General features: G+C 58.6%; 53 protein-coding genes and 1 pseudogene (2 of these 54 cut by a window edge). 34 read left to right on the top strand and 20 right to left on the bottom strand.

Translation table 11 applies throughout. The annotated features are described in order from the left end of the window. The 11 genes from AC3ITY_RS16340 to AC3ITY_RS16290 form a co-directional block, all read left to right on the top strand. On the top strand, positions 1–707 hold the end of the coding sequence (locus tag AC3ITY_RS16340) for an efflux RND transporter permease subunit (protein ID WP_489303604.1). Its footprint begins 1,768 nt before the window's first position; 707 of the gene's 2,475 nt are visible here — the last part of the coding sequence; its start codon lies off the left edge, out of view; the stop codon is at positions 705–707. Further along, entirely contained in the window at positions 704–2,050 is a 1,347-nt protein-coding gene (locus tag AC3ITY_RS16335) for an MFS transporter (RefSeq protein WP_489303602.1), read from the top strand. Before AC3ITY_RS16340 ends, AC3ITY_RS16335 begins: the two co-directional genes overlap by 4 nt. A 140-nt stretch (positions 2,051–2,190) precedes the next feature. Next, positions 2,191–2,664, top strand: coding sequence for a VOC family protein (locus AC3ITY_RS16330; protein WP_489303600.1), 474 nt, complete (start codon positions 2,191–2,193; stop codon positions 2,662–2,664). 66 nt (positions 2,665–2,730) lie between these two features. Then, positions 2,731–3,255, top strand: coding sequence for a nuclear transport factor 2 family protein (locus tag AC3ITY_RS16325; RefSeq protein WP_489303598.1), 525 nt, complete (start codon positions 2,731–2,733; stop codon positions 3,253–3,255). A gap of 137 nt (positions 3,256–3,392) precedes the next feature. Further along, positions 3,393–3,749: a DUF4286 family protein gene (locus AC3ITY_RS16320; protein WP_489303596.1), complete on the top strand. Its 357-nt coding sequence runs from the start codon at positions 3,393–3,395 to the stop codon at positions 3,747–3,749. A gap of 20 nt (positions 3,750–3,769) precedes the next feature. Continuing rightward, entirely contained in the window at positions 3,770–4,261 is a 492-nt protein-coding gene (locus AC3ITY_RS16315; RefSeq protein ID WP_489303594.1) for a VOC family protein, read from the top strand. Between the two features lie 73 nt (positions 4,262–4,334). Next, complete coding sequence (locus AC3ITY_RS16310; protein ID WP_489303592.1) at positions 4,335–5,210, top strand: SMP-30/gluconolactonase/LRE family protein; 876 nt, start codon at positions 4,335–4,337, stop codon at positions 5,208–5,210. 70 nt (positions 5,211–5,280) lie between these two features. Further along, positions 5,281–6,072 (top strand): SDR family NAD(P)-dependent oxidoreductase, encoded by a 792-nt coding sequence (locus AC3ITY_RS16305; protein ID WP_489303590.1) that lies wholly within the window; start codon positions 5,281–5,283, stop codon positions 6,070–6,072. 54 nt (positions 6,073–6,126) lie between these two features. Continuing rightward, positions 6,127–6,870 (top strand): SDR family NAD(P)-dependent oxidoreductase, encoded by a 744-nt coding sequence (locus AC3ITY_RS16300; RefSeq protein ID WP_489310741.1) that lies wholly within the window; start codon positions 6,127–6,129, stop codon positions 6,868–6,870. A gap of 192 nt (positions 6,871–7,062) precedes the next feature. Then, positions 7,063–8,046 (top strand): LysR family transcriptional regulator, encoded by a 984-nt coding sequence (locus AC3ITY_RS16295; RefSeq protein ID WP_320394984.1) that lies wholly within the window; start codon positions 7,063–7,065, stop codon positions 8,044–8,046. Continuing rightward, on the top strand, positions 8,043–9,017 hold the full coding sequence (locus AC3ITY_RS16290) for a LysR family transcriptional regulator (RefSeq protein ID WP_320394985.1): 975 nt from the start codon (positions 8,043–8,045) through the stop codon (positions 9,015–9,017). The genes AC3ITY_RS16295 and AC3ITY_RS16290 overlap by 4 nt, the downstream gene beginning before the upstream one ends. A gap of 47 nt (positions 9,018–9,064) precedes the next feature. Here AC3ITY_RS16290 and AC3ITY_RS16285 read toward each other — a convergent pair whose 3' ends face one another. Together AC3ITY_RS16285 and AC3ITY_RS16280 are read right to left on the bottom strand one after the other, a co-directional pair. Further along, the gene (locus AC3ITY_RS16285) at positions 9,065–9,619 is read right to left on the bottom strand and encodes a nuclear transport factor 2 family protein (protein WP_489310738.1); all 555 of its coding nucleotides are present in this window, start codon (positions 9,617–9,619) and stop codon (positions 9,065–9,067) included. Between the two features lie 124 nt (positions 9,620–9,743). Beyond that, positions 9,744–12,089 (bottom strand): CocE/NonD family hydrolase, encoded by a 2,346-nt coding sequence (locus tag AC3ITY_RS16280; protein ID WP_489310736.1) that lies wholly within the window; start codon positions 12,087–12,089, stop codon positions 9,744–9,746. Positions 12,090–12,239: 150 nt separating this feature from the next. Between AC3ITY_RS16280 and AC3ITY_RS16275 the strand changes: the two genes are divergently transcribed. Then, the gene (locus tag AC3ITY_RS16275) at positions 12,240–12,884 is read left to right on the top strand and encodes a TetR/AcrR family transcriptional regulator (protein WP_489310734.1); all 645 of its coding nucleotides are present in this window, start codon (positions 12,240–12,242) and stop codon (positions 12,882–12,884) included. Positions 12,885–12,965: 81 nt separating this feature from the next. Here AC3ITY_RS16275 and AC3ITY_RS16270 read toward each other — a convergent pair whose 3' ends face one another. Both AC3ITY_RS16270 and AC3ITY_RS16265 read right to left on the bottom strand, forming a co-directional pair. Beyond that, the gene (locus AC3ITY_RS16270) at positions 12,966–15,230 is read right to left on the bottom strand and encodes a CocE/NonD family hydrolase (RefSeq protein WP_489310732.1); all 2,265 of its coding nucleotides are present in this window, start codon (positions 15,228–15,230) and stop codon (positions 12,966–12,968) included. Between the two features lie 141 nt (positions 15,231–15,371). Next, the gene (locus tag AC3ITY_RS16265) at positions 15,372–17,111 is read right to left on the bottom strand and encodes a CocE/NonD family hydrolase (RefSeq protein WP_489310730.1); all 1,740 of its coding nucleotides are present in this window, start codon (positions 17,109–17,111) and stop codon (positions 15,372–15,374) included. 116 nt (positions 17,112–17,227) lie between these two features. On the opposite strand from AC3ITY_RS16265, the gene AC3ITY_RS16260 reads away from it, so the two are divergent. Together AC3ITY_RS16260 and AC3ITY_RS16255 are read left to right on the top strand one after the other, a co-directional pair. Further along, a complete protein-coding gene (locus AC3ITY_RS16260) occupies positions 17,228–17,827 on the top strand; it encodes a TetR/AcrR family transcriptional regulator (protein WP_489310728.1) in 600 nt (199 codons plus the stop codon). Positions 17,828–17,905: 78 nt separating this feature from the next. Beyond that, the gene (locus tag AC3ITY_RS16255) at positions 17,906–18,373 is read left to right on the top strand and encodes a MarR family winged helix-turn-helix transcriptional regulator (RefSeq protein ID WP_489310726.1); all 468 of its coding nucleotides are present in this window, start codon (positions 17,906–17,908) and stop codon (positions 18,371–18,373) included. A 789-nt stretch (positions 18,374–19,162) separates the two neighbouring features. Here the strand turns inward: AC3ITY_RS16255 and AC3ITY_RS16250 are convergent. Then, positions 19,163–19,417 carry a helix-turn-helix domain-containing protein gene (locus tag AC3ITY_RS16250; RefSeq protein ID WP_150813025.1) on the bottom strand — a complete coding sequence of 85 codons (255 nt, stop codon included), beginning with the start codon at positions 19,415–19,417 and terminating at the stop codon, positions 19,163–19,165. 111 nt (positions 19,418–19,528) lie between these two features. Between AC3ITY_RS16250 and AC3ITY_RS16245 the strand changes: the two genes are divergently transcribed. Next, positions 19,529–20,110 (top strand): hypothetical protein, encoded by a 582-nt coding sequence (locus AC3ITY_RS16245; protein WP_489310723.1) that lies wholly within the window; start codon positions 19,529–19,531, stop codon positions 20,108–20,110. After that, positions 20,107–21,492, top strand: coding sequence for a DEAD/DEAH box helicase (locus tag AC3ITY_RS16240; RefSeq protein WP_489310721.1), 1,386 nt, complete (start codon positions 20,107–20,109; stop codon positions 21,490–21,492). The genes AC3ITY_RS16245 and AC3ITY_RS16240 overlap by 4 nt, the downstream gene beginning before the upstream one ends. A 569-nt stretch (positions 21,493–22,061) precedes the next feature. Here the strand turns inward: AC3ITY_RS16240 and AC3ITY_RS16235 are convergent. Then, positions 22,062–22,454: a hypothetical protein gene (locus tag AC3ITY_RS16235; RefSeq protein WP_489310719.1), complete on the bottom strand. Its 393-nt coding sequence runs from the start codon at positions 22,452–22,454 to the stop codon at positions 22,062–22,064. Between the two features lie 929 nt (positions 22,455–23,383). Further along, complete coding sequence (locus tag AC3ITY_RS16230; RefSeq protein WP_489310717.1) at positions 23,384–23,566, bottom strand: hypothetical protein; 183 nt, start codon at positions 23,564–23,566, stop codon at positions 23,384–23,386. 236 nt (positions 23,567–23,802) lie between these two features. On the opposite strand from AC3ITY_RS16230, the pseudogene AC3ITY_RS16225 reads away from it, so the two are divergent. Then, positions 23,803–23,925, top strand: a pseudogene (locus tag AC3ITY_RS16225) (site-specific integrase); the annotation flags it as partial. A gap of 32 nt (positions 23,926–23,957) precedes the next feature. Here AC3ITY_RS16225 and AC3ITY_RS16220 read toward each other — a convergent pair. Then, positions 23,958–25,739, bottom strand: a complete 1,782-nt coding sequence (locus tag AC3ITY_RS16220; RefSeq protein WP_489310715.1) for a helix-turn-helix domain-containing protein — start codon at positions 25,737–25,739, stop codon at positions 23,958–23,960. 168 nt (positions 25,740–25,907) lie between these two features. Here AC3ITY_RS16220 and AC3ITY_RS16215 point away from each other — a divergent pair, with 168 nt between their 5' ends. From AC3ITY_RS16215 to AC3ITY_RS16160, 12 genes are all read left to right on the top strand, one after another. Further along, positions 25,908–26,507, top strand: coding sequence for an amino acid synthesis family protein (locus AC3ITY_RS16215; RefSeq protein WP_489310713.1), 600 nt, complete (start codon positions 25,908–25,910; stop codon positions 26,505–26,507). Between the two features lie 114 nt (positions 26,508–26,621). Beyond that, complete coding sequence (locus AC3ITY_RS16210; protein WP_489310711.1) at positions 26,622–27,584, top strand: flavin reductase; 963 nt, start codon at positions 26,622–26,624, stop codon at positions 27,582–27,584. Between the two features lie 22 nt (positions 27,585–27,606). Beyond that, the gene (locus AC3ITY_RS16205; RefSeq protein WP_489310709.1) at positions 27,607–29,118 is read left to right on the top strand and encodes an aldehyde dehydrogenase; all 1,512 of its coding nucleotides are present in this window, start codon (positions 27,607–27,609) and stop codon (positions 29,116–29,118) included. An 18-nt stretch (positions 29,119–29,136) separates the two neighbouring features. After that, positions 29,137–30,213: an LLM class flavin-dependent oxidoreductase gene (locus tag AC3ITY_RS16200; protein WP_489310707.1), complete on the top strand. Its 1,077-nt coding sequence runs from the start codon at positions 29,137–29,139 to the stop codon at positions 30,211–30,213. Positions 30,214–30,218: 5 nt separating this feature from the next. After that, entirely contained in the window at positions 30,219–31,034 is an 816-nt protein-coding gene (locus AC3ITY_RS16195) for an alpha/beta fold hydrolase (RefSeq protein ID WP_489310705.1), read from the top strand. Further along, positions 31,027–31,422, top strand: coding sequence for a carboxymuconolactone decarboxylase family protein (locus tag AC3ITY_RS16190; RefSeq protein WP_489310703.1), 396 nt, complete (start codon positions 31,027–31,029; stop codon positions 31,420–31,422). The genes AC3ITY_RS16195 and AC3ITY_RS16190 overlap by 8 nt, the downstream gene beginning before the upstream one ends. A gap of 183 nt (positions 31,423–31,605) precedes the next feature. Beyond that, on the top strand, positions 31,606–32,814 hold the full coding sequence (locus AC3ITY_RS16185) for a quaternary amine ABC transporter ATP-binding protein (protein WP_489310701.1): 1,209 nt from the start codon (positions 31,606–31,608) through the stop codon (positions 32,812–32,814). After that, positions 32,807–33,703: an ABC transporter permease gene (locus AC3ITY_RS16180; protein ID WP_489310699.1), complete on the top strand. Its 897-nt coding sequence runs from the start codon at positions 32,807–32,809 to the stop codon at positions 33,701–33,703. Before AC3ITY_RS16185 ends, AC3ITY_RS16180 begins: the two co-directional genes overlap by 8 nt. Before the next feature lie 73 nt (positions 33,704–33,776). Next, positions 33,777–34,811 (top strand): glycine betaine/L-proline ABC transporter substrate-binding protein ProX, encoded by a 1,035-nt coding sequence (proX, locus tag AC3ITY_RS16175; protein ID WP_489310697.1) that lies wholly within the window; start codon positions 33,777–33,779, stop codon positions 34,809–34,811. Positions 34,812–34,975: 164 nt separating this feature from the next. Then, positions 34,976–36,448, top strand: coding sequence for an NAD-dependent succinate-semialdehyde dehydrogenase (locus AC3ITY_RS16170; RefSeq protein ID WP_489310695.1), 1,473 nt, complete (start codon positions 34,976–34,978; stop codon positions 36,446–36,448). A 23-nt stretch (positions 36,449–36,471) separates the two neighbouring features. After that, the gene (locus AC3ITY_RS16165) at positions 36,472–37,857 is read left to right on the top strand and encodes an aspartate aminotransferase family protein (protein ID WP_489310693.1); all 1,386 of its coding nucleotides are present in this window, start codon (positions 36,472–36,474) and stop codon (positions 37,855–37,857) included. Between the two features lie 90 nt (positions 37,858–37,947). Beyond that, a complete protein-coding gene (locus AC3ITY_RS16160; protein WP_489310691.1) occupies positions 37,948–38,436 on the top strand; it encodes an Lrp/AsnC family transcriptional regulator in 489 nt (162 codons plus the stop codon). Positions 38,437–38,750: 314 nt separating this feature from the next. On the opposite strand, the gene AC3ITY_RS16155 is transcribed toward AC3ITY_RS16160, so the two are convergent. The 4 genes from AC3ITY_RS16155 to AC3ITY_RS16140 all read right to left on the bottom strand — a co-directional run bounded on the left by AC3ITY_RS16155 (position 38,751) and on the right by AC3ITY_RS16140 (position 42,310). Beyond that, entirely contained in the window at positions 38,751–39,287 is a 537-nt protein-coding gene (locus AC3ITY_RS16155; RefSeq protein WP_489310689.1) for a TetR/AcrR family transcriptional regulator, read from the bottom strand. A 226-nt stretch (positions 39,288–39,513) separates the two neighbouring features. Further along, entirely contained in the window at positions 39,514–40,335 is an 822-nt protein-coding gene (locus AC3ITY_RS16150) for an SDR family oxidoreductase (protein WP_489310687.1), read from the bottom strand. Beyond that, positions 40,332–41,159 carry an enoyl-CoA hydratase/isomerase family protein gene (locus AC3ITY_RS16145; RefSeq protein ID WP_489310685.1) on the bottom strand — a complete coding sequence of 276 codons (828 nt, stop codon included), beginning with the start codon at positions 41,157–41,159 and terminating at the stop codon, positions 40,332–40,334. Before AC3ITY_RS16145 ends, AC3ITY_RS16150 begins: the two co-directional genes overlap by 4 nt. Positions 41,160–41,572: 413 nt before the next feature. Further along, on the bottom strand, positions 41,573–42,310 hold the full coding sequence (locus AC3ITY_RS16140) for an SDR family oxidoreductase (RefSeq protein WP_489310683.1): 738 nt from the start codon (positions 42,308–42,310) through the stop codon (positions 41,573–41,575). A gap of 158 nt (positions 42,311–42,468) precedes the next feature. On the opposite strand from AC3ITY_RS16140, the gene AC3ITY_RS16135 reads away from it, so the two are divergent. From AC3ITY_RS16135 to AC3ITY_RS16125, 3 genes are all read left to right on the top strand, one after another. Further along, positions 42,469–43,059 carry a 2-hydroxychromene-2-carboxylate isomerase gene (locus AC3ITY_RS16135; RefSeq protein ID WP_489310891.1) on the top strand — a complete coding sequence of 197 codons (591 nt, stop codon included), beginning with the start codon at positions 42,469–42,471 and terminating at the stop codon, positions 43,057–43,059. Positions 43,060–43,125: 66 nt separating this feature from the next. Further along, on the top strand, positions 43,126–44,736 hold the full coding sequence (locus AC3ITY_RS16130; protein ID WP_489310681.1) for an AMP-binding protein: 1,611 nt from the start codon (positions 43,126–43,128) through the stop codon (positions 44,734–44,736). Between the two features lie 327 nt (positions 44,737–45,063). Beyond that, positions 45,064–45,519: an acyl-CoA thioesterase gene (locus AC3ITY_RS16125; RefSeq protein WP_489310679.1), complete on the top strand. Its 456-nt coding sequence runs from the start codon at positions 45,064–45,066 to the stop codon at positions 45,517–45,519. A gap of 180 nt (positions 45,520–45,699) precedes the next feature. On the opposite strand, the gene AC3ITY_RS16120 is transcribed toward AC3ITY_RS16125, so the two are convergent. The 4 genes from AC3ITY_RS16120 to AC3ITY_RS16105 form a co-directional block, all read right to left on the bottom strand. Further along, positions 45,700–46,485, bottom strand: coding sequence for an alpha/beta fold hydrolase (locus tag AC3ITY_RS16120; protein WP_489310677.1), 786 nt, complete (start codon positions 46,483–46,485; stop codon positions 45,700–45,702). A 54-nt stretch (positions 46,486–46,539) separates the two neighbouring features. Then, positions 46,540–47,202 (bottom strand): peroxiredoxin-like family protein, encoded by a 663-nt coding sequence (locus AC3ITY_RS16115; RefSeq protein ID WP_489310675.1) that lies wholly within the window; start codon positions 47,200–47,202, stop codon positions 46,540–46,542. Positions 47,203–47,275: 73 nt separating this feature from the next. Further along, positions 47,276–48,025: a DJ-1/PfpI family protein gene (locus AC3ITY_RS16110; RefSeq protein WP_489310673.1), complete on the bottom strand. Its 750-nt coding sequence runs from the start codon at positions 48,023–48,025 to the stop codon at positions 47,276–47,278. 148 nt (positions 48,026–48,173) lie between these two features. Beyond that, the gene (locus AC3ITY_RS16105; protein WP_489310671.1) at positions 48,174–49,133 is read right to left on the bottom strand and encodes a GlxA family transcriptional regulator; all 960 of its coding nucleotides are present in this window, start codon (positions 49,131–49,133) and stop codon (positions 48,174–48,176) included. Positions 49,134–49,266: 133 nt separating this feature from the next. Here AC3ITY_RS16105 and AC3ITY_RS16100 point away from each other — a divergent pair, with 133 nt between their 5' ends. Beyond that, complete coding sequence (locus tag AC3ITY_RS16100) at positions 49,267–50,019, top strand: DJ-1/PfpI family protein (RefSeq protein ID WP_489310669.1); 753 nt, start codon at positions 49,267–49,269, stop codon at positions 50,017–50,019. Positions 50,020–50,165: 146 nt separating this feature from the next. Here AC3ITY_RS16100 and AC3ITY_RS16095 read toward each other — a convergent pair whose 3' ends face one another. Continuing rightward, positions 50,166–50,882 (bottom strand): helix-turn-helix transcriptional regulator, encoded by a 717-nt coding sequence (locus AC3ITY_RS16095; RefSeq protein WP_489310667.1) that lies wholly within the window; start codon positions 50,880–50,882, stop codon positions 50,166–50,168. A 223-nt stretch (positions 50,883–51,105) separates the two neighbouring features. Further along, a complete protein-coding gene (locus AC3ITY_RS16090) occupies positions 51,106–52,515 on the bottom strand; it encodes an amidase family protein (protein ID WP_489310665.1) in 1,410 nt (469 codons plus the stop codon). 226 nt (positions 52,516–52,741) lie between these two features. On the opposite strand from AC3ITY_RS16090, the gene AC3ITY_RS16085 reads away from it, so the two are divergent. Then, entirely contained in the window at positions 52,742–53,752 is a 1,011-nt protein-coding gene (locus AC3ITY_RS16085) for an alpha/beta fold hydrolase (protein ID WP_489310663.1), read from the top strand. 346 nt (positions 53,753–54,098) lie between these two features. Here AC3ITY_RS16085 and AC3ITY_RS16080 read toward each other — a convergent pair whose 3' ends face one another. Further along, positions 54,099–56,489 carry an efflux RND transporter permease subunit gene (locus AC3ITY_RS16080; RefSeq protein ID WP_489310661.1) on the bottom strand — a complete coding sequence of 797 codons (2,391 nt, stop codon included), beginning with the start codon at positions 56,487–56,489 and terminating at the stop codon, positions 54,099–54,101. Continuing rightward, a protein-coding gene (locus AC3ITY_RS16075; RefSeq protein ID WP_489310659.1) for a WD40/YVTN/BNR-like repeat-containing protein crosses the window boundary here: on the bottom strand, positions 56,486–56,907 show its end. Its footprint extends 658 nt past the window's final position; only the last 422 of its 1,080 coding nucleotides appear in the window; its start codon lies beyond the right edge, outside the window — the gene reads right to left on this strand; the stop codon is at positions 56,486–56,488. Before AC3ITY_RS16075 ends, AC3ITY_RS16080 begins: the two co-directional genes overlap by 4 nt.

Raw genomic sequence — 56,907 nt, 5'->3', positions numbered from 1 at the left:
TGCAGCAGGTGGTCGACCTGGTCGAGCGCTTCGCCGCGAAAAACAATGATAAGGACGCCACCTTCCTGCTGGCGGCCGGTTCGGCTGGCATCGACGCCACCACCAATATCGTGGTTCACAAAGCCTGGTACCAGATGCTGTTCATGGTCTACGGGGCGGTGGCGATGCTGTGCTTCATCACCTTCCGCTCCTGGCGGGCGGTGCTGGTGGCGATGCTGCCGCTGATGCTCACCTCCATTCTGGCCGAGGCGTTGATGGTGGCCCTGGGAATGGGCGTGAAGGTCGCGACCCTGCCGGTGATCGCCCTGGGCGTGGGCATCGGTGTGGATTACGCGCTGTACGTGCTGAGTGTGACCCTGGCCCGCATGCGTGCAGGCGCCACCCTGAAGCAAGCCTACGCCACCGCCTTGCAGTTCACCGGCCGGGTGGTGTTGCTGACCGGTGTGACCCTGGCGGCAGCCGTGGCGACCTGGCATTTCTCCAGTATCAAGTTCCAGGCGGACATGGGCCTGCTGCTGGCGTTCATGTTCCTGTGGAACATGCTCGGCGCGTTGGTACTGATTCCGGCCCTGGCGCGTTTCCTGCTCCCCGGCGCACGTGAAGGCGCCATCGTCGAGGCTACCGATGCCGCGCCCCAGCCTGCCGCATCGACGCCCGTCCCGGCTGGCCAACCTGAAAAAGTGGTGTACGAGAGATGCCTGTCATGACTGATCTGATAAGTGCTCAACTATCCGGCAAGCGACAAGTCAACGTGACGCAAGTCATTGAAGGCGGCCAGTTCAATTCGTTCAGCCTGCGCGTGGCAGTGATCTGTTTTCTCGCGATCGTGTTTGACGGTATCGACAGCGCGCTGTTCGGTACGCTGCTTCCCGCCATCATGGCCGACATGAAAATGGGCCCGGCCCAAGCGGGGATTCTCGCGAGCGTGGGGCATATCGGGGCCGTGGGCGGTGCCATTCTCTTTGGCGTGGCGGCTGATGCCATTGGCCGCAAGCGCATGATGCTGATCGGCATGACGGTGTTCATCACCTTCACGGCAGCCTGCGGTCTGGCCCAGGGCGCCGTCGACTTCGCCATCTACCGCTTCATCGCCGGTTTCGGCCTGGCGGGTATCGTGCCGATTGCCATCGCACTGGTGTTCGAATACACGCCGGGCAAGTGGAAAGCCATGGTGTCCAGCGTGTCCTATACCGGCATCTCGGTGGGTGTGTTGTTATCGGCGGTGATTTCGATGGCCATTCTGACCACGGTCGGATGGCGGGCGATATTGCTTGGAACCTTCGTGTGCATCGTCCTGGTTCCGGTTGCTCTGGTGTGGCTGCCCGAGTCAATGTCGATCCTGGTGAAGAAGGGCAACAGCGCAAGCATTCGCAGGATCCTGGTCCAGGCCGATCGACAGTTTGTGCCTGCCATCGATGAGCAATACAGCCTGCAGGAAGCACCGTCCGCCAAGGTGCCGCTCAAACACCTGTTCCAGGGCGAATATGCGCGCAACACGTTGTTTCTCGGCATCGGCATGCTCTGCATCATGATGATTGCCGTGACCCTGACGACCTGGATCGCGCAGCTGATGGTGCAGCGTGGTTATTCGCTGACCACCGGGGTGTCTTTCATCCTGGTCTTTACCTGCAGCAACTTCATCTCCACGCCGTTGGCCGGCTGGATGGCAGACCGAATGGGTTACAAGAAGGTGTTTGCCATCTACATGCCCGTTCTCTTTGTTTCGATCGCGCTGATCGGCGTTATCGAGAACCCGACGGCCGCATTGATCTGCATGTTTTTTGCCGGGTTCGCCGCAATGGGCGCCACCTGCATTTTATTGCCCTATGTCGGCTCGCTGTATCCCTTGAGTTTTCGTTCATCGGCGATGGGCGTTATTTACGCCATTGGCCGGGTCGGACCGATCATTGGCCCAGCGATAGCCGGTTTCATGCTGGCCGCAGGCATCAGTGTGCCGGTCATTCTGATTTGCATGGCTGCACCCAGTCTGGTGGCGCTCATGGCTTTTCTAATGGTTAAAGAAGTTTCTTCGCAGCCTGATCAACCGTAAAGAATTTGCAGTGTTGAGGCGGGTTTGCGTGCGCTGTTTCTCGTTGTTTGCATAACGTGACTTCGAACACAGCTGTTTCAGAGTTTCACCTTAAGCGTTGTTCCAATTTGCAGTACCACCTAAAAACAAAGGAAATAAACATGGATCGCTACATCAACCGTCTGTTCCACGTCTGCATCACCGTTGCCGATATCGAAGCGGCACTTGAATTCTATTGCAATGTGCTCGGGCTCGAGTCCATCGGCAAGCTGCGGGGCGAAAGGGCGCCAGGCGAAATCCTCGGTTTCCCTAACCAGATCATTGAAATCCATGCTGATCACCTGGTCGGCAAGGAAAAGGAAAACGCGACCGTCATCGATCTGATCGAGTTCGTTGAGCCAAAGACCGTCGTCAGCTCCACCCCATCTGCTCCACTTAACCATGCCGGCATCAACCGTATGGCGTTTGGTGTGGACAGCACCGATGCCATCTATGAGAAGCTGAAAGCGCGTGGCGACATCGTTTTCCTGTGCGAACCACAAACGGTGATTGCGCCAACCGGTGGCAAATTCAAGATCCTGACCTTCAAAGACCCCTTCGACAACGTCCTGGAAGTCATTGAATACTGCAAGTAATAGGTCATTGTTCGAAATGCCAGTTGCATGCGAATTCTCTTACTCTGGCAAAACGGAGAGATTTAAATGAGTGTTGCACAAGATAAATCCGAAATTATTGACGTCATCAACCTCTATGGCGTGGCGCTGGACGCTCACGCCTGGGACTTGCTGGACGAGGTGTTTACCGAAGATGCCCACGCTGACTTCGGTCCGGCTGGCGCGGTCTGGAAGTCGGTAGGTGCGCTGAAGTTCGCGTTCAAGGACTTCCACGAAACCCTGACCAATCACATGCACACGATGACCGGATCCTGCGTGCACGTGGACGGAGACACCGCCTATGCACTGACCTATGGCGACTGGTTGCTGTCGCGCGATACCGCGGTGGGCGGTCCCGACTGGGTTGGCCGTGGCTGGTATGACGACGTACTGGTTCGCACTGACAAGGGCTGGCGCATCAGCAATCGCGTGTGCCGCCTGATTTCCTGGACCGGTAACCCGAATGTGCCTGAGCCAGCCTACGAACAGCACCCGGTGATGACCACTCACACGCTGCGCAGTCATCGTGAAGAAGGCAAAGTCCGATTCTTCGAAGCCATCGCCAAGAAGTAAAAACTAAAAAGTAATAATTAAAAGTAACTGTGGGCCCACTTCCGGTTTTCGAACGGAAGTGGTCTGGGGTTTCTTTTGCCCGAATTTCCTTAATGTTGCTCTTGATTAGAGCAACTTTTCATACCGGACGCTGAAAAATGAGCAACCAGACAGTTATCTGGACAGTTGGCATCAATTGCCAGGCTGAAGACGAAGAAAAGTTCAATGCGTGGTACGACGACGTTCATGTGCCAATGCTGTTGCAGGGCGACTTCGTCAAAAAAGTCACCCGTTTCAAGCTGGCCGAAGAGACCTATCACGTCGGCACCGTCACCCAGGCTTGCCCGACTTATCTGACGGTTTATGAGTTCGATAATCAGGCCAAATTTGAAGCCTGGATGAATAGCCCGGCGCGCATCGAAGCCGGGGAAGATAAAACCAAGACATGGGGCGACAAAGTCTATGACGTCCAATGGGCAACGCGCTACAACCTCACCAACACTTGGAATGGTTAATTAACGGACGGTAAACAGTTATGAACGCATTGGTAAAAAAACTGCTGCATGTTTGCATCACCGTCCCGGACGTTGATCAGGCCCTGAAGTTTTACCGGGATGTACTGGGTTTTGTTTCCACCTTCGAAACACGCACCGACGAAGCGGACGGTCCGCTGCTGGGTTTTGCCGAAGATGAAATCAGTATCTATGCGCACCACATCCTGACGGCGGGCGCAGATCCAAAACACGCCACCGAAATCAATCTGATCGAATACACCAAGCCCGCCACCATCATCGGTGACGGCCCTTATGACTTGATGAACCAAGTGGGTATTACCCGTTTGGCGCTGCTCGTTGAAAACACCCGGGAGGCCTTTGAAAAGATCAGTGCCTATGAAGGTGTCGAAGTCGTTTGTGAGCCCAAAGACATCATCATCCGCAAGCCTGGCGGCAATCTTACGATGACCTGGTTCAGCTTCAAGGACCCTTACGGTGTGTTCATCACCATCGCCGAACCCCCAAAGGCCTGAACAAGGTTTGCTTCAAGGTTGCGGTTCAGCGTCGGATCGCTCCATTGCAGTTCAATAGAATCCGGGAGATAACATGCAGATCGATGTTCTGGTGGATGTAAAGACCACCATCGGTGAAGGTCCTGTATGGGACGTGCAGGAGCAGCGCCTGTACTGGATCGACGTGGTCGGTGGTCGCGTGTTTCGCTGCACCGCCGACGGCCGTGAAGTTCGGACGTGGGAGATGCCTGACACCATTGGCTCCATGGCGCTGCGCCGCGATGGCGGGGCTATCGTTGCGCTCGGCTCGGGTTTTCACTTGCTTGACTTCAACACGGGCGAGACGGAGTTGATCGCCAACCCCGAGGCTGACAAACCGCACAACCGCTTGAACGATGGCAAGGTCGATGCGCGCGGGCGCTTCATCGTTGGCAGCATGGACACCCGTGAAGGCTTTGCCGACGGCTCATTGTTTCGCGTCGATCCCGACCTGTCGGTGCATACGCTCGACACAGGTTTTGCGATTTCCAACGGTCCCTGCTGGAGCCCGGACGGGTCGACATTCTATTTCTCGGACACCTTCTCCGGTGAAATCTGGGCCTATGACTACGACCTCGATACCGGCGCCATCGCGAACCGTCGCACCTTTACCAAAGCAGGCTTCACGCCGACCACAGCCACCGACGGCTCGACCGTCGACGCCGAGGGCTTCCTCTGGAACGCCCAGGTCTACACGGGCAAGCTGTGCCGCTTCGCGCCTGACGGCAGCCTGGACCGTGTCATCGAAATGCCGGTGAAGAAGGTCACGAGTGTCAACTTTGGCGGACCAGATCTGGACACGCTGTTTGTCACCTCCATGGCCAAGCCCCCGTTGCCGCGCTATCCGGGTGACAACATGATGCGCGGCAGTCTGTTCACCATTCGCGGCCTTGGTGTGCAAGGGCTGCCTGAACCGCGTTTTGGTGGCTGATCGGATTAGCGCCGAACGAAATTCGGCGCACCTTTGAAAGTGTGGATTCTTAAGGTACAGGATCGTTGCGATGGCCGAGTTCAAAGACAAGGTAGTACTGATTTCAGGAACCGGCGGGCGTATGGGGCGAATAGCTGCGCAGATGTTTGCCAGGGAAGGCGCAAAGGTGCTCGGCTGCGATATCTCAACTCAGCGATCTGAGGAAACCTGCAGGCTGGTAAGGGAGGAGGGTGGCGAGATTTTTTCGTTGGAGCCTCTCGATCTAGCCAATCCCCTGGATGCGCAGCGATGGGCCGATGAAGCCATATTACGCTGGGGTCGAATCGACGTCCTCTATAACAACGCCGCGGGCGTCAGCATCGCACCTTTTGAAAACGCCTCGATTGAGCATTGGAATTACACGATTCGCAATGAGCTAACGATCGCCTATGTGGCCGCTCGGGCGGTTTGGCCGCAGATGCGGTCTCAGAAAAAAGGCGTGATAGTCAACGTGGCATCGATTGCTGGCCATCTTGAGCTATCCGGTTTTCCTGCCGTTGCTCATGGTGTGGCTAACGCAGGCGTCATGGCGCTTACCCGTATGCTTGCCGCGGAAGGCGCACCACATGGCATTCGCTCGGTGAGTATCAGTCCAGGGCTGATTGCCGACCCGGACGCGCTGCCATCCCCAATACTTGATGAGTACGGCCTGCCGAAAGCGCGACCGCTGTGGCGCCATGCCGCACTGGGCCGGCCGGCCCGCGCGGAAGAGATTGTCGAAACGGCTGTCTTTCTTGCATCAGACAGGGCGTCCTATATTACCGGCACCGACGTAGCGGTAGATGGTGGAATGTCCAGCATCATCTGGAGATCAGAGGCATAAGCATTCAGACGCCAGACATTTTGAATCGACTCTCAAGGCGCTAAAGGTAAAAACATGCAAACCCACGAAAATCGCGTCGCCATTGTTTCCGGTGCCGCTAAAGGCATTGGACAGGAACTGGCGATTCAACTCGCCCAGCGTGGTGCCGTGTTGGCGCTGCTCGATATCGCCGATCTTTCCCAGACCTGCGAACGGGTTCAGGAGGCCGGTGGCAAGGCCATCGCCATTCATTGTGATGTCAGCAAGGAAGAGGACTGGATCGCTGCCGGCGAGCTGGTCAGGAAGGAATATGGTCGCTGTGACATCCTGGTGAACAACGCCGGGATTTACCCCAATGTGCATATCGATGACATGGACTTTGAAACCTGGCGCCGGACCTTTGCGATTAACCTGGACAGCATGTTTTTAAGCGCCAAGGTCTTCGTGCCGATGATGCGTGAGAACCATTGGGGGCGCATCGTTAACCTGTCTTCAACATCGATCGTCACCAACGCCGTGGGCGTCAGCCACTACATGGCAACCAAGATGGGCATCATTGGCTTTACCCGCGGGCTGGCCAACGATTTGGGCAAGGACTTCATTACCGTCAATGCCCTTGCGCCGGCACTGACTGCGACACCCGGTACCAGTGGATTACCCGATGCCGTACGCGAAAGCGTCGTCAATCAGCAAGCGTTCAAAAGAATGGCAGTGCCCAACGATATCGTCGGGCCGATCCTGTTTTTGACCAGTGACGATGCGCAGTTCATGACCGGTCAATTGTTGGCCGTCGACGGCGGCATGATGAAAGTCTGCTAAGCGACGACAACGCATCTCCCTGTAGGAGCGAGCCTGCTCGCTCCTACAGGGGGTTGGCAATCCGACCGGCATTGCCGGCGTCGTTCTGCCGGGCACTGCACTGGCAAGCCATTCCCGATATGGATACAGTACGACTCTTCGCAAATTTGCTGATTGCTTATAGCAAGAAAAAAACAAGAGACGATCCCGCGCATGATGCTCCCGAAGTTGATGCACATCCGCATGTTTGTTGCCGTGTACGAGGAAGGTTCTTTCACCGTAGCTGCCAGCCGGGAAGGGCTGGGCCAGTCCGGCGTTTCCGCGCACGTGCGGCAGTTGGAAACCCAGTTGGGCGTACGTCTGTTCGCCCGGGACCGCGCGATCATCCCGACGCCGGCCGGCCATGCCTATTACCGACAATGTGTGCAGTTGCTGCGCCTGCATGAGAGCGCCTGTAACGCGGTTGGTCACCGCGCAGAGCCCACAGGCGGCTCGCTTCGCATCGGCATGATTCCAACCATGAGCCGCTCGGTGTTCAGCCGGGCACTCCTGGCTTTTGAAGCGGCTTATCCCAACGTTTCCGTGCACCTGACCGAAGGTGCCGGCAGCGTGATTGCGACCGCGGTGCGCCGCGGCATGCTGGATTTCGCCATCACCCAGCGTATGTCTTATGAGGCGGGCGGAGCCGCGGGGCTGGTCACGTCCTTGTTCACCAGGACACCTGCGTTCCTGGTGTCCTCGCCTGATTCAGGTTTGCCCCATTGCGAGCCGGTGCGCCTGCGCGATATCAAGGACTTGCACCTGGTGCTGCCTGTCGGGCGACGGCCGTTGCTGGAACAGTACCTGATCGACCACAAGGTCGAGATCGTACAGCGGCTCAACTGGTTCGAGTCCATGCTCGGCGCCATGGATCTGGTGCGTTCCAGTCACTGGACGGCGATCATTTCCGGGCTGTTCATCGCCGATGATTTGCGGCGCCGACGCTTCACCCTCAATCCGCTGGCCGATCCCATTCTCTGGGACGACATGCTGCTGGTAGAGCCGGCGCGCAAGCCCTTGTCCAAGGTGGCCGAAAACTTCATCGGGTTTTTGCGCAAGGCCACCGAGGATATCAACGCGATCCCGATTCGCATCGCCCATGGCGAGCAGTTGCCCAACCTCGACCCCTCGTCCGCTTCCAATGAGATTTCGCCATGAATGACTCGCTGCCCGGTCTGCGGGAGATGCAAATGTTCGTGGCGGTGTACGAGACACGATCGTTCACCGCGGCGGCGGCACGTGAGTTCGCCACTCAGTCGGGCATCTCCCAGCACGTTAAACAGATCGAAGAGATGCTCGGCGTGCAGCTGTTCGACCGGCAGAAAGGTGTGGAGCCGACCGAGGCCGGCACCTTGTTCTACCTGCATTGCCTGGAGGTGCTGGAGGCCAACTCAAAAGCCCTGTTGGCCCTGGACAGCTTTGAGCAGGGCCTGGCTGGTGAGGTCCGGCTAGGGGTCACGCCGACACTGGCAACCTATCAGCTCGCGCCGGCCTATCTGCGCCTGATGGCGCAAAACCCCAACGCCTCTGTCGCTGTGATCGATGCGCCCAGCAATATGCTGATCGACATGGTCCGCGCCGGCGAACTCGACTTTGCAATCATTCCGTCGATTTCCCAGCCGCCGGCGGATCTGGAGACCACTGTATTTGCCGCTACACCGGCGTTTCTGGTCTCGTCGATTACCCATGACAGTGGCTTCGAGCATGGCGAGTTAATTGAACTCGACGAGCTGACGGGCCACAAGCTGCTGGCGCCTGACAGTCGCGAATATGCACAGTGGATCGGTTCGCAGCTGGAAGCGCTTACAGGGCCGGGGCCTTGTTACCAGCTCGACGCGGTACTGGCCACGCTCGACCTGATCAGGCAGAGCGAGTGGATGGCGATTCTTCCCGGCTTGCTGTTCGTTCACGACTTCGGTGCGGATCCATCGGAGCGGGATTTCAGGCTCAACCCCTTTTCCGGTGCCGGCCTTACGCTGGAGCTGTTGTTGGTGCAGCCGGCGCGGCAAACGCCTTCAGCGTTGATGCTGGAAGCGATCAGTGCAGTCCAGCAGGTGACCCAGGAGCACATCAAGCTGCTGAGTGGCTTTCGGTCAGGCAACCAGTCGGCCGTTCGCAGGCTGCAATGAACCAGGGAAGGGGACCAGAGGGGCATTGCCCCTCTGGTGAACATCGATCAAGCGTCTGCGAGTGATTTGGCTGCCATCGGGGTGCCCGAGAAGCCGGCCACCTTGCGCAGAACCCGATCGGTCCCGTCGCGGGGACTGCCGGAAGCGTCCGGATGATCGTCGAACCAGTTTCCTCTCGGATAGCGGTACATCAAATCAACCATGAGACGGCGCTCGGCGATTAGCCAGACGCCATCGCGACGCTCAAAACGATCGAAGTAGCGCGCCCATAATTTAACCGTGTCGCCATTCCAGTGATGCCGCTCGGAAGCGGCATGGTCGGCCTGCAGGTAGGTTTCGACATAGGCGACTTCCGGGCCATCGAATTCGACCAGGCTATTGCCGAGGAAATGCTGGGTGCGATTGAATCGTGGCATTTCATCAGTCAGGAATTGAAAGAATCCTTCGGCCCCTCCGACATGCAGGCTTTCAGGGAAATGGATGTAGGCATCCTTGTGGAAGGCGCCACGCACCAGTGACATGTCGATCCGATCCAGACCACGGCAATAGCGCAGCAGGACATCGTGGATTTCGGTGCGCGCGGCGAGTTCTTCGAGGGTCATGGTTATCTCCTGTACTCATTGTTATTGGACATGCAGCTTTCGACCCGCGGCCTCGTAACTCAACGAGCCCGCGATGTGGCTATCGAATCAATGTTCGGTTTTGCTCAAGTGACGCCGGACAGACTTACGAGCCCTGCGCCGCAACGATGGGCAATTGGATAAAGCCCGGGCGATCCGGCCCTGTATGAATCGTGTTGCGCGCGCCGTCGTGGTAGGCACTGTCATAGCCGTGGCGGGGGCCGTGATCGACCCCGTCGAAGGGCTGAATGTCTACGCGCAGGCGGTATCCCTTGCGGATCAACGCGGTATTGGGAATGATCTCGATTTCAACCGGCACCACTTCGTCGCGTTCAAGCGGTGCGTAGTCGGCTTTGCGGTGCGTGTGCTTGACGGTGTACCGGGTCGAACGTGATGCATCGATCTTGCGATGGGACGCTTTCAACCAGCCCTTCGCCAGCGGGAAATTGGGCACGTTCATTCCCATGGTGGTCGGGCCCGCGTAATCGACCTCGCGGCCGGTCTCGTCGAGTACCCGCAGGCTGACATAGATGTCCATGTCCTCGCTGGTGGAGGACACCCACAGCTTCGCTTTGCCATAACCGGCAAACACCATGTCTTCGTTCACGGGATCACTGATGAACGAGATGCCCGTTTTCCAGATTTCCAGTACCGACGGCGGTTTGACGGGCAGGAAGCAGGGCGGCATGCCGGTGCGAAGCTCCAGCGCAATCTCTGCAGAATAATCCGCTTGGCCATCGACCACCGGCGGCGTCAGCGACAGGCGCAGGAAATCATCGCGATGTTCGTCTCCCTGCCAGTCCGATGGCGTGGCGTCGAAGAACCATTGGGGATAGTGGGTCCGTGCAATCGGCCATTCGTTTTCTTCCTGAATCCAGGAGGCGCCATTGCCGCTGCGGATCTCCAGGCGCACCGGCGGCGTGTCCATGATGCTGTTGTCGACACCTTTCAACCAATGGTCGAAAAACGCCCGGTGATCGGCGATGGCGGTTCGTGAATAGGCTTTGGTGAACCAGTCTTCCCAGAAGTCGATTTTTTTCGACGCCGTGTTCGTGGCGAGATACGCCTCGCTGCTGCCGAGTTGATGGAAGTGCGCCATGTGGGTGGTGCAGGCGATGGACCAGAGCGGCACCTTGACCTTGCTCATGTCCGGGCTCATCAAGATCGTCGAGCGGGGACCGAATGCCTTGCTGGTGTCCGAGTCCCTGAACGTGGACTCCTTGAGCATCCCGATAAAGTCGACTGCATTGGGTTCACCGCACACCGCCGCCAGAACGCCAGCCTTATACCAGTGGGTGAAAAACTCTTCATTGAGGATGCCGCCGGTGTAGGCCACTTCATCGTACAGGTCCACATCGGTGCCGATGGCGATCATCGCTTTCAGGTGCCGCGGTTCAAGACTGGCTGCTGCGTGTTGGCTCATGGCGTAGTACGACATGCCCCACAGCCCGACATTGCCGTTGGACCAGGATTGCACGCCGGCCCAGTCAATCGCATCGCGAAACGCCTCGGCCGTCTCTATGCCAAAGGGCGCGAGTGTGCCCGGATTTTTACCCGAGCCTGGGCCGTCGACGCGCACCAGCACGTAGTCATGGGGCACCCAGTCCACCGTGTTGGCGGTTTCGTGATTCTCGAAGACCTGCCCCTCGGGATTGCCATGGAAGTAGCGTTCCTCCATCTCTTCATGGGCATCAAACCCGGCGTAGTCGGCGATCGAGTGATGATAGAACGCCCGACCATAGGGACCGCAGTTCATGATGACCGGAAACTTGCCTTCCTTGGCCGGGCGGAACACATCCGCGTAGACAAACAGGCCGTTTTGCAGCGGGATTTTCACGTCTTTGAAACGCTGGATACCGAGGATGTGGCGACGCACTTCATTGCGGGCAGTCGCCACATGGCAAAGCTGGCGCGGCGTGCGATCGGTGAAGACGCCAGCGTCCGAGAGCTCGGCGAGGAGTCTCGCGATCAAGGGGTCCTGCTCGAACTCCAGAACGGGATCCAGGGCCAGGCCGGCAAAGGAAATGTCGTGGCGCAAATTGATGCGGTAATGGCCAATGACTTCGTGGGCTTGGGGGGCAATGCAGATGCCGCCGTCCAGGTTGCCATCGCGGTCAAGCGAGCACAGCAAGCGTGCAATGTTGGTCAGTCCAGGATCGAGCAGCTTGTGGATGTTGCCATCCACTCGACTGACAATTTCTGCGAGGTTGATGCGGGGTGCGCCCATTGCAGAACCGATCGAGGTGTTGCCGACCAGGAAGGCAATCCGTTCACCCTTGTGGTAATGGAACTCGCCCTTGTCGTTGGTCAGCCCGCTGAGGGTAGGGGTCTGGTATCTAAGGCCGGCCACGGGCCCGGAAAAAATGCCTGTTTGCAGCGTGCTTGATTGCTTGCCGATGCTCTTGGCCAGCGCCGGATCGGCGGGGGTAAAAGTCTGCGGGGTATCGCTCATGAAGAGGTCCTCTTGTGGTGCAGATCTTGGTCTTGCTCAGTGCAGCGAGGCGAGTGTAGGTCCAAAAAATCAGAAACTCAACACGTGTTGAGTTATTCGGTGTAACCTTTGTCCATCGCGAAACAACGAAGAACAGGAAGCGTCGGCGCCATGAAAATCACAGAAGAACCAGGCTCAGCGGCAACCCGGGAAATCAGGACGGGGCGGCGTAAAGGTTCGGGCAGCAGTCGGCAGACAGTGCTGGATGCCGCACGCGCCCGTTTTGCCAGCGATGGATTTGCGGCGACCACGATGCGGCGCGTGGCCGCCGATGCCGGCGTCGACGTGTCCATGGTCATGCAGTTTTTTCGCTCGAAAGACGAGTTGTTCGCGGCCGTCATGAACATCCCGGAGTCGGCGCTGGAGAAGCTGAGTGCGGTTTTCGACGGCACCGACGAGCAACTGGGAGTGCGGGTCGTTCGCGCTTTTTTCCAGGCGTGGGAAGGGGCGCCCGCGGAGTCGGAGCCACTGATGGCGATGCTCAGGAATGCGATGGTGAACGAACAGGCGCGTCAGCATCTGCGCGACTACATCGAGTCCAGGTTATCGGCGGGGGGCAGCGAGTCCCTTGGACCCGATGCGCGCCTGCGGGCGGGCCTGGCGTTATCCATGCTCGTGGGGCTGGTGACCGGGCGACAGATCATCGGCGTGCCGGTGCTTGCCACGGCCAATCAGGAGACATTGGTGGCAATGGTTGCGCCGGCTATCCAGCACATCCTTTTGCCTGCCAGCCAAGGCGCAATAGCCACTGACTGATCCGCAGCTGCTTCCTAGTGTCCACCCCGTTCGCAGGGTGGACACCATCGTTGAGCCTCCGTGGCTACTAAAGCAACGCGCTTACTGGGGAACGATAGGCAGCTGCAGGTAGCTTGGATGTTCCGGGCCGGTGTAGATACGATTAACCGCATCGACGTGATAGCTCTCGTCGTAGGCACGAACCGGTACGCCCGCCGGCGCATAGGGCTGGATATCCACCAGCAGGCGGCAACCTTTGCGGATCATCGCGGTGCTGGGGTTGAGGCCGACTTCGACCGGCACGATTTCGCCGCGTTGCAGGGGTGCGCTGTCCTTTTCCAGGTGGGTATGTACCGGCCAGTACTCGGTGGTGCGTTCGGCATCGAGCTGGCGGCGAGACACTTTCAACAAGCCATGGCCCACCGGGTGAATGTGCACCGGGTCCACCGGAAGCACCACGGATTCGTAGCGGATCTCCCGGCCTTGCTCATCGAGGACGCGCAGGGACACGAATACATCCATGTCCGCGCTGCTCGATTCCACCCACAGACCTACCTTCATATAGCCGGCGAGCACCAGGTCTTCGCTCATCGGTTCGCTGACAAAGGAGATGCCCGTTGACCAGCGTGGGGTGCCGTCACTGGAGCCCGCCGGTGCGATCGTGGGCGTGCCCAGATCAAGATGGGCGTCGTACTTGGCGCTGCCTTTTTCGGCGGGCAGGGCTTCAGAAATGCGCAGCAGGTCGGGGCGACGATCATCGTTCTGCCAGTCCGAAGGCCGGGCATCGAGGTACCAGCGGCGGTACTGGGTGCGCTCGATCGGCCATGCATTTTCATGCAGAACGAAGTGCGCGCCGTTGCCAGTCCGCACCTGCACCCGTACCGGTGCCTCATCCATCTCGCCGTTGTCGATGCCCTTGAGCCAGTAGTCGAAATAGCGCATGTGTTCGCTGAGGGACTTGTTGCTGTAGGAGCCGGGGAACCAGGCGTCGGTGAAGTCAAACTTGCGTGCCTTGGAGGCGGTGGACCGGATGAAGGTTTCGCTGCTGCCCAGTTGGTGAATGATCGCACCCACTTGAGGGCCGACGATCCACACTGGCGCTGTCGCCTTGCTCAGATCGGGGATCATGAAGATGCTGCCGCGCGGGCCATAGGCCTCGGGGTCGTTGAACGGTGTGGCCAGCACGCGGGCCATCCACGGGGTTTCAGGGCGGTCGCCACAGTGGTTATTGCCGGACCAGACCTTGTACCACCAGTTCCAGAACCCGGCGCCGAAGATGCCGCCGCCATACAGGGCCTCGTTATAGATATCGGCATCGGTGCCTTGCGCGATCATGGCCTTGAGGTGCGAAGGTTGCAGACTGGCCACGCTGTGTTGGGCCATCGCCAGGTAAGACATGCCCCACAAACCGACATTGCCGTTCGACCAGGGTTGGGCACCGGCCCACTCGATGGCGTCGTAATAGTCTTCGGCTTCCTGGACGCTGAAGGGGGCCTGCTTGCCCGGGCTCTTGCACACGCCGCGTGCGTCCACACGGATGCAGACGTAACCCTCCGGTACCCAGACCGAGGTGTCGACGGTCTCGTGGTTTTCGTATTGGGCGCCGTCCGGATTGCCGGAGAAGTAGCGGTCCTCCATCTCTTCCTTGCGGATGACGTCGGCGTCGTTGCAAATGCAGTCGTGGTAGAAGCTCTTGCCATAGAAGCCTTTACTCATCACCACAGGATGACGGCCTGCGGATGCGGGGCGGAACACGTCCGCGCAGACGTAGGAGCCATCGCGCAACGGAATGCGCACATCGGTCATCTTGATGATGCCGCGAATATTGCGTCGCAGTTCGTTGCGGCTGGTGGCGGCATCGCACAGCGTGCGTGGCGTTTTGGCCGTGAATACACCGGGCGTGGCATTGAGCGTTTCGAGGATTTGCAGCAAGGTCGGATCATTGGCAAAGCCAACGCCGCCACCCTGGCCCATAGGCATGACCGGCGGACTGAAATTGATCGGCGCAGAACCGACGAGCTTATGCACAACGGGTGCAATCCTGACGCCCGACTCGATGTTGCCATCCTGATCTAGGGTATGGACGAAGCGGGCCAGGTTGGTTACCGATGGGTCCAGCAGCTTGTCGATCTTGCCGTCCACGCGGTTGGCCAGTTGCGCCAGGTTCAGGCGAGGCGCGGCTTCGATGGCGCCCAGTACAATCCCGCCCACCAGGAAGGTGATGGCTTCGTTGGCGCGGTACTGGAATTCGCCCTCGTCGTTGGTTACACCGGACAGCGTCGGTGTCTGGTATTTCAGACCGGCGATCGGGCCGGCAAAAACACCTGTCAAAACAGGGCTCAGAGCGGGTACAGGAGACGTATTCATGGATGTTTCCTAAAGAAGGGCTCGGCGCGTCGGTCGTTCCGCACGGTGCCGAGGCGGTCTTTCAAATAAGTGCCCTTAGCCGCAAAGCGCCCGACCGACTGGTCGTGGCGCTATGCGCAAAGGGCAGGGTGCCAGCCGCCGTCAATCCGCCAGGATCGGCAATTGCAGATAAGAGGCGTATTTGCCACCGGTATGGATCACGTGCTGCCCGCTGTTGGCGCCAACGTATTCGGCAATGCCTGGCATCAACGTGCCCGAGAGGTTGCGCGAACTGATGATGAAGCGCAGTTGTTCACCCGGGTGGAACGCCATGCCGATCGGGAGCAGGTCGATTTCGATGTTCACGACTTCGCCCGGCGCAAGCTTCTCGATGCGGTCGAAGCTGTGGGCGGGGACGTCATCGGTGGACAGGTTGTCGTCCAAGTGGCGCGTCGACACCCGCAAGCGCCCATCCGAGCCTTTGTAGCAAAGGACGGTGGCGCCGTGATCGGTGAGGTCATGAATCCTCGCGCTCTGGTTATGCGCAGTGAACTGCTGGAGCGGGGAGCCGAACCTGTCGAGTTTCTGGATGAGCACGAACAGGTCCATGTCATCGGCGCCGCGTGCCTCGACCCACAGATTTGCCTTGGGATAGCCCACCATCACCGTTTCCTTGTCGAAGCGCGTGATGAAGGAAACCACATCGGGATTGACGCCGACGTCGTACATCGCAGGCACTTCGCTGGCTGGCGCTGCGGGGTTGAGAATGCGCGCAGCGCCGTCGAGGTACAGTTTGGTCGAAACCGCTTCCTTCGGCGGGAAAGCGTCGGCGGGTACGTTGACCTGGTCACCGCCCTGGAAATCATGGACCGAGTAGCGCACGTGGGGAGTGGCCTCCCAATCATTGTCGATGTCTTTGAGGTAGCGATCGAAGAAGCGGCGCAGGTCTTCCACGTTGGCTTCGTCGTAGTAGTCAGGCCATTCCTGGCTGTTGTGGATGCGCAGCCATTTGTCCGCGGAGGCCAGGCGCCGCCAGGCGCGGAAGGTGCCTGCGGTGTGCAGGGTGTTGGAGTAACTGGCCACGACAAAGGCCGGCACGTTGATGCGCTCGAACTCGGGGATTTTGTTGGCCCATAGCTCGTTGATCAGCGGGTAGCGTTCGGCTTCGGACAGGATGTCTTCTTTGCGGTTCTTGCCGAAAAAACTGCCTTCCTGGAGCAGGCGGGCGAAAGCGGTGTCCGGCATGCCGCCGCGCATCACCAGATCGCGGTAGACATCACTGACGCCTTCCCAGGGGTTGATCGCCGCGAGGTGTTTGGGCTGTTCGGCTGCGGCGAACCATTGTGAAACGGCGAGGTAGGAGGTGCCGCTCATGCCGACCTTGCCGGTGCACCAGGACTGCTCTGCCAGCCATTCGATCAGGTCGTGGCTGTCGCGGCCATCCTGGCGGTCCCAGAGCACGCTGTCGCCTTCGGAATCCACGCAGCCGCGAATGTCGGGGTTGCAAATGGCATAGCCGTGGGCGCACCAGTAAGCCGGGTCCGGCGCTTCGAATTTTGCCAGTCCCGAAACGACGGAGTTGCTCAGCCCGACCAGGCCAAAGACACCCATCACGCTCATGGAGGTGCCCTGGCCTTTGCCATAGGGGCTCCACGCCACGATCACGGGGACCTTCTCGGCGCCGGCGGGACGGAAGACATCGACATAAATGGTCACGCCGTCGCGCAGGGTCACGGCCACGTCTTTCTCGAACACGATATCAACCGGCAACGGGCGGAATGGCGGTGCGATCTGAAAACCTGCCTTCAGCGTGCGGGTACCTGGTTCAAACGCAGTGAGAAGGCCGGTTCTGCCCGCCGGCAGCGGGTGAGACGGTACGAACATCTTTTGGCAGTCACTCATGCGAACTCCTTATATTTGTTTTTTGTTTCGGGACCGATTGCAGTAAGGTACGGCGGTATGGAAATTAATTCAACACGTGTTGATATATTGAATTCGCAGGAAATCAGGGTGAGCCTATGACTAAAGAATCCACTCCCGCGCCGCGCCGTGGACGGCGGCCAGGACCCAACAGCACGCGGCAGGTGGTGCTTGACGCGGCACGGGCGCGCTTCGCCAGCGACGGTTTTGCCGGCACCACCATTCGCCTGGTGGCGGCCGATGCTGGCGTCGATGTCGCCCAGGTGATGCAGTTCTTCCGTTCCAAGGACGAGCTCTTTGCAGCAGTGATGGCTATTCCGGCGTCCGCGCTGCAGCGCTTCGATGCGCTCTATGAGGGGCCGGACGAGCACTTGGGCGAGCGAGTGGTGCGCGCCTTTCTCGCCGGGTGGGAAGGCATAGCCGAAGAGTCCGAACCGCTGATGGCCACGCTGCGCGGGGCGTTCGTCAATGACCAGGCTCGCGAGCAGTTACGCGGCTTCATCCAGTCCCGATTGCTGACGGGCACCAGTGACCACCCCGACCCTGAAGCCATGCTCCGCTCCGGTCTGGCCGCTTCGTTACTCGTGGGCATGGTTGTGGGTCGGAGGATCATCGGGGTGCCCATCCTGGTTGCCGCCGACTCGGAAGAACTGGTCAGGATTGTCGGTCCTGCCATTCAGAAGATTCTCGTGCCCTAAGCTGAACATCAAAGTGTCTGGTTGAACAACCGGGCGGGGACGTGCACGACGATCCGTCTACGCATTGAAGGGGATTATATGGACGATTCTTCCGTCGCCGGTTTTGAGCGAGTGCAGTTCGGAATGTTGCTTGGGCGGGCGGCCGCATTGAAGGATCGCCTGCTGGATCGACATCTGATGCCGTTGGGTATCACCTCTGCCCAACTCAAAGTGCTGAGGATCATTCGTCGCGGGGAAAACACTGCCGTCGCGTTGTGCCGACACCTTTCCATCCACAGCGCGGCGATGACTCGCATGCTCGATCGCCTTGAGCGCAAGGGCTTGATCGTTCGTATGCCGGACGATAAGGACCAACGCCAGGTTCGCCTGGCGCTGACAGCCGATGGGGAAGCCATAGGTTCGGTGCTGCCAACGATGGAGGTGGCTGCAATGAATGAATTCACCGCAAGCCTCACGTCGGAGGAACTTCTTCGCCTAGAGAGTCTGTTGGAGAAGATGCTGTGCACTGAATCGCCCAGGTTCTCAATGCCAGACATTCGTACCTAGCGATCCGCGATGGCGTTTGCAGGTACTCGAACACACGGATGGCCTTGCGCGTAAGAATAAGCGGCGCGAACGGCGTTATGAAGGCTGAAACAATAACACGTTAGTTAGATAATTGGGTAAACACCTTACAGCGGCAGGGATAGATGTGGCATAGGTGAGGCCAATGGGTCACTCGAATGGCCCTAGCATGCGCATCACAAACCTTTTATGCAGTATCCGGGTATGACAGTTATCGGATATTACATAGGCACTTATCCTAATCTGGTGTCTCTAGGGCATAGTCACTCCACAACCTGGATCATGCTGCGCCCATAAAATCGTCATCTGTCCTAGAGCGTCGACAGGCCACTCTCTGCGGTACGGAAATAAAAAGGCCCACTACTAGAGTGAGCCTATCTTGTGTCTCCAGGGGGAGGCTTTATGCCCGCGAATCCCAGAGCGAGTAAACCCACCTTATTGCTCAAAATTTACCGTGTCAACAATCCGTGCAACAAGAAGATCGCGGGGGGCGATTGTGACGCAGCGCTCGAGTAATGAGTTTTCCATGCGGAGTCAACGCCCCGCGGCACTGATGACTTAGGGCTTGTTAGGAAACAAATACTGAATAGAGAGGCGTCTGAGAAATAATGAACGGATACGGCGACAGAACGGTTGTTTGGGCCACTGCCGCATGATCAATCCGAATTCGAACGGCAGGGAAGAGCCTATTGCGAAGGCAATCGGTCCGGAGCGAAAAGTGAGATGGATAGATAAATTCCACTCAATGCTTGCTTGGTGGCTAATCTTGGCTCAGTCGCTTGCCGCCAGATCAGAAGCTAACTCGTGGAGAGAAAACGTTTCGGGCAAGAGGAACTGAGGCTCGCATTCCAGCACGGTGGCAATGCGATATAGTTTTTCTACGGTGATGTTCACTTCACCACGCTCAATACGCCCCATATAGCTACGATCGACACTGCACGAGTGGGCCAAAGCATCTTGGGAAAATCCTTTGGCTTTCCTTTGTGTCCGTATTCTTTCGCCCAATGCCTTTGCAAGCTGATGCATAACCGCCTCGGTTCCCACTGAGGCGGCACTATCCTGCGTTTGCGGATGAATCAACCACGGATTATAATCCGCATTTTGATCGCTCCGCGAATTTCCCTACCAGGTGCCTGCATGAAATCCGATTCATTCATCGTCGACAGGCGGCTTTACGACCTGTTTCAGCAGGGGCACCTACGCCAGTTTACGACCCAGGATTTACGCAATGCGTACGCAGCTCACCTGGCGAGTAGGACTTTCAACAGCAGCGACCTGCGCAGATATGTCTATGAGCAGATCCGACGCATGCTGCGTGCCGGATGGGTCATACAGGATGAAAAACGACAAAAGCGAGGTCAGATCTATCACTGGCAGAGTATTCCAGCGAACCTGCAAGTGGAGCTCATCGATAATGGGTATGAGAACAGTGTTAAGTCGGTGAATAAACCGCTACAACAACCCCCTCAAAGCATCGACTCAGAGCAGCCTGGGACAGATGTTATCGAGCATCTGGAATCCATCCTCAAAGAGATTCGGCTCGACTTCCTTTCCTCCATGGGGGAAGCGGAGCGTTATAAGCAACTGCTCGACGAAATGCCGCACCTGAAAGACCAAGTCGAAGGTGAGTATTTCGAAGCTAGAGACCGAAGCTCCCGTCTTCTAGGACACCTCCGAGCTGTCGAAAAGACGCTCAAGACAGTCATGTCCGCACGATGAAAGCATCGCCGAGAAAATGGCAGAGCCAATGCATTGACGTTGCACTGGAACACTACACCAGAACGCCGCACTTCTTCTGTCAAGCCACTCCAGGGGCAGGAAAGACACGAATGGCCGCGGAGCTGGCTCGACAACTGTTGGAGCAGGGCAAGATTGATCTCGTGCTCTGTTTTGCTCCGTCATGCCAAGTCGTCGACGGCTTTCGCTCGACATTCTCTGCAGTATTGGGGAGGCGCCTGGATGGACTTATCGGTGCCGTAGGAGCCGCGAGTACCTATCAAGCAATGGAACACCAGGATGAAGCCTTCTGGCGGCTTTTCGACGACTACCGCGTGTTTGCAGTATTCGACGAGATCCATCACTGCTCCGGATACGATCCGCTTTTGAGCAACGCTTGGGGGCAACAAATTCTTTTGAAAATGCAGGATCGTGCGGCCTTTACCTTGGCACTATCGGGCACACCATGGCGTTCCGATGACAGAGGCATTGCGCTGGCTCGTTACTCCAACCCGGAAGGCCGATTGATTTGCGACTATCGCTACGGCCTCAAAGAAGCCATTTCCGACGGGGTTTGCCGGTCGCCTCGCATCGTTCTGGTAGATAACCAGATGCTGAGGCTCAAAGAGGATTTCGCGAACGATAGCACCGTCAAACTTTTTCCCAGCATCGCTAAGCTGCTGCGTGAATCTCCGGTCTCATACGAAGACCTGGTTTGTCATGAGGACGCGCTCAACCAGTTGCTCGATCTGGGAAGCAAGAAACTCGATGAAGTGCGAATGCTCAAACCGAATGCCGCGGGCTTGGTTGTTGCTACGAATATCGAACATGCCCACCAAGTTGCTTTGGCGCTGAAGGGCAAGGGCGAAAGCTTCCAAGTCGTGACCACCAGAACCCCAGATGCGCAGCTGGTAATCAACGGGTTCAAAAATAGTGACTGCCGTTGGATTGTTGCTGTGGGAATGATCAGCGAGGGAACTGATATCCCTCGGCTCCAGGTTTGCTGCTACCTCAGTCGAATTCGTACTGAACTGCATTACCGCCAAGTCTTGGGAAGAGTCCTTCGCCGTATGGGCGAGATTGACGATCAGGCTTGGCTGTTCGTCTTGGCAGAGCCGACACTGAAGCGATTCTCCCAGCGCATCGCCGATGATTTGCCGGATGATTTGGCTGTTGTCTGCGCTGTAAGTGCATCTGAATTTGAACCTTGCTCAATAGACGGTGAGTTGGATAGATCCGTGCAGACTCTCCCTGGAGAACCAGGAAGCTCAACGCCTACCGCTACAGCGCAGAAGTTTTTATCGCAGGTCGATTTGGCCCCCATATCGACTTATCAAATAAGCTTCTCGAAAAGTTATCGCCAGCAACTGCTGGCCGTTTTTTGATGTGTTTTTTATCCATTACCAGACCATATCGTTCTTGGCCAAATGACCAAAACGACCGCCTGTTTTGGAACACTGTGATCCACCGCTCTGTTGAATTCAGCCAACTGCCGCCTTTCTTTTACACTCGAAGTCCAAGGATCGTTTTTCAGCTGGAAACTTGAAGGGGATTCTATTTCGTGAAGAGACTTCAGTTCGGTGTACGGACGGGCCGTCTTCGCCCCAAAGAAGACGTTTTTGCAGATTCAATCCGTGGAGGAGGGTACCGTTACTGCTCGCTTCTATACCTTATTGGGCTCCATATGAACCTAGGCGAATTGGCCAGTAGCGCTTGTTTAAGCACTTCATGGCTGCCGGTGATCATACGACGAGCGCAGCAATCAAGCCCCCGTACCCAGCGCTCACGAGAGGCAGTAATGAAAGAAATACGTAAAATCTGTATTGCTGGAAAGTGAGACGGTCCTTACTGAGCTGAAGAAAATTGAGCTCGTGGAAGCACTCGATGGTGTCGAACAGCGGCTGAGGGGCGCGAGACATAGATGGACCAATGCGGTACTGGAATGGCGCTTGATCTATCCATGGGTAATGCCTGACACCTCGTCCGTAGCTGCGAGCAGTAGCTTACCGGCATCGGAAAAAAGCACATCCTGCGGTCGACAGCCTCCGATGTATCCATTACTGGAGGCGAACCAAAATGCGATTCCCCACCCATCTTTTTTCGTTCTCAGCACATCGAGTATCGCCTTCAGTTCAGGCATAGGCCCATGCTCAGTGCGGTCCTGAAAGACATACGTTGGAAACAATGAGCAGCCTGAGTCCTGAATTGAAAAAATATGTCCTTCAATTTCCCACTCATCCAGCGCCGCCTTTAGTGTCGTAGGGGGTAGGCCGAGTCGCTGAGCAATTTGGTCCTGAGGAAGAAAGTCACCACTGTCGAGGATGGCTTTCTTTGCGAGCTTGAGCATCTGTTGCTCCCGAAAGGCGGTATCCCGATGCGCTGCCATAGTCGGATCCATTGAGCAAAAAGACACGATCCGTCATTTGAAGTAGGCAGTCAACACCAGGTCCAGACGTACACTGATTTTTGCGCACTGACAGGACAGTTATGGTCAACGCAAGCTGACCGCGTCATGAAATCGCGGAAGGGAAATACAAAAGCGGCAACGGCGATACCAGTTTTGAGTTTTACATGCTGAAAATTTCGAGAATCAGTTCGGTGTACAAAACTCTTGAGGTATTGCTGGACAGAGGGAAGTTCATTGCAGCTCCCGAGAGTTTCATATTTGCGGAATTATTTACACGAGAATTTCAAATTTACTCGAAAGGAACGGATTTCAAGGGCGGCGTGGGGCAAATAGTTTCAATTTTGCGGAGTCGCAAGTTTTTTTGGACTTTTAGTTCGGGCGACTAAGGCAGGCATGAAGCGGGGATCTGCTTCAACATATCATTTAACATAATATACATTATGCGTACCGCCACATACGGATCTGGGACGCTCTGGTGGTCAGATTTTGAAGGCAGGCACGGCCTCTTACGCATCACCTGATCCAGTTTGCTGTCTGGCGATGTAACTCACAATGAATGCATCCTGCGAACCGCGCTCTTTGTGATAACCAATCACGTTGGCCAAGGTCCACCGCAGCATCCTCATCAGAATCGGGTCAGAATATTTTGCGCTGTTGGACTCGTATGGATACCGGCTGTTGGTGAACACGCTTCGATATCTTTCAAAGCAATCTGCTTGGCTGTCCAGTGCCAGGCTTCGCCGGATCTGTTCAGGAACGGCATGAAACAGCGTCAACAAATCATGCCCATCAAGACTTTGGTTACGGTCGGTTTTCCCCGAGTCCTGAAGGCGTTTGTGAGCCGCCTTGATGGCATCCTTATCAAGGACCTAGGTTTCACCAGTCGCTCCCTGGTTCAGGTCAGGAATAGAAAGAAAGCTCTTTAGCAGGATCTTCATACCGATCGCTGCATTGACTTGTGCCACGTGAGGTAGATGTTGCGCATCCGGCAGCTCGGCTGCTTTCAGGTAGCTGTGAGCGCTTTCAAGCGTCCAGCCTGGGAAGTGATCCATTGATGTTCTTCACTTAGAAGTAGTTACCGAGTTTCTCACCTTGAGCGATATCTATCATTTTTGGAAGATAGCGTTCAAGAATGAGCTACCCTCCTCCTTAAATAAGAAACAGTTATAACTCAACTAAACAACCATTTAGTTGATTTAACTTTAAGCCCCACAATCCTTAACTCATAAAACGCTCACCTGTTACCTCAGCCGCTGTTCGACACCTTTGAGCTATTCCACGAGCTAAAAATTGGTGGTTCCACGTCGTTGGTAAAGGCAACAAAGCAGCCAAGATCACTGTGAGAGACGAGTACGTCGAGCGCTATCTCGTGAGGTATCGCCAATTTCTAAAGCTCTCTCCCCTGCCCTCACTGATAGGTTTATTTAACTTAAAAATGTCATCCTAGTTATCAATTACCTGTTGTAGGTGAATTGCCAACTCCGTTGCAAACCGCCGCTCCGGTGTCTCGACATCAATGCCGAATAGTTCCTGAATCCGTGCGAGGCGATATCTGAGCGTTGTCACATGCACCCCCATCGCATCCGCACAGGCCTGGCTACGGCAGCTTTCGCGCAGATACACAGTCAGTGTTTCCAGATAAGGCGTTTGATGCTTGCGGTCATGGGCCAACATCGCGCCCACGCTTTCGTTGACGAAAGTGCGAACATCCTCCCCACCCACCGCCGCCACAAAGATTGGGATCGGCCCGAAGTCCTGATCGGAAATCGGCCCGCGGCGGCCAAACGAACGGGCGATTTCGATCAGCCGCCGGCATCGTTCCCAAGCGGCCGGGTAATCGCTGAGTACCCTGCAAACGCCACTGGTCAGTAGAATCGGTTCGCTCCCCAGGTAGTGCGCCAGGTCATCGACAATCTGGCGCTTGAGCTTGGCCAACCGCTCACGGCCTTTCTCTGCTTCTAACGGTACGAGGCACACCAGACCGTTGTCGACAATGATTACCGTCGATTGGATGCCTGCTCTCTGCAGAATACGGTCGACGTTATGGTGCAGATTCTTCGCCTCCCGCGCCTTGTCGCCATAATCGACAATGATCATCTGTTGCGCGGTGTTGAAGCCGAAACCCAGACGCTGGGCCCGCTGCTGGATGTCATCGGCGTCGCGCCAGCGGCCTTCGAGCACTTCGAACAGAAGCTCGGTCTGGGTCCGGGTTTCGAAGCGAAAGCGGATAAAACTACGCATCATCTGCACGCTCAAGGCGAACTTGGCGCTTTCCAGCATCAACAGGTCCAGTTCGTTGAGCGGCGCAGCTACCGGGAACAACACCAGCGCCCCCACCAATTCTTGATCGACCATCAACGGCTCGATCTGCGCCCGCAACGTGAACTGGCGCTGGCCGTCGTCGAGAAACAAGTTGACCGTGCTACGCAAGGCACTGCGCAGGCTTTCATGAGTCGCTTTGGAGATCTGCACACCCAGCACACCGGCGACCGCCGACTGCCAGGCGGCATCATCGAACAATGCAGTGTCCGGCGAACGACCGGCGACCACCTGGTTGGCAGTGAAGTCCACGGCAATCACCGGGTTGGGCAATTGGTTGCCGACCATCAACGCCAATGAGGTCACCGAACCACCGCCCAGCACGTGTTCCAACAAGGTGGTGTGCACATGCAATGCTTGTTGCATGCGCTCGGCCGCGCGACGCTCGGCTTCCAGTTGACGCTGGCGTTCCACGGCGATGGCACCCAGGTGGATGATCATGCCGAGGAATACCCGGTCTTCCTCCGATACGTCCATGAGCGTGCGGGAAATCACGCTGAGCACCATGGGCCGGCCATCGAAGTCGGTGCAGTTCATCGGCATCACCATCACCGTGCGGTAATCCCGCTCCAGGGATTCGTGGCGATAACCGGGGTACTCGCATTCGCGCACGTCTCGGATGAACACCGGTTCATTGCGCTGCAAGGCGGTCATTACCGGGCTGGATGACAGCTCCCAGCAGTCCACCAGCGGCCGCTGCACCAGGGTCGGGTCATGGCGGGCGATGACGTGGCCAAAACCTGCTTCCATATCGATGGCCATGATCGAACTCATGGTCCAGTGGGTATGCCGGCAACTGGCGTAGACCAACTGGTGCAGCATCGATTGCAGATCACCGCCGGAGTTGATCTGACTCGCCACATCGCGCAACGACAGTATCTGCATTTCTCGATTCAAGGCGCTCACCTGAACATAAAGGTCAAGGCAGCCAACTTGCCTGCCAGGCCCGCCGGATACTTGCGCCGTTTCAGAGCAATGTCCAACGAAATTTCACTGCGAAACCAAGGAAGACGCTCTTTCCCTTTGCTCCTAGCCTAAGGCCACAACCAACAGCCACAAGGGCGACGAGTCATCATGAATCTGGAAAATCTGGGCGTCAGGAAATACTGCACCGTTATCGAAGAAACCTATATCGAAGGCGGCAAAGACGCCGGCAAGCCGATCACCCTGATCGTGGTGGCCGCCGTGTTGAAGAACCCTTGGGCTGGCCAGGGCTTCGTCGAAAACCTGCGCCCGGAGATCCTGCGCCTGGCGCCGGGCCTGGGCTATGAAATGACCCGCCGCCTGACGGCCCTGATGCCGGGCGACAAGGTCGAAGCCTTTGGCAAGGCCGCCGCCGTCGGGGTCAACGGTGAGATCGAACACGCCTCGGGGCTGATCCACACCCTGCGCTTCGGCAACCTGTTCCGCGACGCCGTACAAGGCACCGCCTACCTGAGTTTCACCAACACCCGCAACGCTCCGGGCGCCCTGCTCTCGTTGCCGATGGTGCACAAAAGCGAAACCGGTAAGCGCTCGCACTTCCTGACCGCCAACTTCCAGATCGCCGATGCACCGGGGCCGGACGAAGTGCTGATCGCCATCGGCGCCTCCGACGGCTCCCGCGCGCACCCAAGGATTGCCGACCGCTATCAAGACATGGCGGAGATGGAAGCGGAACAACTCAAGGACTGATCCTTCCTTCTTAACGCAGCAAAATTTCCATAGAACTTCCTCTTGATCGACGCAAGCCCACGGTTTTGCTTCCCCGTAGGCTTGTTCCAAACAAAAAGAAACAGGAGTACTCCGATGCCCAGCACCGTGATCAATGCCAACGTCGCAGCCGTCGATCCCGGCGCCTTGCGCCAGGCCTTCGGCACCTTCGTGACCGGCGTCACCGTCATCACCACCCATGACGCCGAAGGCAATCCACGGGGCATGACGGCCAACTCATTCACCTCGGTTTCCCTCGACCCACCGCTGCTGCTGGTGTGTGTCGGCAAATCGGCGGCCAGCTACGCCGCGTTCGCCGCCAGCGAACAGTTTGCCGTGAACCTGCTGCATGAAGGGCAAGTGGACGTCTCGGGCACCTTTGCCTCCAAGTCGCCAGACAAATTCCAGACCGTCAACCACGACACGGTCCACACCGGCGCGCCGATCCTCACCGACAGCCTGACGTGGTTCGATTGCAGCGTGCACCAGCGCATTGAAGCCGGTGACCACCTGGTGCTGATCGGCCAGGTCCGCGCCTTCGGCACCAGCCCCAAGTTGCCGCTGTGTTTTTGCCGAGGCCGCTACGGGAACATCCAGGACCCGCTACCCGCCAGTTGGCTGGACTCGCACAAGATGATCATTGGCTACCTGATCGAAGCCGGCGACGCGATCCTGTTTCGCGCCGATGGCCAAGGCGGCTGGACCCTGCCCGTAGCCGGCAAGCGCAAAGGCTTCATTGATGCCGGCCAGAGCTCGCTGCCGGTGGAACTGGAATCGACCTTTCTGTATTCGGCGTTCGATGTCGACGACACCGACCCGGGTTACCTGATTTACCGCGCCCAACTAGACAGCCTTGATGTCGAGCTGCCCGACACCTTGCGCTTCTTCCCCCTCGACGATTTGCCCATCGAGTTGATGCCGGTCAACGAACTGCGCTCGGTGGTGCGCCGCTATGCCCGCGAGCGCCAGAACCAGCAGTTCGGCATCTACACCGGCTCCGCCGCCAGCGGGCGGGTGGCGATGATCGAGAACAGCGCACTGACTGCCGAATTCCTTTGACACGCATCCACAGGACTCTTCCATGAAAACCACGGTCAGCACCCTTGAGGGCAACCGCCTTAACCTGTTTATCGATGGCCGGTTCGTCGCGCCTGCCAGCGAAACCTGGGTCGACAGTTTCGACCCCTCCACCGGCCAGGCCTGGTACCAATTCGCCCAGGCCGATGCCAGCGATGTGGCTCGCGCTGTCGCATCGGCGCAAAAAACTTTCCACGACCCGCAATGGCGCAACATGACGCCCACCGCTCGGGGCAAGTTGTTGTATCGCCTGGCGCAACTGGTGGCCGAAAACGCCGAAGAACTGGCCCTGCTGGAAACCCGCGACAACGGCAAGCTGCTGCGGGAAATGCGTGCCCAGATGAGCGCCCTGCCCGACGCTTATATCTACTTCGCCGGCATGGCCGACAAACTGCAAGGCGAAACCATCCCGGTCAACAAGCTCAATCAGCTCAATTACAGCACCCGCGAACCGCTGGGGGTCATCGGCATGATCACCCCGTGGAACTCACCGCTGATGCTGCTCACCGGCACCTTGGCGCCGTGCCTGGCGATTGGTAACACCGTGGTGATCAAGCCGTCGGAACATGCCAGCGCCTCCACCCTGGCCTTGGCCGAACTGGTGATTGAAGCGGGCTTCCCTGCCGGCGTAGTCAATGTCGTCACCGGTAACGGCGCCGTCACTGGCGATGCGCTGACTCGCCACCCGGACATCGCGAAATACGTGTTCACCGGCAGCACCGACACCGGCCGACGCATCGCCGGCAATGCGGCCAACAACCTGGTGCCGTGCCAGATGGAGCTGGGCGGCAAGTCACCCCACGTGGTGTTTGCCGACGTCGATATCGACAAGGCGGTCAACGGCGTGGTCTCCGGCATCTTCGCCGCGGCCGGGCAAAGTTGCGTCGCCGGCTCGCGCTGCTTCGTCGAGGCGCCGATCTACGACAAGTTCGTGGAAGCACTGGTGGCGCGTACCCAATGCATCACCGTCGGCCACCCCATGGAAGCGCACACCGATATCGGTCCGCTGGCGTTGCAAGCCCAGTTGCAAAAGCTCGAGGGTTACATCGCCAGCGGCGCAAAACAGGGCGCGCAAGTGGCCATCGGCGGCAAACGTCCCAACGCCTCGAACCTGTCCGAGGGCTGGTACTTCGAACCGACGGTGATGGCTAACGCCAGCAACGACATGCCGTTCATGCGCGACGAGTTGTTCGGGCCGGTGGTCGGTGTCATGCCGTTCACCTCGGAAGAACAAATGATCGGCCTGGCCAACGACACCCATTACGGCCTGGCTTCCGGCATCTGGACCCAGAACATAGATCGCGCCATGCGTTTCGCCAACCGCATCGACGCCGGCACGGTGTGGATCAACACCTACCGCAGTTCGGCCTACATGTCCGCCAATGGCGGCTTCAAGCAGAGCGGTTACGGCCGGCGCGGCGGCTTTGACGTGATGCGCGAGTTTTCCCGGGCCAAGAACGTGGTCATCGACTACTCCGGCGAGATGCAAGACCCCTTCGTCATTCGCCTGCGCTGATTATTCAAGGAGCACCTTATGAAATTTGCCGTATCCCTGAGCATGGAACGCTTTTCGCCCGACATGCCAATGCAGACCGTCATGGCCAACCTGCTGGAACTGGCCAAGATCGCCGATGAGGGCGGCTTCGAAACCCTGTGGACCTCGGAGCACCACACCCTCGAATGCACCATCGCCCCCAACCCGTTCCAGACCCTGGTGTGGCTGGCCCAGCACACCGAGCGCATTCGCCTGGGCACCGCGACCCTCGCCGCCGCCTACTGGCACCCGATCCGCCTGGCCGGTGAAGCTGCGCTGTGTGATCACCTGACCAAGGGCCGCTTGGAGTTCGGTATCGCCCGCGGCTCTTATCAATACGAGTTCGACCGCATGACCCCCGGCCTGCAACAGCAGGAAGGCGTGGGCTATATGAAGGAACTGGTGCCAGCGGTGCAAAAACTCTGGGCCGGCGATTACGCCCATGACGGTCACTATTGGAAGTTTCCGCTGACGGCCGCCGTGCCCAAGCCGTTGCAAAAGGATCACCCACGTATCTGGGTGGCCGCACGGGATCCAGGCACCTTCGATTGGGCCGTGAGCATCGGCGCCAACATTCTCTCCACCCCGCTCTCGGCCCCGGCGGCAGAAATCGCCGTGCTGGGCGAGAAGTTCAACAAAGCCGTGGCCGACAACCCCCATGTACCGCGTCCGCGGTTCATGATGCAGCGCCGCACCTGCGTCTACGCCAAACCGCAGGACTGGGAACTGCCGGTCAAGCACAGCATGGACTTTGGCCGCGCCTTCGAAAACCTCATGCAGAACGTCGGCACCGTGCACAACGGCTTCCCGGAGCCGGTGCCCTTTGAAGCCGTGCGGGGCAAGGAGAACTACAACCCGGAAAACATTCGGCGCAACCTGATGTTCGGCACTCCGGAGGAAATCATCGAAAAGCTGCTCGACTACGAAGCCGCTGGCGTCGATCAGTATTGCCTGGGGCTCACCTTCAACCTGCCGTTCGAATTGCAGAAGCAGACCCTGCGCCTGTTCATCGATGAAGTGATGCCGGTGTTCGCCGAACGCGAACGTGCCAAACGCCACGCCAAGGTCGCGGGGTAAGCGCCATGAGCCAGGCACAACAATTGAGCGTGGCCAACGTCACGCTCAACTATCGCCTCGATGGCCATGGGCCGCGACCCCTGGTGTGCATTCATGGCGTTGGTTCAAGCCTTGAAGCATGGGGTGATGTGGTGAACGGATTGAAAGACCAGTTCACCATCCTCACCTTCGACCTGCGTGGCCACGGCCACTCCTCCCGTACCCCGGGGCGCTATGAGATCGATCACCTGGTGGGCGAAACACTGGCCCTGGCCGATCACGTTGGCTTCAAGCGCTTCGACCTGGCGGGCTTCTCGCTGGGTGGTTTGATCGCCCAGCGCCTGGCGCTGACCCACCCGGCGCGGGTTCAGCGTCTGGTGTTGTTGTCGACGGTCGCCGGGCGTACTGCGCAGGAACGCGAACGGGTCCAGACACGTCTGGCGGCCTTGCAAGCCGGCGAACCGGTAGCGCATTACGAAGCATCGCTGTCGCGCTGGCTGACCGAGGACTTTCAGGCGCGTCACCCTGAAGCCGTCAGCCGTCTGCGGCAGCTGAACGCCAACAATGATCCCGGTTGTTATGCGGCGGCGTATCGGGTGTTGGCGGAGTCGGATTTCGGCGACCAGCTCCAGCGGATTCGCTGTCCGACGCTGATTGCCACCGGTGCCGACGATGCGGGTTCCAACCCGAGAATGGCGGTCTTCATGCACGAGCGCATCCACGGCTCGCAACTGAAAATCCTCCCGGGGTTGCGCCACTGCATTCTCATTGAAGCGCCGCAACTGGTGGCGAATCTGATGCGCGATTTTCTGACTGATGAAGCGGAGGTACAGCATGGATAAGTCATTGCAGGCCCAGGGAGAAACGGTTCGCCGTCAAGTCCTGGGGAATGCTTACGTCGACCAGGCGCTGGGCAAGGCCGATGATTTCTCCCGGCCGTTCCAGGACGTGCTCAACGAATACTGCTGGGGCATGGTCTGGACCGATGACGGCCTGGACCTCAAGCAACGCAGCCTGCTGAATCTCGGCATGCTCGCGGCGCTGGGCCGCATGGACGAGTTTGCCACGCACTTCTGCGGGGCCATTCGCAACGGTCTCAATGACGAGGAACTGCGCTGCGCGCTGATACAGATCGCGGTGTACTGCGGGGTGCCGGCGGGTGTCGAAGCCTTCCGCGTCGCCCGTAAAGCACGGGAAAGCATGGGAACGGCAGATTCTGCTACCGGCTGACGTCTCAACCTTGCACTCGCCACACCGCTCATGCTGTAAGTGCCCCGTACAACGATAAGATTTTTTTTAAGATTGCACCTTTTCACACGTAGTCCTTGCGAGAACATTTAACTGCCAGAAGCCCAAAAAATTTCTCTTCATGAAATTTTCCACAGATTGAAAAACAACAATTGGAGGCAATTGGTGAGCGAACGACTGAAGATTGAGAACCTCTACAAGGTCTTCTCCTCGACCCCCGACAAAGCCATGCAGCTCTTGAGCGCGGGCGCCAGCAAAGACCGGATCCTGGCCGAGACCGCGACGGTGGTCGGCCTCAACAACGTGTCGCTGTCTATTCCCAGCGGTGCGATCTACATGATCATGGGCCTCTCTGGCTCAGGGAAATCCACCCTGGCCCGCTGCATCAACCGCTTGAACGAACCCACGGCCGGCAAGATCCTGCTCGATGGCAAAGACCTGGTGGCCTTGAGCGAAAGCGAGTTGCGAGAGGTGCGACGAACGCGCATCTCCATGGTGTTCCAGCACTTCGCCCTTCTGCCAAACAAGACCGTGATCGAAAACACCGAGTTCGGTCTCAAGCTGCGCGGTGTGCCTGCCGCCCAGCGGCGCAAGCGTGCCGAGGAAGTGCTGGCCATCGTCGGCCTGGCCAAGTGGGCCGATCATCACCCCCATGAACTGTCTGGCGGCATGCGCCAGCGGGTTGGCCTGGCCCGCGCCCTGACCACCGACGCCGATGTGTTGATCATGGACGAAGCCTTCAGCGCCCTCGACCCGTTGATCCGCACGGAAATGCAGGACGAACTGCTGCGCCTGCAACGCACCCTGAAAAAAACCATTTTATTCATTACCCACGACTTCCAGGAGGCGCTGAAACTCGGCACGCGCATTGCGATCATGGCGGACGGCCAAGTGGTGCGCGAAGGCACGCCCCAGGAAATCGTCGCCAACCCCGGCAGCGACTACGTGGCCGGATTCACCCGCGAGGTGGATCGCTCGCGGCTTTTCGATGCGCGCTCAATCATGGAGCAAGCCGGCACCCTACTGGTCCAGGACGACATCCGCATCGTCGGCAATGAAAGCGCCAGCGCGTTTGTACTCAATGCTGCCGGCAAGGCGATTGGCGTGCTGGATTCCCGTGCACTGCTGGCGGTGGGCGGTGGCGCGGATGCGCAGCAACGCCTGTCGCTGCAGTTTGTCAGCGTGCCGGCCAGCGCCAAGTTGGTGGAAGTGGCACGGCTGCTCAAACCCGGCTTGCCGGTCGCGGTGGTCGATACTGACGGTGTGTTTATCGGCACCCTGAGCAGCGCCCACATCCTCGATTGCATCGCCGGCCTCCCTTCCAGCCCCCCGTCCACTCGCCCTTTCGTCTCGGAGGTTGCACACCATGCTTAGTTCAGAAGACCTCGCTGTTTTCCCCGTGGACCAATGGATCAGCCAGAGTGTCGAGTGGCTGGGCATTCATTTTCGCCCGATGTTCCAGGCCATTCGCTGGCCGGTGGAGCACTTGCTGACGTTGAGCGACACGGTGATCCACGCCATTCCGTTCCCGGTGATGGTGCTGCTGATGTTCCTTATCGCTTACCGCGCCGCCAGCCTGGGGGTGGCGCTGTTCAGTGCCATTGCCCTGGTGATCATCGCCACGCTGGGGGTATGGGACGAGGCAATGACCACCCTCTCGCTGATCACCACAGCGATTGTGATCTGCATGGTCATCGGCATTCCGGTGGGGGTTTGGTGCGCCCGCAGTGAACGGGTCTGGGCCGTGATGCGACCGATCCTCGACATCATGCAGACCACGCCGACCTTCGTGTACCTGGTGCCGGTGGTGATGCTGTTTGGCGTCGGCACCGTGTCGGGCGAAGTGGCGGTGGTGATTTCTGCCTGCCCGCCGCTGATCCGCTTTACCTACCTGGGCATCCGCATGGTCGAAACCGAACTGGTCGAAGCAGGCCAGGCCTTTGGCGCCGACCGTCGCCAATTGCTCTGGGAAATCCAGTTGCCCTTGGCGATCCCGACCATTCTCGGCGGGCTGAACCAGACGGTGCTCACCGCCATGGTGATGTCCGTGGTGGTGGCGATGATCGGTGCCGAAGGCCTTGGCCTGGTGGTGTTGCAAGGCCTGGGACGGATGGACGTGGGCCGTGCGGCGGTGGGCGGTATCGCCATCGTGTTGCTGGCGATGATGCTCGACCGGATCACTCAGAACCTGGCGCAACCGACGCCGCACAAGCGCAAGTCGCTGTTCAAGCGACTGCTCGCTTCGCGCCAGGTCAACGCATAAGAAAAAGAAGTCATGAATGCCAGTTATTCACTGCCGCACCTTAACCATAACGAGAAAAACAAAGAGGAAAATCATGATGCGTCCATTCAACGCCTTGCTTGGATTTGCAGCAACGTTGTCCGTGTTGGGTCTGGCTTGCACTGCGGTGCAGGCCGAGGACCTGCCGGGCAACGGCAAGACCGTCCGCTTCGTGCAGTCGGAAAGTACCGGTGGTAACTACGTCATCACCAAGATCGCCATCGAAGCCAGCAAGCGCCTCGGTTACGCCACCAAGTTGAGCACCGTCAATACCACGCTGTTTTTCCCGGCAGCGGCCCAGGGCGACCTGGACCTCTCGATGGACGTGACCCTGCCGCAATTGCAACCCAGCTTTGACAAGGTCAAGGACCGTACCGAGGTCGTAGGCGCCGGCTCTATCACCGGCGCCGGCTACAACGGCTACATGATCGACAAGAAAACCGCCGACGCTTACCACATCACCAGCCTGGAACAGCTGAAAGACCCGAAGATCGCCGGGCTTTTCGGCAAGAACGGCAAGGCTGACCTGATCAGCTGCGACCCGGGTTGGGGCTGTGGCGATGTGGTCGACTATCAGCTCGACAAGTTTGGTCTGAAGGCCACCGTCAACCCGGTACGCGGCAAATATGAGGCGTTGATGTTCGAGAACGTCGCCCGTCTCAAGCGCGGCGAGCCGGTGTTTTTCTATGCCTGGGCGCCGTCGTGGATGACCAACACCATGGTACCGGGCAAGGACGTGGTGTGGCTGCCGACACCGTTTGATGCATTGCCTGGCAACGTGCCGAGTACCACTTCGGCGTTGACCCCCGGGGTGGCGGGTTGTGCCGGTGGTGCCGACCCTTGCCGCATGGCCATGGCCGCGTGGAACTGGTACGCCATTGGTAACAAGCAATTCATCGCCGCCAACCCGGCCATCAAGTCCCTGGTGGAGCAGATGACGTTCCCCCAGTCGACCTGGAGCTACTGGGAAAAAACCATCAGTCAGGACGGTTCGAGCGAACGCAATATTCGCAAGTTGGCTGACGACTGGATGAGTGAAAACAAGGCGACGATGGATGGGTGGGTGGCCACGGCCAAAAACGCTCAGTAGCGCCAAATACCTTGTGTTGAGCGGGGAGCGCCCGCTCAACACAAAAACCTCTGTTTGACAGCCTGCAATCAGAAAAAACGACTGTTGCCCCCCAACCAAACCGCGAATTTCCCCCACCGCCCTGCCCTAGCATTAGTTGTACTCAGACGATTGGGAGTAACACCATGACCAACAATTACCCGTTGCTGTTCAAGGCCCTGTGCTATGTGGACGGCCATTGGGTGCACAGTGACAGCGGCCACAGCGTCGCCGTGCATAACCCCGCCGATCAGACGTTGATCGGTCATGTACCGATGCTCGATCAACCGCAGATTGTCGCCGCCGTCGATGCCGCGCACCGTGCTTTCGCCGACTGGCGTGAACAAAGCCTGGAGGCCCGCGGGAAGATTTTGCGGCGCTGGGCGGCATTGATTCTTGAGCATCAGGAAGACCTGGCGCGGATTCTAAGCCTGGAGCAAGGCAAGTCCCTGGCCGAGTCCCGTGGCGAAATAGCCTATGCCGCCAGTTTCATTCCCTGGTTCGCCGAAGAGGCCCGGCGTCTTTACGGGCAGAACATTCCCAGCCACATCCCCGGTGCGCATCTAGGCACGGTCAAGGAACCGGTTGGCGTCAGTGCGCTGCTGACCCCATGGAATTTCCCCTCGGCCATGATCACCCGCAAAGCCGCCGCTGCCCTGGCAGCCGGTTGCACCGTGGTGATCAAACCTGCCCATGAAACACCGTACTCGGCATTCGCCCTGGCACAACTCGCCGAGGAGGCAGGTTTCCCGGCTGGTGTGTTCAACGTGGTGCTGGGTGAACCGCAGATGACCATGCAAACCCTGGTGCAAGACCACCGCGTGCGTTCGGTGAGTTTCACCGGCTCGACCCGCGTCGGTAAGTTGGTGCTGCAAGCAGCGGCCCAGGATGTGAAGAAGGTCTCGCTGGAACTGGGCGGCAATGCGCCATTCATTGTCTGCGCCGACGCCGACCTTGAGTTGGCGGTGAAAGTCGCGGTGGCAGCCAAGTTCCAGACCTCCGGCCAGGATTGCTGCGCGGCCAACCGCATCATGGTCGAGCGCTCGGTTTACCCGGAATTTCTCAAGCGCTTTGCCTCCGCCGTGCGTGAGTTGAAGGTCGGTCCGGCCATGGTAGGCGACCGCGAGCAACAGGTTGATGTCGGTCCGTTGATGCACCAGGCCGCCTTCGATGTCACCGCCGAACGTGTTGCCGATGCCTTGCAACAGGGCGCCCAACGGCTGGTGGGCGGTGAGGCGCATGCCCTTGGCGGCTTGTTTTACCAGCCAACGGTGCTGGCCGACGTTACGCCGCAGATGCGCATTTATCGTGAAGAAAACTTCGCGCCGATTGCCGGGGTGATGCCGTTCGACACCCTCGACCAGGCCATCGAGATGGCTAACGACACTGAATATGGTCTGGCCGCCTACATTTGTTCCAATCGCCTGGACCTGATTTACCCGCTGATCCGCCGTCTTGACCACGCCATGGTCGCAGTCAACGGCGTCAAGTTCACCGGCCATCCGATCCCGTTCGGTGGCATGAAAGCCTCGGGGCTGGGCCGTGAAGGCGGCACCGAGGGCTTCGAAGCCTTTGTCGAAACCAAATACTTTTGCCTGCACCATCAAGGCCAGTTCTAAGGCCAGTTCTCAGGAGACATGCCATGAATCAAGAACTCGACTCGCTGTTCGAACAAGACCGTGCGCACTTCATGCACCCTTCGACCCACGCTCATGACCACGCCAGCGGTGCGCTCAAGGGGCGCATCATCAAGGGCGCCTCGGGTATCCGTATCCGCGACCACGAAGGCCGCGAACTGATCGACGCCTTCGCCGGCCTGTACTGCGTGAACATCGGCTACGGCCGCACCGAAGTCGCTGACGCGATCTACAAGCAAGCCAAGGAACTGGCCTACTACCACACCTACATGGGGCACTCGACCGAGGCGATCATCGAGCTGTCGAGCCGCATCATCGACTGGGCACCCGAAGGCATGAAGAAGGTCTATTACGGCCTCTCCGGTTCCGACGCCAACGAAACCCAGATCAAACTGGTGCGCTACTACAACAACGTATTGGGTCGCCCGCAGAAGAAAAAAATTATCTCCCGCGACCGTGGTTATCACGGTTCGGGCATCATGACCGGCAGCCTGACCGGTCTGCCGAGCTTCCATCAGCATTTCGATCTGCCGGCCGAAGGTATAAAGCACACCGTGTGCCCACACTGGTATCGCAAGGCGCCGCCCGGCATGGATGAAGCGGCGTTCGTGCGTTACTGCGCCGACGAACTGGAGAAAATGATCCTCGCCGAAGGCCCCGATACCGTCGCCGCATTCATTGGCGAACCGGTCATGGGCACCGGCGGCATCGTTGTCCCTCCTGCCGGTTACTGGGCAGCGATTCAGGCGGTGCTGAACAAGTACGACGTGTTGCTGATCGCCGACGAAGTGGTCTGCGCCTTCGGTCGCCTGGGCTCGAAGATGGGCAGCCAGCGTTATGGCATGCGCCCGGACCTGATCACCACGGCCAAGGGCCTGACCAGCGCCTATGCGCCGTTGTCGGCAGTGATCGTCGGCGAAAAGGTCTGGGATGTAATCGAAAAAGCTTCCGAATCCCAAGGTGCCATGGGTCATGGCTGGACTTATTCCGGGCATCCGATCTGCGCGGCGGCGGCCTTGGCCAACCTCGATATCCTGGAGCGGGAAAACCTCACGGCCAACGCCGAAAAGGTCGGCGGCTACCTCAATCGCCGGCTGCGCGAAACCCTCGAAGGGCATCCATTGGTGGGTGAAGTGCGTGGTGATGGCATGCTGGCGGCGGTCGAGTTCATGGCTGACCGTGAGCAGCGCACTCCGTTCGATGCGGCCTTGAAGGTCGGCCCGAAAGTCTCGGCGGCCTGCCTTGAGCGCGGCATGATCGCCCGGGCGATGCCCCATGGCGACATTCTCGGCTTCGCCCCGCCACTGATCCTCACCGAGGCCGAGGCGGACTTGATTGTCGAAATCACCAAAGGAGCGATTGACCAGGTGGCCGCAGACGTATTGGGTTAACGCTGTCGTTGTGGCGAGGGTGCTTGCTCTCTCGCCACAAGTTAAGTTGATGCACTGATTCTCCCCCGTCCGCTAATGAGTTCTTTGACGATGCACAAGCTTGATCGCTATGACCTGAAAATCCTGCATGTGCTTTCCGAGGATGGGCGTATCACCAAGTCGAACCTGGCCGAAGCGATCAATCTGTCCGTAACGCCCACATGGGAGCGCGTGCGCAAATTGGAAAGCGCCGGCCTGGTGAAGGGCTACCGCGCGGTGATCGACTGGAACCAGGTGTTCAAGAGCCAGCAACTGTTGGTGGAAATCACTCTGTCCCAACACACGGCACACGGCATGCGCCGCTTCGAACAGCGCATGAGCGATGCTGCCGAAGTGGAGTTCTGTTACGCAACCGGAGGCGGCGTGGATTACATCGCCATGATTCGCGCGCCGGACATCGATCAGTACCAGCGCTTTATCGACCAGTTGCTGCTCGAAGGCCTGGGCATCGAACGCTACTTCACCTACATAGTTACCAAGACCATCAAGACAAGTGGGGCTCTGCCGTCGCAGGCGCTGAACCTACCGACCTCTGACTAACGCCATGTGGCATACGGCCTACGAAACCAGGGGCGATTCAAAGCACTACGAACTGGCGGCGTACGCTACGAATGGCTTTGTCGATGTCGACCTTCGGAATGGGTGTATCCGCCTACAGAACAATCCAACAATGTGCTCGAAAACCCGAAGCATCCGCCCGAGTACCAGGATTCAATCATCTGGTTTCCTGCTGATGCCGGTCTTTAGTCGATCTACACGCGGCTACTCCCATGGCCCGATTTGACCTTCAGAGCTCCGCCATATTGCCAGTGCTAGCGAGATAGATCTTCTTTACAACCACTCTGGCAATGACATCACCCCAGATGCACCTTCAACTCGTCAGCTACCGACTTGAGAATTTCTCGGGATAGTTGTTCGTCGTTCACTGCCCGGGCCAACGACACAGCGCCGACCAGGGCGGACAACGCGGTAATGGCCTTTACCCGACGCAATTTCTGCTTGTCGCTCGCAATCAGCTTTGTGAGCACTTCCAAGTAGGTATCAACTTGCCGTGTGTATGCAGAGCGCGTCCGGTCGTTACAGCGCACCACGTCGCCCGCCAAAGTCGTGACGGCACAGCTTGTAGCCAAACCATCGCGGTGCGCGGCACTGAGGTAGCCATCCACCAGCGCAGCCAGCAAGGTTTGCCTGTCCAGCTTGCTGTCGGCTATAGCGACAACAGCTTGGCCCCCATCCTGCAGTGCGTGCTCGATTGCTTCGGCCACCAGCTCCTCGCGAGAGTCGAAGTGCCGGTAAAAACCTCCGTGAGTCAAGCCGGCGTCCTTCATCAAATCGGCGACACCTATGCCATCGACGCCCGATTCGCGAAACCGGGCGGCGGCCACCCGCACAATGCGATCGTGACTCTGCGCTTTGTCGGCCCTTGAATTACCCATCCGAAAACACCCTCGATCTCTGCGACTGACAAAGAGGATTATACTCATCATCGCTGCAAAACTGGATGGTCATCACTCTTACTGACGCGACCCACTGAGGCGACACTGTTTGCATCGGCGTGGTGCAGCAGGCGCTACACCACGCCGAAAGCCCGGACTGGCCCGCAAGCGAGATATTCTCTCAGCTGCCTGTGACTACAGTGACCCCGCCATCGACCGCCATCCATTGGCCCGTGATGTGCTTGCCAGCATCGCTCGCGTAGAGCAGCGCCAAACCTTTAAGGTCTTCAGCGTCTCCAAGGCGCCCCAATGGAGCTTGCGCAGCCATCTTCTCTTCGCCCAGCGACTTGATGAGGCCGGCGGCCATCCTGGTCATGAAAAATCCAGGGCAGATGGCGTTGACGTTGATGTGATATTTCCCCCACTCGGCCGCCAGTGTTTGCGTGAGTCCAAGCACCGCGGTTTTCGAGGTGTTGTACGCCAGCGTCTTGATCGCGGGCGCGTTACCGTTAAGACCTGCAACCGAGGCTATGTTGATGATGCGCCCGCCGCCATTCGGAATCATCCAGCGCTTGGCTACCTGCTGCGACAGAATGAAATAGCTGCGTACATTGAGATTCATCACTTTGTCCCAGCCTTCGACTGGGTGGTCTTCGGCCGGCGCGGTCAAACCAACGCCAGCATTGTTCACCAGGATGTCAATGGCGCCCAGCTGTTTGAGCGTTTCGTCTGCAAGATGGCGGACCTCATCTTCATTTGCGCAATTTGCGGCGATCCAGTGGGCGTTGATGCCAGCGGCACGTAGTTCGGCGGCGGCTTGTTCAAGGTCTTCAGCCTTGCGCGAGTTCAGCATGATGGTCGCGCCAGCCTCACCAAGGGCATGCGCCATCTGCAGCCCCAGGCCACGCGACCCGCCCGTGACGAGTGCTGTCTTGCCACGCAGATCAAAGAGTTGTTGGACGGTGCGGGCGGTCATGTCATTTCCTGAATGAATGTCGTTCATGGTTTCACGTTCCCCAGGTGGTGGCCCATGTGCATTTCGAAATCAAGGCCGAGCCCGATCGCGAGTTCGCGAATTTTCACGCCCCGAGTTCGGGTGGAGGGCCATGTCGTCGCTTTGAGAAAAACGTCTTGAGACTCGAGCAAGTCTTGCGGCGCAGGCAGGCTGTTGCGATTGACCAGGCGTTTGGCTTCGCTGAGCGCCTGACCGTCGAACGACGCGATTCTCCTTGCAAGCTTATCGACGAAGTCGTCCAGTTCAGCATCAGGTAAGGCACGATTGACCCAACCATATCGCTCTGCCGTAACGGCGTCGAAATCGTCACCCCCGAGGATGATCTCGAGTGCCCGGGCACGTCCAACGAGTGCAGGTAGACGCTCGATCGCTCCGCCACCCGGTAACACGCCAGCGGGCACTTCAGGCTGCCCCAAAATGGCCTTCTCGATACTGGCGAAGCGCATGTCACAGGCGAGCGAGAATTCGCTGCCACCACCGCGATTGCGCCCCCTGATCATCGCGATGCTGACGACCGACGCCTGGGACAGCCGCGTCGTCAGGTCGATCCAGGTCGGCAGCCCGGTTGGGCCTGGCTCGACTGGGGTGTCAGCGGCCCGGGAGAGGTCGTAACGGCCGAAGAAGAAGTCCGGGTGTGCGCTGTCGAAGACGACGACTCGCAAGTCCTTGTCGGATTCGATCAGCCCAACGAGCTCCTGCAACTCCAGAATGGTCTCCGGGTTGAGCAAGTTGATCGGTGGATTGCTGAATGTGGCACGCCAGTAGCTGGGGCTGAGCTTTGTTATTTTGAATTGAGTCAGTGAGCTGGCCATGAGGATGAATCCTTGGAATGGGATTGCGATTGCAGGCGCCAGGCGACATGACGGGTCATGGATTCGCGTCGACGAATGAGGATGACGATCATCATCCTGATACAGATTTAATCGTCCCTACGGTGCTTGTCAAGCACTCGTTCGAGCACATTCGAACCTGTCCGGGAGTCGTTTCCATAAAGACCCAATCCTGATGATCCGCTGCGCGCTGGAAGCGGCACGCTTCATGATTGGTTATGACTGGGCGCCCTGAACCTGCCACCAGCGAGCGCGGCGCAACAGGATCGTGACACCCGGGCACAAGAGCGCAGCGACTTCACTGACACCGAGTGACGGGTGTGCCCCAACTCATCGATATCCGTGTCGCCGGCATTGAGTTTCAAAGTGAAGGGGCTCGGGAAAATCCCTGTGCTTTACCACTTCTCGATCCACGGTCGCAGGTCCAGTTCAAAGGTCCAGGCGTCACGCGGTTGCGTGTGCAGGTACCAATAGGCGTCGGCGATGTGCGTCGGGTTGAGGATGCCGTCCTGGTCCTTGAGAGCGTAACGTTCCGGGAACTGAGTGCGGATGAAGTCGGTGTCAATCGCACCGTCGATCACAATGTGGCCCACATGGATATTCTGCGGCGCCAGTTCTCGGGAAGCGCTTTGTGCCAGGGCACGCAGTGCGTGCTTGGCGCCAGCGAAGGCCGAGAAATTGGCGGCGCCACGCAAGGCGGCCGTGGCCCCGGTAAACAGGATGGTGCCGCGCTGCCGGGTCACCATCCGCTTGGCAACTTCGCGCGTGTTGAGAAAGGCCGAAAAACAGGCCATTTCCCAAATCTTGAAATATTTGCGGGCGGTCTCGTCAAGAATGCCGCAGGGTACGTTGGCACCGATATTGAACACCAGGACGTCGATGGGGCCGATGTCTGCCTCAATGCGCTCGACCAGCGCGATCACTTCCTCTTCCTTGCGCGCATCAGAGGCAAAACCGTGGGCCACGCCCCCCTGCTCGCGGATGCTATTGACCAGCGGTTGCAGCTTTTCGGCATCGCGACGGGTGACGCAGGCGATGTAACCCTGCGCAGCGAACTTTTTGGCGATGGCACCGCCGGTAGAATCACCCGCGCCGATGATCAACGCTACCTTGGCTTCGATTGGACTGGACATGGCAACTCCTTTGATAAACGATCGTTTTTTTATAAAACATACGCTGAGCCCCAATGACGGTCAAGGCAGTGACTGTTCGATCGGGTATGACGGTTTGACAGCGTTGGAACGGTAGCATAACGTTCGTTTAGTAAACGATAGTTTTCTATAAAAGGTGTATTCGCATGAAGGTGGAGTTTTTCTTCGATGTGGGCAGTCCGGCGTCCTACCTGGCCTGGACGCAATTGCCAAGAATGTGCGCCGAGAAAGGTGCCGAGTTGGTGTACCGGCCAGTGCTGTTGGGGGGAATATTCCAGGCCACCGGCAATGCCTCTCCTGCAGCGGTGCCGGTCAAAGGTCGTTACACGAGCATTGATCTGGGGCGCTTCGCTCGTGGTTATGGTGTGCCGTTGGTGATGAATCCGCACTTCCCCATCAATACCCTGCAACTGATGCGGGCTGTGACCGGTGTGCAAATGCGCCAGCCGGAGCGTTTCGAGTCCTTGCTTGCGGCACTGTTCAACGCCATGTGGGTCGAGGCGTTGAACCTCAACGAACCGCAACTGGTCGGTCGCGTGCTCATTCAGGCGGGATTTTCCATCGAGGAGATCATGGCCTTGACCAGTGAACCGGACGTTAAGGCGCAACTCAAAAGCACCACCGACGACGCCCTTCAGCGCGGCGTATTCGGCGCGCCGACCATGTTCGTGGGCGACGAGATGTTTTTTGGTCAGGACCGGCTCGGTTTCGTGGAGCAAGCGTTGTCCTGAAGCACCTCATCTGCCAGCAAGTACCTTCTCACCCGCCTACAACAACAATTACAACGGAAGTGAACCATGCCTCAGCGCGCCAGAAATCCCGCCTACCCCACAGGTTTCCCCGGTGAAATCGCACTGGATGAGCGAGAAACGCTCATCACCACCCTCGATCAATCGTTCACAAGACATTCCCACAGGATTGCCGCTACCTGTCTCCACGAGCAGCTGAGCTATGCACAACTGGCGCGGTTTTCGAAAAACTTCGCCATTCATCTTCACCAGTCCGGTCTGCAACGCGGTGATCGCGTGGCCTTGATGATGCCCAACTGCCTCTCCTACTTGATAGCGCTTGCGGGTGTGATTCAGGCAGGGATGGTGGTGGTGAACGTCAATCCGCTGTACACGCCCCGGGAACTGGAGCATCAGCTTCGCGACTCGGGGGCCTGCTGTATCGTGATTGCTGAACCCTTTATGGCCACCCTTGAGCAGATAGTCGAGCGCACGTCGATCAAGCAGGTGCTGGCAACGTCCGTCATCGGATTGCTCGAGCAAATCGGCACCGAACACGCGCTGCCGTTTGCCTCGGCCCTTGCGGAACAGGAACCGACGGAGCTTGCGCCGATAGCTGTCGCCCCTTGCGATATCGCCTTCCTGCAATATACCGGCGGCACGACGGGTGTGTCGAAAGGCGCGGTGCTCACCCATCGAAGCGTCGGCGCTAGCTTGAAGATGATCTTGCTGTGGTTTACGCCTGTCGAAGACACCCATCAATTCGCCATCGTCTTGCCTTTGCCGCTGTATCACGTGTATCCGATGTCGGTCGCTCTGATGTCAATTGCCTTGGGTGCAAACCTGCGGCTTATCCCGAATCCACGGGACACGGCGTCAGTCATCAATGAGTTGAAGCGTGCACCGTTCGACATGTTCATGGGCGTCAACACACTGTTCAACAGCCTGGTGGAAGACCCACAACTGAAAACCGTGAACTTCAGCTCGACCTACGCCGTCATCGGGGCCGGCGCTTCGGTGCAACAACCGGTGGTGGAGCGCTGGATAGCGGCGGGCGGCGCCCCCATCACCGAGGCTTACGGCCTGACCGAAACTTCACCTTGCATGATGTTCAACCCCCGTGGACGCAACGGCAGTATCGGTATTGCCATGCCCTCCACCGAGTTACGCATCGTTGACGATGAAGGCCAGGCAGTGCCTGTACTCGGCACTGGAGAGCTGCAGGTGAAGGGTCCGCAGGTGTTCGCTGGCTATTGGCAGAACGATGAAGAGACACGCAAGGCCTTTACCGAAGACGGCTGGTTCAAGACGGGCGATATCGTGAGTGAGGCCGAGGACGGCTTCATGCATCTGGTGGATCGCAAGAAAGACATGATCCTTGTGTCGGGGTTCAATGTGTACCCAAAGGAGATCGAGGACGTGGTCGCCGGTCATCCGGACATCCTCGAATGCGCCTGCATCGGTGTGCCCGACGAGCGCTCAGGTGAGGTGCCGCACCTGTTTGCCGTCGCGCGCACGGCTAGCGTCACTGCCGAGCAGATAAAGACGCACTGCCGACTGGGCCTGACCGCGTACAAAGTGCCGCGGCACATCACCTTTGTCGAGGCGTTGCCGAAGTCATTGGCTGGCAAGATATTGCGCAAGGATTTGCGGCCGCTACCAGGACAAACCCTTAAGTGATTGCACCTTGGCAGGCCGTCACCAGTACCCGGGGAGCATTGAAGGGAGGGGAGCTTTGCCCTCTCCCTTCCTCTTGGTTGTTTGACGAAGGGCAATCCCTTACCTGTTTGTATGCAGCTATTGCACTGGCGAGATTAGCGACGTAGATCCTGTCACCACCATAAAACAATCGTTTACTAAACGAACGCAATACTAATCTTGGCCGCGCGCCAAACCGGATTTCAGCGGTACAAAACTGCGTCTGAAAGTGCACAACGATGCAGGAAGAGATAGCCTTTTTTTTGGATGATGGCCCTGCACGCGGGCATTTATCGGGAGTTATTCAGGATGAACTGGGATCAAGAAAATCCGTTTCTGATTGAGGTCGTGGTGAGTAAGGCGGATATCGATGGTCTGGGTCATGCCAATCACTCGATTTACGTCAGATGGCTGGAGGAATGTTCGTGGGCGCACGCATTGAGCCTGGGGATGTCGTTATCGGATTACCAGCAGCTGAATCGAGGGATGGCGGTGGTTCGCAATGAAATCGATTATTTAGCCAGCGCATACGAAGGCGATCGACTGTTGGTCGGCTCTTGGGTCGTCGCGCTGGAGAAGCGTCTCAAGCTTGTCCGCCATTTTCAGATCATCCGTGCATCCGATCAGCAAACCCTGCTACGGGCATTGACGACGTTTGTCTGTGTCGAGATCTCCAGCGGAAAACCAAAGCGTATGCCGCAGGAGTTCTTTACTGCATACGAAGGAACACTTGTGCGAGACGATCAGACAATGGAGTTTCGCTGACAACATTTTGAGCGCTATGGGTCGCCTGAGCACTCATTCAGTTTCTTGATCGCAAGGGTTGGCTCTCGACATGGAGCGCGCATGCACCGCAGCCGGTTCGCGCCGCCGGGACTTCCCGCGAGAACACACCCCGCCAGAAGCCCAGGCGGGGTGGCAACCCGGTTCTTCAGTCCGAACCGATCAAACCGAGGAAGCCGAGCGAATCGCAGCGACCAACTCCCCGGTGGCTTCGAGCGGTGCAAGGTGCCCTACTCCGTCCAGGGTGACGAATTCGGCCTGCGGAACCACGTTTTCGAAAGCGTTGCGAAGCGACGCTTCGGACTCGATGTTGTCGGCACCACCGACAATGACGTGGACCGGCACGACAATATTCGACGCCTGCCCTGTGATGTCATGGACCATCCCCACTTCCGGCCAAGCCTGCTTGGCGCCGGCAGCACCACACAGGGTGTCCTCGATCACCTGCTCGCGCAATGTATCCGATAGCGGCCGCGACGCCAGGATACCGATAGCTGCCTCGGCACCTTCCCGGACTTGATAGGCCGCGATCATGCCCCGCCGCTGTTCCTGTGGGACAGGCAACGCCGTGGGTGGAGCCGGAGCCACCAGGACCAGGCCTTTCAGCCCCTCGGGCCTCTCTGATGCCAGAAGCTGGGCGACCTTGCCGCCCATCGAATGACCCACGACCACGTATTCCTTCAACCCGATCTTAGCGATGACTTGGGCCACGTCATCCGCGAGCGTTTCCAGATCATAGAACTCGGCATCCTTGCCGGACTGGCCCCAGCCCCTGAAATCGATGGCCACGCAACGGTGCGTGTTCGACAGCTGCGCGATCACCGGAGCCCATGTACGGCTTGAGCCGCCCCAATAATGGAGGAAGACGAGAGCGGGAACGCCTTGCCCTGCATCGACGATGTTGATGTCTACGTCGTTGACGCGAATGGTGCTCTGATTACCAGACATGCATGTACCTCTTGTGGAAAAAAACCGTCGCAACCCAAGGCGACGCTGTGGTGTTCAAGGCTGGTTGAGGAGGTCGAGGACGGGCAACAGTTCGGCGGGTTCCGGTCGACGGGTGTAGTCGGGGTTCACCTCGGCATGGACGATCATGCCGTTCTGGTCGATGACGTAGCGGGCCGGCATCGGCAGGGTCCATGCCGGGTCGTCGTTGATAACCGCCAGATCGTTCTTGAAGACAGTCTTGTAGGTGTCGATCAGATAGTCAGGCAACGCGAAGCGCAGGCCAAACGCGGCGGCTACTGTTCCGTGTGGATCGATCAGAATCGGGAAAACGAGGTTATTTTCTCTGATCGACTTACGACTGTTCGGTGCGGTCTGCATCGAAATGGCGACCAGCTGTGCGCCCCGAGCCTCGATGTCGCTTCGGGCCTCTTCCAGCGCCCGTAGTTCCATATTGCAGTAGGGGCACCAGACCCCGCGATAGAAGGTCAAGACCACCGGCCCATCGGCAAGAAGATCCGCAAGATCGATCGTTCGGCCGTCGGTATCCTCGAGCGCAAACGATGGCGCTCTGTCACCTGCCTTTTTTGCTCGCTCCGCCTGGCCTGAGGCGACGAGCTCCCCGGTTGACCTGTGAAGTTGCTCCACCACGGAGCTTGGGATTCTCGTACCGGATTCGACGTCTGCCCTGAAGGCATCGAGTTTTTCTTTCAAAGACATAGTGATTTCCTTTTTGCGGTTACTTCGGCTGGTGCGCCCCAGTCGACCAAGCCAGCGTTTCCGAGTGCCGCCTTCAAGCGTCAGCGGCGGCGAACTTCAAAGCTTCGGCGTGGTAGAGGGAAATCATGTCGGCCATCATTCCTTCGAACTTGCCCACCGCCGCGGGCCCTGCGCCCACAGCGGTTCCGGTGCCGAATGGCGGATGCGGGTCATACTCGACGATAAATTCGGACAACTGCGCGACCTGTCGCCCAAATGCCTGCTCTGCCACGAGAAGGGCCGCTTCGAAGCTGCCGACGCTCGGACCGGCGGTAAAGACATTCCCATCCGCAACAACGCCACTCGTGACCACCTCCGTCACGCCGTAGAGTGGCAGAATCGAGTGGGAGTTATGGCTGATCGTTGCGCGTTTGCCACGCAGGAACCCAGCGGCACCCAGCGTCAGTACACCGTTGCAAATACCGATGAGATAACGCGCGTTTTTCCCCCGGGTCGCGACGAAATCCACGACTTCGCGATCGGTCTGCACTTCGGGGGGCATCATCGGCACTGCGATGACATCCAGGTCAGGGCAATCGGAAAAGGTTGCTGTAGGGAGCGTCCAAAATCCCCGGAAACCTTCGACCGGCTCGAGCGACTTCCAGACCATGTAGATTTCGGCCCCAGGCAACGTGCCAAGGACGGCCTGGACACCAACCATGTCCAGGGGAAAGTAGCCGGGGCCGATCACAATGCCTACCCGAAAAGGAGGGCCTTTTTTCGCGGTCGCGTCTCGGAGCCTGTTGAGTGAGGGAATGTCCGTCTTCAGGGATTCATTGGTCATCTTTACGCTCGCTGGTCGCTGGTGTGGGGACTTTCATTCGCACCCACCATCCCACGTCCGCCTCATGTCAGAAAGGACATAAAAGCCGTAAAAACAGACACTCATTGAAAGGGACAAGCAGACCGTCCCGTCAGCGCTGCAAAGGTGCCTAACCTGCTGACCCGCCCGCCCGGGCAAAACGGCGGATTACTTGCGGCGAGTGGCCGTAAATCTTGACGAAGCTGCGGCGCATCCGTTCCACGTCCCCGAACCCGACCTCACGCGCGATCGACTCGATCGGCGCGATGCCTTCCTCCAGTCGTGGCCTTGCCGCTTCGGCCCGCAGGCGTTCAATCGCGCGCGCCGGAGTCTCACCGGTTTCCTTCAGAAACAGACGGGCGAACTGGCGCTCGCTGATACAAGCCACTTGAGCCAGCCGCTCGACCGACAGGTTTTCGTGCAAATGATTGCGTGCAAAATCTAGCGCGTCGCGAATTCGATCGGAGTCGGGTTCAAGTTCCAGGATCGCCGAGAACTGCGATTGGCCGCCCGGGCGCCGATGGTAAACGACCAGTTCCCGCGCCACCGATTTCGAGATCGAGGAACCGAAATCCGCTTCAATCATGGCAAGCGCGAGATCGATTCCGGCGGATATGCCTGCCGAGGTCCAAACTTCGCGATCATTCACATAGATCCGGTCCGCATCGACGTCAAGTGACGGAAAACGTGACTTAAGCAAGGGCGCATGACGCCAATGCGTTGTAACACGGTGTCCGTCCAGCACCCCAGCCTCGGCGAGGTAGAAAGCCCCCGTGCAAACGCTTGCCATCCGCCGCGTCGAGGGCGCGAGCGCGCGCAACATGTCCACCATCTCGGGACTGCTGCCGCCAACGAGGGCCTTGGGTCCGCCAATGACGATGAGGGTGTCACCGTGTTGAGCCTGGGATCTATCGCTCGTCTCCACTGAAAACCCCGCGCTACCAGCCACCAACCCGCCGTCGGTCGAAACGATGCTGGTTTCATAGGAGACGCCATAGACGTCGCGGGCCACGGTAAACGCACAAAGCGGTCCACTCAGGTCGAGGAGCTCGAAACCGCGAGTGATCAGGAATGACACCTTTCGCAACATGACCTTACTCCGGATCGGATTTTCTTGAGGACCAATGGCTTTGTCGCCATTAGTGTCTGTTTTTAAGGCTTTAATGTCATTTCTGACATCGCGTGTCAATGATAACTTCAATACTTCCAAACAGAGGAGTCACATGATGTCCGCTAACGATCTGCCCTCCATCGCTTATTTACGCGCTGCCATATCGCCCGCCGGTGTGCCACCCTTCCATGTCGGTATCGTCATTGGCCCCGGTTTCCTTCCGATGGACATGGTCGGCATCCAGACCGTCTTCGCCCTCATGCCAGGCGCGCAGATTCACCTGCTCTGGAAGACGAACGACCTTGTCGAGGGTTTTCCGAACTGGTGGACCAAGCCGACCACCACGTTCGCCGATTGCCCGGAAAAGTTTGATGTGCTGGCCGTTCCGATGCTCGCCCCCGAGGTCCAGAACGATCCAGAGGTGATCGCGTTCGTGGCGGACAAGGCCCGGACAGCTTCTTATGTGGTCGGCATCTGCAACGGTGTCGTGGTGCTGGGGGCAGCCGGAATTCTCAAGGGCCGCCGCGTCACTGCAAGCCACAACGCGCTGCCGTTCCTGGATAGACTTGGCGCAGGAGAAGTTGTCCCTGCTGGCACGGGCACGGTGATCGATGGCAACCTCTTTACCGCAGGCCCCGGTGTCGGAAGTTTTGAAGCTTCCCTTCTGGTGGTAGAACAGGCATTCGGGAGAGCGGCTGCCGAGCTCGCCGAGCTCATTATCGAATATGATCCCCACGCTCCGTTCGGCACCGGTACTGCCGAGGGTGCGGGTCCAGCGTTGGTTGCGCAATTCGAAGGCTTCATGCAGCCACTGGTAGACGAATATCGGGATGGCTCGATCGCTAGCTACCAAAAGCTCGCCTAAGGTGGGAGTCGTCCGCTCCGCAGGCCAGTTCTTGCCGGTCTGCAGAGTGGGCTTCAATCTCCGCTGGTGTCACCCCCTCCCCGTTCAGAGAGCGCGATCTTCGCGCTTGACTCACCGAAAAAATCAAGTCGGGTCGAGCACCCGTTTCAATGCGACAGCCGCGTCACCAGGGCAGCCAATTCCGTTCGGTTCGAACATTCCAGCTTGGCGAGACCATTACCGAGATGGGTACGCACAGTTGCGAAACCAATGTTCAGAATCCGGGCAATTTCCTTGTCGGAGCATCCGCGCCCAACCAGTAGCGCCACATCGCGCTCGCGGTCGGTCAGATGTTCGAGGCCCACCTCCGCCATCGTCGATAGGCCCCGCCACAGATAAGGCGCCAGAACCGTCAGGAGATTTGTCTCGCGGTCGTTGAAGTCCGGCCGCGAACTCGACCTCCAGATTCTGAGATCGGCCAATTCCCGGCCGTTGATGTCGCAGAAGAGATTGATGCCGGTGTGCATCCCGTCCCTCGCCAGGAAATCGTTATAGAACTCCGTCTTGCGAAGGTCTTGCCGAGATATGACTTCGTCCACATGGGCTACCCTGCGTAGCTCGCGCAACTTCTGCGTGATGGGGTCGCGAAATTGAAACCAGGTCTGATAGCGAGCGACGTTCTCGGGATCCTGGTTGAGGACGAAGGGCTCGCCGTACACTCCCGTTCTCCGGTCCCAGATGAAGGAACCCAGCACGTCGGCCCGTAGCAGCTTCATGATCTCGGGGAAGACGATCCCCCGCAGATCGAAGCCGGCCCGTCGCTCCGAGAGCAGGCCCACGATTTTCGCGAAGAGGTGGATCTCGTCAGAGGACATGTCATACATGCGAACCGCCATAGCACCTCCGCCCATCAAATTATGTACGGAAGACTTCCCTTGAAGGGTCGGCGGCCCGCATCTTTCGCGACCGGAGCGTCTCACTGTAACGTGAGGTGGCAATGAATCAAAACGCCACAACAACTCAAGCCTTCGGTCGATCGATGGCGGCTATTTTGCCGTTTCCACAAGACGCCTTGCAATATCCCGGTTTACCTTTGCGCATGGTGAGTCACAGTTGCGCGGGGCTGAGCATGGGAAAGTGTTTTTCCAACTCGACCGCCACATCGAGCAGGAGTCGGTCGGCTCCGGCCGGCGCGTCGAAGGCGAGGCCGACCGGCAGCCAGGCCGCCCGACCGACCGGCATCGTAATCCCCGGTATGCCCGCATTGGCGCCCACGTCAGTATTATGGACAACGGTCGGGAAGAGCGGATGCGCCTTGCCTCTGATCTGGACCGTCGAGTCCTGTGCGATCAGTGGCGGGGTTACGAGTGACGTCGGAAAGGCCAGCACGTCCAGCGCGTTGTCCCTGAACAGGCGGCGGTAGATGTCCTGCAGCAAGGGCCGGTGCAAGCGGATCGCCCTCCTGTAGGTTTCCTCCGAAACCGCCGTATGGACATTCAGCTGCTCCATCAGGATGGCGCGCACCTCGTCGCAAGCGACCGATTCCACAATAGACCTGTAGCTGCGTCCAACGTCATGCGTGACGAGGAAGTCTTCCAGAGTCACGCGCCCTTCGTAGACGGCGATCGGCGTGCTCGACGCAGCGTGGTGATAAGCCAGATCTCCCGTGTCGACCTCGACCAGGACCGCGCCGAGGTCTACCAACTTATCGAGCGCACGCCGACAGACCGCGACAACCTCGTCATCCGCTTCGCTCCAGAAGAATTCACTGGGAATGCCAATCCGCAACCCGTCGATCAGGCCCTCGCGGGCGACGTCCGTGCGGCCGATGATGGCATCGTCCAGCAGCGAGAGATCGGAGGGAGAACGGGCTATCGGCCCCGGCGTATCCCTCGTCCGCGAGATTGGAACGATGCCGCCCGCCGGCCAGCGCCCGGCGGTTGGCCGATAGCCCCACAACCCGCAGAAGGATGCGGGAACCCTGATGGAGCCGCCCGTATCCGTGCCAATGCTCGCTGGCACGGTCCTGGCCGCCACAGCGCCCGCGCTACCGCCGCTCGACCCGCCGCAGGTGCGCGCGAGGTCGAACGGGTTCCGCGCTGGTCCGAACACAGCGTTGTTGGTGGTGACCCCGTATGCCAGTTCATGCATGTTGTTCTTGCCGAATATGATCGCCCCCGCCGCCTTCAGCCGACTCACCACCGGAGCGTCCGCCGAGGGCCTGTAGCCTTTCAGGCCCGGGGTACCGGCGGTGGTCGCATAGCCAACCGCGTTGATGCTGTCCTTCAGCGCAACCGGTACGCCATGCAGAATGCCCAGCGTCTTTCCACTGGTGATCGCACGGTCGGCCTCCTCGGCGGCACGCATGACCAGGTCCCCGTCGAATGAGGAATAGGCGTTGTGATGCAGCGTCTCTTGCGTGCGCTGTACCAGCGCGGCAACGATCTCGGATGACGTCGTCTCGCGGGAGGCAACGCTGCGGGCAATGTCGGTGCAGGTAAGGTCTATCGGATTCACGTCTTTGCTCTCCAGTGTGCGAGACCGCTTTGAGTTAGTCTTCAGGACCACAGCGCCTTCGAACATCCACAAATTTGTGGATGTGAAGCGAGATTGCGCCGACGTAAAAAGGCAGGACCCCGTCCCTCAGGTTGCCGGATCGGTCGAATAGTGGCCGCACGGGGACAAGCGATTCAAAAGCACCCTCGGTCGGCAACCGTCACGTTACGCATATGGAGGAGCCACCATGGACCATGACATTTTTACGGTGAACGATTTCGCATTGCAAAGCGGGAATGCGCTCCCAAAAGCCCACCTCGCCTACAAGACCTACGGCCATCTCAACGAGAGCCGCGACAATGTCGTCGTCTTTCCCACGTGGTTCTGCGGTCGGCATAGCGGCAATGAATGGCTGATCGGCGAAGGCCGCGCACTCGACCCCCGGGAACACTTCATCATCGTTCCGAACCTGTTGGGCAACGGCCTGTCCAGCTCACCCAGCAACACCCCTGCCCCCTTTTCGGGGAAGGACTTCCCGCTCGTTACCGCGCACGATAACGTCGTCCTCCAGCATCGGCTTTTGAAAGAGAGATTTGGGGTGCAAGGCATAGAGCTGGCGGTAGGATGGTCCATGGGCGCCCTGCAGGCCTACGAATGGGCGTCGTCCCATCCTGGCTTCGTCAAGCGCCTGGCGGCGCTCTGCGGCTCCGCCAGGACCTCGCGGCATAATTACGTGTTCCTCGAAGGCGTCAAGGCTGCGCTGACGGCCGATGCCGCTTTCATCGATGGGGAATTCTCGGCTCCGGCATCGACGGGGCTGCGGGCCATGAGCCGGGTGTACGCGGGCTGGGCCCTTTCCCAAACCTTTTACCGCCAGGACCTGGATCGCGAGGTGCTCGGTTTCTCGTCGCTCGACGAATTTTTCGACGGTTTCTGGGAACCCCTCTTTCGCGACTTCGATCCCAACGACATCCTGGCCATGATCGCGACCTGGCAAGCGGCCGATATCGGCCGGAACGCGACCTACGACGGCGATTTCGCAGCTGCATTACGCGGCATAACGGCGAAATGCCTGATCATGCCCTGCAAGACGGATCTCTATTTTCCGCCCGAGGATAGTGAGATAGAGGTTAGTTTCCTGTCGGATGCCCGGCTCGACGTCATTCCATCTATTTGGGGACATGCATCCGGTGCCGGGATCAACCCAACGGATATCGACTATATCGACGCCGCCCTCGAAGAACTGCTCGCCTCTTAATGCGATCCATCACTGCCGCCGCTTGCCCCCTGTCCAGTCAACGTCGCGGGACATAACAGGCAATTGATGTACCGATAGGGAAAAGACCGGTGCGGATAACGCACCGAGACGCTCAGGACTCTGGCTACCTGCTCCGCAGGCAACTGCGGCTAGCCAGGGAACTTACCGATGAAGACTTGGGCTCCGCTCCGATCGAGGAGCTGCCTGTTACCATGCACGCCTGGGGAATGTGCCGAGGCCGAAACGGCCCCGGCGTTGCTTCACCAGCCCCTGTTCAAAGACTGCGACTCACCTGCCAAACAGCGCTTGGGAGCCGCAACCCTCATTTACCACCGATAAGCGCCGCCTAGCTCGCGAGACTTGGCACGGGCTCTTTGTGCATCTGCGGAACACGCAGAAGGAAATATGACAGCGCAGGCAGCAGGATCAGCGCGCCGAGCATGTTCCAAACGAACATGAAGGCCAGCAGGATACCCATGTCTGCCTGGAACTTGATCGGCGAGAAGGCCCAGGTGGCCACCGCGATGCCGAGGGTGATACCCGTGAGGATCACCACCTTGCCAGTGAACAGCAATGCCCGGTAGTAGGCCTGGGATAACGATCGCCCTGCGCGCAGTTCCGCCAGGGTCACGCTCATCACGTAGAGTGCGTAGTCCACGCCGATACCCACGCCGAGTGCAATCACCGGCAAGGTTGCAACCTTGACGCCGATGTCCATCCAGACCATCAGCGCCTCGCACAGCACCGATGTGAGCATCAACGGCAACACCGCACAGACCACCGCTCGCCAGGAGCGGAACGTGATGAAGGCCAGCACGCTGACCGCCAGGTAGACCAGCAGCAGCATCTGCACGTTGGCCTTGCGCACCACGATATTAGTGGCGGCCTCGATGCCGGCGTTACCCGCAGCCGATAAGAAACGCACCTCACCCGCGCCCCGTTCGGCGTTGAAGGCCTCGAATGTATTGACCACCTGAGTCAGGGTATCGGCCTTGTGATCCTTAAGGAAGGCGTACAGGGTGAGCAAGTCGCAGTTCTGGTTGAACAGCTCGCGAGGCGCGCGCGTGATGATGGCGTTGAGCATGTCCTGGGAGCGTGGAATCTCGTACCACAGCAGATTGCCTTCGTTAAGCCCCACGCTGGCGTGTTTGGCCAGGCTGGCCAGGGACTGGGTTGTCTCCACGCCGGGCAGTAGACGCAGGCGCATCTCCAGTTCGTCCACTGCCTGCAAGGTTGAGAAGGCGCCGCACTGATACTGCGGGGTACGCACCATGATCACATAGGTGTCGCTGCTGGCTCTGTAGTTCTCGACCATGAAGGCGTTGTCGCGGTTGTAACGCGAGTCGGCACGCAGCTCAGGGGCGCCGCTGCCGGTGTCGCCAATCTTCAGTTGCAGGCTGAAGGCGAAGCCGATGGCCGCCAGCAGCACGCCTGCGCCAATCGCCCAGAGGGCATGGCGGCGAGCTGTAAACAGGTCGAGAAAACGCCACAGTGGATGGCGCACTTCGCTGGACTCGGCCTTCAGACTGCGCTGTGCGGCCTTCGCATCGACCCCGGCATAAGACAGCAGGATGGGCAACAGAACCAGGTTGGTGAAGATCAACACCGCCACGCCAAGGCTGGCGGTAACAGCCAGATCCTGGATGATGCGGATATCAATCACCATCAGCACCGCGAAACCTACGGCATCGGCCAGCAAGGCCGTCATCCCAGCCAGAAACAGGCGCCGGAAGGTATAGCGCGCCGCCACCAGGCGGTGGGTTCCGCGCCCGATATCCTGCATGATCCCGTTCATTTTCTGTGCGCCGTGGCTCATGCCAATGGCGAACACCAGGAACGGCACCAGCACCGAATACGGGTCCAGTTCGTAGCCCAGGCTCGGCAGCAGCCCGAGCAACCACACCACCGCCACCAGCGAACACAGCACCACTAGAGCGGTGCTCCGCCAGCAGCGGGTGTACAGGTAGATCACCAGGGTACAGATGGCAATGGCCATGACGAAGAACAGCACCACCTGGCGCAATCCTTCGATCAGGTCGCTGATGACCTTGGCGAAGCCAGTGATATGCAGACTCACTCCTTCCTGCTGGTATTTGTCGCGCAACTTTTCCAGGCGCGAGCCCAGGTCGTGGTAATCGATGGCGACACCAGGACGCTCCTGCAACGGTAGCAGCAAGATGCTGGAGCGATAGTTGTCGGCCACCAGGCTACCAATCTCACCGGAACGCTCAACGTTAAGGCGCAGTTGCGCAAGGCTCTGCGCCGAACCGTCGTAGTCGTCGGGGATCACAGGACCGCCGTCCAGGCCCTCTTCGGTGACCCCGGTCCAGCGTACCGCTGGAGTCCATAGCGACTTCATGTAGGCGCGCTCGACTTCGGGCCACAGGAACACCTCGTCGTTGATGCGCCGCAGCGTGTCGAGGTAGTGCGCGTCGAATATGTCGCCTTTCTCAGTCGCCACGGCAATGCGCAGGGTATTTCCCAAACCGGCCAACTGGCCGCGATTTTCCAGGTAGTTGACGATGTAGGGATGGCTAGTCGGCAACATTTTGTCAAACCCTGCGGTCAGCCGCAGACCGAACGCCTGGTAGCCCAGGCCAAGGGTCAGCAACAGACACAGGGCAATAATCCAGAGACGCTGGTTGAACAACACACGTTCGCCCCACGAACCGGAACGTGAATCGAAATCCTCCAGACGGGAGATAACCGGAAACGCATCATGTTGAGTGACTTTCATGGTTGTACCTGTGTGCTTTCGATACGCTGAACACCACGCGCGCCGACCGCAATCACGGCACCGTCGGCCGCCTCGGCCAGTCCCGCTACATATCCCTTGGCGGCGACATCAAGGGGTTTGAAACTGCGTGCGGCATCGCGACTGAATGAAATGCGGCCCGCTTCGTCGGCCAGCAATAGAACACCGTTGGAGACTTGGAGGCCGGCGGTCAGAGTGACGTCATTGCCCATCGAGATTGCCTGCCAGTCACCGTTTCCAGCGGTTTGCCGCCAGGCATTACCCCGTAAGCCATAGGCAATCAGGTGCCCTTCTGGCGTGCTGACCAGGCCGAAATAGCTACCCTCGTAGGGCGACTCGATACGTTTGAAGTGTTGGCCGTTGTCGGTTGACTGGAAGAGCGCGCCCTGCTCTCCGGCAA

It is taken from the genome of Pseudomonas sp. GL_091, from assembly GCF_057837725.1.
The sequence above is the reverse complement of the archived record's forward strand: the minus strand, read 5'-3'. Positions and strand labels throughout refer to the sequence as shown.

Bases quoted from the DNA above. Each gene is read 5' to 3' on its own strand.
- AC3ITY_RS16285 (WP_489310738.1), bottom strand. From the start codon at position 9,619: ATGACCCTCGAAGAACTCGCCGCGCGCACCGAAATCCACGATGTCCTG.
- AC3ITY_RS16230 (WP_489310717.1), bottom strand. From the start codon at position 23,566: ATGGATCACTTCCCAGGCTGGACGCTTGAAAGCGCTCACAGCTACCTG.
- AC3ITY_RS16315 (WP_489303594.1), top strand. From the start codon at position 3,770: ATGAACGCATTGGTAAAAAAACTGCTGCATGTTTGCATCACCGTCCCG.
- AC3ITY_RS16245 (WP_489310723.1), top strand. From the start codon at position 19,529: ATGAAATCCGATTCATTCATCGTCGACAGGCGGCTTTACGACCTGTTT.
- AC3ITY_RS16120 (WP_489310677.1), bottom strand. From the start codon at position 46,485: ATGTCTGGTAATCAGAGCACCATTCGCGTCAACGACGTAGACATCAAC.
- AC3ITY_RS16200 (WP_489310707.1), top strand. From the start codon at position 29,137: ATGAAATTTGCCGTATCCCTGAGCATGGAACGCTTTTCGCCCGACATG.
- AC3ITY_RS16235 (WP_489310719.1), bottom strand. From the start codon at position 22,454: ATGCTCAAGCTCGCAAAGAAAGCCATCCTCGACAGTGGTGACTTTCTT.
- AC3ITY_RS16260 (WP_489310728.1), top strand. From the start codon at position 17,228: ATGACTAAAGAATCCACTCCCGCGCCGCGCCGTGGACGGCGGCCAGGA.
- AC3ITY_RS16160 (WP_489310691.1), top strand. From the start codon at position 37,948: ATGCACAAGCTTGATCGCTATGACCTGAAAATCCTGCATGTGCTTTCC.
- AC3ITY_RS16275 (WP_489310734.1), top strand. From the start codon at position 12,240: ATGAAAATCACAGAAGAACCAGGCTCAGCGGCAACCCGGGAAATCAGG.
- AC3ITY_RS16335 (WP_489303602.1), top strand. From the start codon at position 704: ATGACTGATCTGATAAGTGCTCAACTATCCGGCAAGCGACAAGTCAAC.
- AC3ITY_RS16115 (WP_489310675.1), bottom strand. From the start codon at position 47,202: ATGTCTTTGAAAGAAAAACTCGATGCCTTCAGGGCAGACGTCGAATCC.
- AC3ITY_RS16250 (WP_150813025.1), bottom strand. From the start codon at position 19,417: ATGCATCAGCTTGCAAAGGCATTGGGCGAAAGAATACGGACACAAAGG.
- AC3ITY_RS16165 (WP_489310693.1), top strand. From the start codon at position 36,472: ATGAATCAAGAACTCGACTCGCTGTTCGAACAAGACCGTGCGCACTTC.
- AC3ITY_RS16320 (WP_489303596.1), top strand. From the start codon at position 3,393: ATGAGCAACCAGACAGTTATCTGGACAGTTGGCATCAATTGCCAGGCT.
- AC3ITY_RS16290 (WP_320394985.1), top strand. From the start codon at position 8,043: ATGAATGACTCGCTGCCCGGTCTGCGGGAGATGCAAATGTTCGTGGCG.
- AC3ITY_RS16270 (WP_489310732.1), bottom strand. From the start codon at position 15,230: ATGAATACGTCTCCTGTACCCGCTCTGAGCCCTGTTTTGACAGGTGTT.
- AC3ITY_RS16240 (WP_489310721.1), top strand. From the start codon at position 20,107: ATGAAAGCATCGCCGAGAAAATGGCAGAGCCAATGCATTGACGTTGCA.
- AC3ITY_RS16150 (WP_489310687.1), bottom strand. From the start codon at position 40,335: ATGAACGACATTCATTCAGGAAATGACATGACCGCCCGCACCGTCCAA.
- AC3ITY_RS16140 (WP_489310683.1), bottom strand. From the start codon at position 42,310: ATGTCCAGTCCAATCGAAGCCAAGGTAGCGTTGATCATCGGCGCGGGT.
- AC3ITY_RS16330 (WP_489303600.1), top strand. From the start codon at position 2,191: ATGGATCGCTACATCAACCGTCTGTTCCACGTCTGCATCACCGTTGCC.
- AC3ITY_RS16085 (WP_489310663.1), top strand. From the start codon at position 52,742: ATGGACCATGACATTTTTACGGTGAACGATTTCGCATTGCAAAGCGGG.
- AC3ITY_RS16195 (WP_489310705.1), top strand. From the start codon at position 30,219: ATGAGCCAGGCACAACAATTGAGCGTGGCCAACGTCACGCTCAACTAT.
- AC3ITY_RS16105 (WP_489310671.1), bottom strand. From the start codon at position 49,133: ATGTTGCGAAAGGTGTCATTCCTGATCACTCGCGGTTTCGAGCTCCTC.
- AC3ITY_RS16300 (WP_489310741.1), top strand. From the start codon at position 6,127: ATGCAAACCCACGAAAATCGCGTCGCCATTGTTTCCGGTGCCGCTAAA.
- proX (WP_489310697.1), top strand. From the start codon at position 33,777: ATGATGCGTCCATTCAACGCCTTGCTTGGATTTGCAGCAACGTTGTCC.
- AC3ITY_RS16205 (WP_489310709.1), top strand. From the start codon at position 27,607: ATGAAAACCACGGTCAGCACCCTTGAGGGCAACCGCCTTAACCTGTTT.
- AC3ITY_RS16255 (WP_489310726.1), top strand. From the start codon at position 17,906: ATGGACGATTCTTCCGTCGCCGGTTTTGAGCGAGTGCAGTTCGGAATG.
- AC3ITY_RS16125 (WP_489310679.1), top strand. From the start codon at position 45,064: ATGAACTGGGATCAAGAAAATCCGTTTCTGATTGAGGTCGTGGTGAGT.
- AC3ITY_RS16310 (WP_489303592.1), top strand. From the start codon at position 4,335: ATGCAGATCGATGTTCTGGTGGATGTAAAGACCACCATCGGTGAAGGT.
- AC3ITY_RS16130 (WP_489310681.1), top strand. From the start codon at position 43,126: ATGCCTCAGCGCGCCAGAAATCCCGCCTACCCCACAGGTTTCCCCGGT.
- AC3ITY_RS16265 (WP_489310730.1), bottom strand. From the start codon at position 17,111: ATGAGTGACTGCCAAAAGATGTTCGTACCGTCTCACCCGCTGCCGGCG.
- AC3ITY_RS16190 (WP_489310703.1), top strand. From the start codon at position 31,027: ATGGATAAGTCATTGCAGGCCCAGGGAGAAACGGTTCGCCGTCAAGTC.
- AC3ITY_RS16095 (WP_489310667.1), bottom strand. From the start codon at position 50,882: ATGTATGACATGTCCTCTGACGAGATCCACCTCTTCGCGAAAATCGTG.
- AC3ITY_RS16210 (WP_489310711.1), top strand. From the start codon at position 26,622: ATGCCCAGCACCGTGATCAATGCCAACGTCGCAGCCGTCGATCCCGGC.
- AC3ITY_RS16295 (WP_320394984.1), top strand. From the start codon at position 7,063: ATGATGCTCCCGAAGTTGATGCACATCCGCATGTTTGTTGCCGTGTAC.
- AC3ITY_RS16080 (WP_489310661.1), bottom strand. From the start codon at position 56,489: ATGAAAGTCACTCAACATGATGCGTTTCCGGTTATCTCCCGTCTGGAG.
- AC3ITY_RS16110 (WP_489310673.1), bottom strand. From the start codon at position 48,025: ATGACCAATGAATCCCTGAAGACGGACATTCCCTCACTCAACAGGCTC.
- AC3ITY_RS16325 (WP_489303598.1), top strand. From the start codon at position 2,731: ATGAGTGTTGCACAAGATAAATCCGAAATTATTGACGTCATCAACCTC.
- AC3ITY_RS16280 (WP_489310736.1), bottom strand. From the start codon at position 12,089: ATGAGCGATACCCCGCAGACTTTTACCCCCGCCGATCCGGCGCTGGCC.
- AC3ITY_RS16215 (WP_489310713.1), top strand. From the start codon at position 25,908: ATGAATCTGGAAAATCTGGGCGTCAGGAAATACTGCACCGTTATCGAA.
- AC3ITY_RS16180 (WP_489310699.1), top strand. From the start codon at position 32,807: ATGCTTAGTTCAGAAGACCTCGCTGTTTTCCCCGTGGACCAATGGATC.
- AC3ITY_RS16145 (WP_489310685.1), bottom strand. From the start codon at position 41,159: ATGGCCAGCTCACTGACTCAATTCAAAATAACAAAGCTCAGCCCCAGC.
- AC3ITY_RS16100 (WP_489310669.1), top strand. From the start codon at position 49,267: ATGATGTCCGCTAACGATCTGCCCTCCATCGCTTATTTACGCGCTGCC.
- AC3ITY_RS16170 (WP_489310695.1), top strand. From the start codon at position 34,976: ATGACCAACAATTACCCGTTGCTGTTCAAGGCCCTGTGCTATGTGGAC.
- AC3ITY_RS16305 (WP_489303590.1), top strand. From the start codon at position 5,281: ATGGCCGAGTTCAAAGACAAGGTAGTACTGATTTCAGGAACCGGCGGG.